Origin of the sequence: Streptomyces sp. NPDC021225 (assembly GCF_044332865.1) — a bacterium.
Classification (GTDB): Bacteria; Actinomycetota; Actinomycetes; order Streptomycetales; family Streptomycetaceae; genus Streptomyces.
Window position 1 is genome coordinate 576,717 of the sequence record NZ_JBIRPV010000006.1, and the last position, 57,671, is coordinate 634,387.

Consider the following 57,671-nt stretch of genomic DNA (forward strand, 5'->3'; position numbering starts at 1 on the left):
ATGCCGGGCGCGTCGGCGGGCTGGAGCCGCGCCCCCGGGAAGACCCGGGCCACCGTCTTCGCCTGCTCCTGCTCGCCCGGGCCGTAGGTGACGAGGGTGGTGGTGTGGTCCTGTGCGGCGGCGGTCGCGGTACCGGTGACGGTGAAGCCGTCGGCGCGCAGCGTCTCGGCGGCGCGGGCGGCCAGCCCCGTGACGCCGGTGCCGTTGTAGACGGCGACGCTGATGCCCGCACCCGACACGCTCCCGGAGGATTCGGCCGGGGACGGCGTGGGGGACTTACGGGACTTCGAACCCCCGCTCGCGTCCTTGCCGTCGATGGTGCGGTCGGCCTTGAGGTCCGCCCACAGCGCGTCCGCCTGGGGCCGCACGATGGCGACCCTGGCGCCCTGGTAGCGCCAGGGGACGGTGATGAACTTGGTGTTGTGCAGATCGACGTCCTTCATCGACATCGCGAAGGACACCAGCTTGTCGACCGAGCCCAGCCCCGGGTCGACGGTCATGGACTTGGTCGCCGCCTTCGCGAGCGGCAGCAGCGTGGTGGGGTCCATGCCCTGGGACTTCACCTTCTTGATCAGGCTCGCCACGAACGCCTGCTGGCGCTTGATGCGGCCGATGTCCGAGCCGTCGCCGATGCCGTGCCGTATCCGCACATAGTCCAGGGCCTTCTGGCCGGAGACGGTCTGCTCGCCCTTGCCGAACAGGAGCTTGCCGCGCGAGCCGCGGTTCGGGCTGAGGTCGCGCTGGTAGATGTCCTTGGGGAGGCAGACGGTGACGCCGCCGACCGCGGAGGTCATCTTGGAGAAGCCCTCGAAGTCGACGACGACGGTGTGATCCACGCGCAGCCCGGTCAGCTTCTCGACGGTGTTCTGGGTGCAGGCCGGGTTGCCCTCGGCCGTCTCGCCCACCGAGAAGGCCGCGTTGAACATGGTGTCCTTCTGTTCCTCGGTCCACTTCCCGTCGGGCAGCCGGCACGGCGGGATGTCGACCAGCGTGTCGCGCGGTATGGACACCGCCACCGCGTGTTTGCGGTCGGCGTACACATGCAGCAGGAAGGCGGTGTCCGAGCGCCCGACGTCGCCCTCGCCACCTCCGTAGCTGCTGTTGTCGCCGGAGCGCGAGTCCGAGCCGATGACCAGGACGTTCTGCCCGCCGGCGCCCGCGGCCGGCCGGTCCCGGCTGATTCCGTCCCCGCTGAAGGTCTTGATGTCCGCGTTGAGCCAGAGGTAGATCCCGCCCACCGCGGCGACGATCAGCACGAGCAACGACACCAGCACGACGGCCACCACCCGTCCACGGCTGCGCTTGCGCCGCCGCCTCCCGCCCGTGGCCTGGCCGCTTCCGTGGCGCTCGGCCACCGCCTTGTGGCTGCCCGACATCCTGTGCACCCTCACCCGCGCCGCTCCCGAGGGGACGGCGGACGCCACCCCCTAAAGTTGTATAGTTGCGCAATGTAGCAAGTGATCTCGGGTGAACGGGAAGGGGAATGCGGTCATGTTCCTGCGCAACGGTCTGGAGCCGTGGCATCTGCTGATCGTGGCGATCGTGGTCATGGTGATGTTCGGCTCCAAGAAGCTGCCGGACACCGCTCGATCGCTGGGCAAGTCGCTCCGGATTCTGAAGAGCGAGGCCAGGGCCATGAAGAACGAGGACGCGCAAGCCGCCGCCCCGGACGGTGCCCCCGCGCGCCCCGCCTCCGAGGGTGGCGCCACCGCGCCACGCTGAGTGGTCCGTTCGTCTCCCCGGTCCGCGGGTCCTGTGTGATCCGGTGTTATTGGATCACATAGGACCCACTCATCTGGAATATGCGCATCCCGCCGCTATGTCCGTCCTTGCGTTTTATCATCGCCAACGGTTCGGTAATTCGCTTGAGACTGACGGGGGAAGCGTGACACTGACCGACAATGTGGCATGGGCACCCACCTCCCCCTTCCGCTCGGAAGAGCGGGGGGACGTGTCCGATGAAGAGGAATGGACCGAGGCGCCGTCCGCGTCCTACCTGGACAGCCCGTTCCGGGGCGCGGCCCGCGACACCGGGCGCGGGTCCGTGGACGCGCACAGTGAGGCGGTGCGCGAACTGCTCGCCGAGCTCTACTCGGACGAGATGGAAGAGGCCCTCTCCGAACTGCTCGAGGAGACGGCCGCGTTACACGCCGAGCACTCGGCCGCCCTGGTGGGCGCCACCGCCTCGGAGGCGGCGGAGCAGCCGGTGCGCGAGCATCTGGAGGCGCTCGCCGAGCAGGCGGAGCGGTATCTGGAGGCGCTCGCCGAGGCCGCGGGCGAGGCGGACACGCGCTCCCTCACCGAGGCCGAGCTGGAGAGCGTCTTCGAGTCGGTGGCGCCACCGGCCGGCGTGGGGGAGTCACCCGCATTCGAGCAGTTCCTGGGAGCGCTGAAGAACTTCGCCAAGAAGGCGGTCAGCGGCGCGGTGAACCTGGCCAAGAAGGGCGTCCAGGCCGTCAAGACGGGCGTCAAGGCGGTGGCCAAGGTGATGCCCATCGGCGTCATCCTGCGCCAGCTGCGCCCGATCGTGCAGCCGTTGCTGATGCGGGTGCTGAAGATCGCCATCGGCCGGCTGCCCGCCCCGGTCCGCCCGATCGCCACCCAGCTCGCCCGGAAGCTGCTGCGCGAGGCGCCGATGACGGAGGCGGAAGAGACGGAGGAGGCCGCGAGCGCCGACCGGGCGCCGGCCGCCGAGGCGCTCGGCGCGGAGCCGGCCCCGGCCGCCCTGCTCAGCCTCGAACTCGCCGGAGCCACCGCGGGCCTGCTGCTGACGGGCGACGAGAGCGAGCGCGAGGCGTGGGCCGCCGAGGCTGCCCAGTCCCTGTCCGGTGGGGCCGCCGAGGCATACGGACAGCAGAGCCCGGCCGCCGAGGCCGAGGCGCTGGCCGAGGCCCGGGAGCGGTTCACCGAGGCGCTCGGCCGACTGCCGGACGGCGGTGATCCGCGGCCCGCGCTGGAGGAGTTCCTGCCGGTCGTGATGGCCGCGCTGCCCATCGTGCGCAAGATCGTCCAGATCGCCGGGCGGCAGAACGTCGTCGGGGCGCTGTCCAACCTGCTCGCCGCGCTCATCGGCAAGTTCACCGGCCCGCGCAACGCCCGCATCCTGGCCGACGCCGTCGCCGACACCGGCCTGAAGCTCCTCAGCATGGAGACCGCCGCGGAGGCGCCGGAGCGGCTCGCGGCGAGCGCGCTCGCCGCCACCGCCGAGGACACCGTCCGGCAGCTCGCCCAGCTCCCCGCCGAGGAGCTGGAGGACCCGGTGCGGCTCGAGGTCGCCGCGGGAAAGGCGTTCAATGTCGCCGCCGCCGCGAACATCCCCTCCACCCTGCTGCGCGAGGACCTGGCGGAGACCGAGGCCCCCGGGGTCAAGGGCATGTGGGTGCCGCTGCCGCGCGGCGCCAAGGGAGCGCTGCGCTACAAGAAGTACTCGCGCGTCTTCGAGGTGGAGGTCGGCGCCGAGCAGGCCGCCGCGCTGCGCACCGGCGGCGGGACACCGCTGGCCACGGTGTTGCGGGACCAGTTCCGGGTGCGCGCCTTCCCGGTGCGGCTGAAGATCCACCTGTACGAGGCCGGAGCCCACAGCTGGGCCCGCCAGATCCAGGCCGCCGAGCAGCGCGGCGCCGGGCGCGCGGGCGCCCGGCTGCTGACCCTGCTGCCGCTCACCCGGCAGGCCGCCGACTCCCTCCTCGGCCACCCTGGGCTCGGCATGGCGAAGGTCCCGAAGGTCGTCAAGGGGCGCCAACTGCCCAGGGGGGTGCGGCTGTACGGCATCGAACTGGCCGACCGGCGCCAGGGCGCGGGCGGCGGGGCCGCGGCGCCCGGACACCAGCGCAGGCCCACCGAGGTCCAGCTCACCGTCGACGCCCGCGCGGGCCGGGAGAGCCTGGCCATCGCGCTCCACCTGGCCGAGGAGCGCGCCCAGGACATCCTTCGGTCGGCGGGCACGCCGCCCGCCGTGGGCCCCTTCCTCGGCAGCCTCGGCTCCGCGCTGGCCGAGGCCACGGTGACGGCGCTGTTCGGCGGCGAGAGCCGCAATGTGCGGGTGTTCCGCGAGGCGTACGAGCAGTCCTCTCACCTGTCCCCGGCCGACGAGGGCGAGGAGTTCGTCTCGTCGCTTCCGCCACGGCTGCGCGACGCCGTCGCGGAGGGGCTGAAGCGGGCGGCGGGCCAGGCGTTCGCGCAGTACTTCAAGGGCCGGGTCGACGAGTTCGCCCGCGCGCTCCAGGACCCGAGGGACGGGGTCACGCTGGTCGTCACCCTGCCCGGCGCCCCGCTGGTCGGGATCGTCACCGGCATCCTGGCGCGCCGGCTGCCCTCCCTGCCGGAGGTGTCCCGGGCCGTCGCCGCGCTCGCCGCCGAGCCCGCCGCCAAGGTGGAGGTCAAGGCGGGCCGTCACCGTGGTTGAGACGCTCCGGCCGAGACCCCGGGCGGTCCCGGTCGACGTGCCTCCGCCCGCCCCCGCGCACCCGGGCGCGACGGATCCGCGGCCGCGGCCTGCCGGCACCACACCGGAAGAGGGTCCGGACGCGGCGGCGTTACGTGTCCAGACCGCCCGGCAGCTCGCCCACTGGACCGCCGCCACCGAGGGCCTGGCCCAGCCGGAGAACTTCGCCTCGGCGGCCGCCTGGGCCTCGCTGGAACACCGGCTCGGGATCGCCCTCCGCACCGAACTACAGCGCGCCGTGGACCGGTTGCGCCCGAGGACACGCGCGCTCGCGGGCGCGCTGGCCCGGGCCCGCACGGTCGAGGAGGTACAGGCCGTGCGCCGGGGCGTGGTGGCGGTGCGCCGCGACATCCAGCGCGTGGAGACGGTCGCCGACTTCTACGGCGACGCCGTCAACACCCGCACCGGGCAGCGGCTGACCTCGCTGCTGCGCGCCTGCGACCTGCTCGCCGTCCGCAGCATGACGGCGGTCCTGCCGCAGCTCGGGCAGCCCGTGCCCGAGGTGCTCACCTACATCGACAAGGGGATGGGGGCCTCGATCCTCCGCGCCGGGGTGCGGCTGTGGGATCCGGCGGCCATCAGCCCGGTGGCGGCCATCAAGATCACCCGGCACAATCTGCTCCGCCCGACCGCGCTCATCCACGAGACGGGCCACCAGGTCGCCTTCCAGCTCGGCTGGAACGAGGAGCTGGCCCGGGCGCTGCACACCGCCGCCCGCCCGGGAGGCGAGGCTGTCGCCGACGCGTGGGCGCAGTGGGCGCAGGAGATCGCCGCCGACGCGTACGCCTTCGCGCACACCGGCTACGCGGCCCTGGCCGCCCTGCACGATGTCATCGCGGGACCGCCGCAGGCCGTGACCACCGTCCTGGCGGGCGACCCGCACCCGCCCGCGTATCTGCGCGTCCTGCTCGGCGCCGCGATGTGCCGCGACTGGTACGGCAGCGGGCCCTGGGATGACATGGAGCGCGCCTGGCTGCGCTCGTACCCGCTCGACGACCTGCCGAAGGAGCGCGCGGACGCGCTGCGGCGGGCCGTACCGGTGATCCCCCGGCTGGCCCGGGCCTGCCTGCGCCAGTCCGCGTCCGCCTTCCGCGGACGGCCGCTCGCGGCGCTGCTGGACCCCGGCCGGGTGTCGCCCGGCGAGCTCGCGGCCCTGTCCCGGCGCGGCGGGCCCGCGCTCTACACATCCGATTACTGGGCCGATGCGGAACCGCTCCGGATTCTCGCTCTTGGCTGCCTGCGGCTGTCACTCGACGGCCCCGACGCGGACCAGGCACGCACCGAGTTCGAGAACTGGCTGCTGGCGCTCGGCAGGAAAGGCTGACCATGACCACCACAGGCACCACACCCAAACAGATCGAGCCCTCCACCGCGGTCGCCACCGCGGCGGACCCGGCCCCGAACCCGCTTCAGGGCGTCGTCGACCAGCTGCGCCTGCTGCCGCGGCGGCTGGCCCGGCAGGAGCTCACCGACGAGGAGAAGCTCGGAGCGGCCTCCTTCAACAGCCTCTACGCGGAGTTCCTCACCGCGCACGACGCCATCGCCGGGCGCAAGCCGACACCGGCCTACCCGCCGTTCACCACCCGCTGGAGCGACCCGGCCGAGGAGCACGCCCAGGTCGTCACCCGCGCGGTGAACTCCCCCTCGAAACCCGAGGCGTTCAAGGTCTCGATCAGGATCGACGGGGTGGAGAGGTACACCTACCCGGGCGGGCCGAAGCCCACCGTGGCCCGGGGCGGCTATCTCGTGGCCCCCGTGCGCATACCGAACGGCCCCGGCCCCTTCGCCGTCACCGGCAGCGTCGTCTACAAGGACACGGCGGGTGAGACCCGGACGTACAGCCCGGACACCACTGTCTCCCGCCGCAGGCTGTCCCTGCCCGCCGATGTCCTGACTCCCGAGAGGTGACCGACCCGTGTTCATGCAACTCGCCGGCGCCCTGCTGGCGGCTTCCCAGCCCAAGAAGACATTCGCGCAGGTGGCGGAGTTCATCTCGCGGCAGACGGCGGGCGACCTCGCCTCGCTGGTCGAGGCGACCTGGCAGCAGAAGAGCGAGTCCTACCCCGTGCGGGACCCGGCGTACGCGCGCGACGCCCAGGAGAATGCTCGGAGGGTGCTGACCGGCTTCCAGAACACCGAGATCCCGCTGCCGGAGAAGACCGACCATCTCATCTACGCCTACATGCTGGAGAACACCCGGATCCTGGAGATCTTCCGGCGCATCCTGGTGTCCTTCTTCAACACGGAGAACTTCAACACGCCGTCCGCCGAGACCCTCCAGTGGCTGGACCAGACCGAGCGGCTGTTCTTCCGCGACCCCGGGCCCCTGTCGGTGCTCGCCGTCACCGGCGAGCTGCGGCCCGACGCGGACGCCGTCCGCCGCAACGCCTACCACCGGCTGCTCGGACTCGATCTGAACCACGGCCGGGGCGGCAAGCCCGGGGCGTATCCGTACCACCGCACCGACGTCACCAACCAGCGCTTCCCGGTGCTCTTCGGGCAGTTGCTGGAGGAGGTGTCCATCGGCATCCAGCACGCCGGCAACACCTCGGGCGCGAATCCGACGGACGACTTCCGCATCCAGGACCTGGTCCAGGAGATCGGCGACGTCATGCTGGACCGGCGCGGCCCGTCGCAGGCGGGGCTGGCGCACGAGGAGTTCGTCGCGGTGACCTTCCTGTCCTGGCTGCATCTGGCGATCAGCTGGGAGAGCCCGGTGGTGCGCGACCTGCGGGCCACCGCCAGCACCCCGCACGAGCGGCTGCGGCGGCTCGGCGCGCGGGTCAAGCTGGACGCACACCAGGACTCCCGGTCGTTCCTCCAGCTCGGGCCGGACGTCTCACTGCTGCTGTACTCGATCGAGCGGCGGCTGGAGCCGACCCAGCAGCCCGAGTACTTCTACACTCGCGGCTCGCAACTGCGCCCGGTCATGGACCGGATCATCCACCACTGGTCCCATGTCACCGGCACCAATGTCCGCTCCCGCGCGACGCGTCTGGACCCGGGCACCGTACGGGCGCTCGGCAACGCGAGCGTGATCGCCTCGTCGCCCGCGTCGGTGGGCACCGGCTCGGCGGCGAGCGGGCAGGGCACGGCGGTGCACGCGGCGCGGGTCGGCGCCAAGGACCCGATGCCCCTCCGCTGACAGCGCCCCGGCGGGCTCGTCCCCCTTCCCCGCCCCTCCCGGGAAGGGGCGGGGGAAGGGTGCGCTAGACCGGTTGTGCGAGGTACGGGGTGGTGGGCTGCCGCTCGGCCGGGCGGTGGCCCGCCAACAGGGCGACGACGGCGGTGGCGATCCGGTTCGCCTGGACGCGGATCTCGGGGATCGCCGTCGTCTCCCACAGGTTGCCGCGGCGCAGCGATCCGAGCGTCCACAGGGGCGCGGGATCTCCCGGGCCGGGCGGCGGGAAGGCGGGCAGGAGGCGGCCGTCGGGGGCTGTGTCGAAGCCCAGGGCGTGCGGGCCGGGGCGGGCGAGGCCCGCGGCCAGGAGGCTGCGGACGAGCGGGTCGGCGGCCTCGGTCACCCGGCCCTCCGTACCGGTGCAGTTGACGACGGCGCCGAGCGGCCCGGTCCAGCCCGCGTACGGCGCCGGAAGCCGGACGCGGACTTCGCCGGACGCGGTGACGCGGAAGTCCTCGGCACTCAGCGCCCCGCGCAGGACCCGCAGGCCGCCCGTCCCCAGCGCGCCCCGGACGGCCGCGTGGGTGTCGGGCGGCATGCGGTGTCGGTGAACCTCCCACCACCGCAGCCGCGTCCGCAGAAACTCCCGCTGCTCCGCGGCCGAAAGGCGCTGCCACACCGCGGTGGTGTGCGGGCGCAGTGCGTCCAGAGCGGGCCGCCAGTCACCGCAGACGCGGCGCGCCCGCGCCGCCCGCAGCATGACCAGGCGCTCCAGGGCGGCGAGGGACCGCACCTCCGGCGGTGGGCAGGGGGCGAGGGGTGCCGCCGGTGCCGGGGCGTGGGCGGCCGGCAGCAGACCGTGCGTGGACACCGCGTACACCGTCCGGCCCGGCCGGACCAGCGACCGGGCCATGTCGCACATCGTCAGGCCCGTGCCCACCAGCAGGACATCGCGATCCCCGGGGATCGACGCCGGCACCCCCGGCCACCATGGGTCGGCGACGAAGCGGCCCGAGGCCCGCAGGGCCGGCGGGGCCCAGCCGGTCCTCGGCGCCAGATGGCCGAGCGCGAGCACGGCCGCGTCCGACTCCAGGACCGCGCCGCCGCGCAGGCTCAGCCGCACCGCCCCGTCGCGGGGGCGGACCCCCTCGGCCCGGTCGTGCACCCGGCGCAGGGACCCGTACGGAGCGGCGTCCGACGCGGCAGACCTCAACCGGTCGGCCAGATAGCCGCCGTAGCGGGCCCGGGGAACGTACTCCCCGGGCCCGACCGCACGGCCTTCGCGCGCCGACAGCCAGCGGCGGAAGTCGTCGGCGTCGTCGGTCGCGCTCATCCGCCCGGCGGGCACGTTCAGCAGGTGGCGGGGGTCCGGTGTCCGGTAGGCGACGCCCCGTCCCGTGTCGGGGGAGGGATCGACCAGGTCCACCCGTACGCGCAGCCCGCCGGCGGAGGCCGCGTTCAGGAGCGCGGCGCACACGAGTGTGCCCGCCGCGCCCGCCCCGACGACGGCGACCCGGAAGGCCGTCTCCCCGTGGCGGTCGCTCATGATGGGGGCCGCCCGTCCACCATGCCGGCGGTCAGGGTGGTGCCGTCGGCCGGGTCGATCAGGATGAACGCGCCCGTGCGCCGGCACTCGGCGTAGGCGTCGCACGCGATCGGCTCGGCGGTCCGGAGGACGACGGTGCCGATGTCGTTGGCGACCAGCCGTCCCGGATCGGGATGCCGGGACAGGTCGTCGAGCGTCAGCCGGGACGGGATGTCCTTGACGACCGCCTGCACGGTGCGGGTGGTGTGTTTGAGCAGCACCCGCCGGCCGGGCACCAGCGGCTCGTCCGCGACATGGCAGACCGTGGCGACGACGTCCCGCACGGGCGCGGGGGGCGCCCCGGCCGGCGCGATCAGGTCGCCGCGGCCCACATCGAGGTCTGCCGAGAGAAGCACCGTGACCGACTGGGGCGCCCGCGCCACCTCGACCGGTTCGCCGAGCAGGTCGATGCCGGAGATCGTCGTCGTACGGCCGGAGGGCAGCACGGCGATCCGCTCGCCGACGCGGAGCGTGCCGGAGGCGATCTGGCCCGCGTAGCCGCGGTAGTCGGGGTGTTCGGCGGTCCGTGGCCGGGTGACGTACTGGACGGGGAACCGCATCGGCTCCCGCGAGAGGGATCCCGTGGTGCGCACGGCCTCGAGGTGTTCGAGGACGGTCGGGCCGCCGTACCAGTCCATGGTGGCGGACGGCTCCACCACGTTGTCACCGGCGAGCGCCGAGATCGGGATGGCGGTACACCATTTTTCCTGGGGGTTCCCCCCAGGCCCCCAGCCGGGGATGCCGAGTTCGGTGGCGTAGGCCGTGAACTCCTCGGCGATGGTGGCGAAGACCGGCTCCCGGTAGCCGACGAGGTCCATCTTGTTGACGGCGAGGACCACGTGGGGGACGCGCAGCAGGGCCGCGATGGCGGCGTGGCGGCGGGTCTGCTCGACGACGCCGTTGCGGGCGTCGACCAGGATCACCGTGAGTTCGGCGGTGGAGGCGCCGGTGACCATGTTGCGGGTGTACTGCACATGGCCGGGGGTGTCGGCGAGGATGAACCGGCGCCGGGGCGTGGCGAAGTAGCGGTAGGCGACATCGATGGTGATGCCCTGCTCGCGCTCGGCGCGCAGGCCGTCGGTGAGCAGCGCCAGGTCCGGGCCTTCCTGGCCGCGGTTGGCCGATGCGCGCTCCACGGCCTCCAGCTGGTCGGCGAGGACCGACTTGGAGTCGTGCAGAAGACGGCCGACGAGGGTGGACTTGCCGTCGTCGACGGAGCCCGCGGTGGCGAAGCGCAGGGTGTCGACGGTGCCGGACGGGGTGGTGGTCATGGTCAGAAGTACCCTTCCCGTTTGCGGTCTTCCATCGCGGCCTCGGAGAGTTTGTCGTCGGCGCGGGTGGCGCCGCGCTCGGTGAGCCGGGAGGCGGCGATCTCGGCGATGACGGCGTCCAGCGTGGTGGCGTCCGAGTCGACGGCACCGGTGCAGGACATGTCTCCCACGGTCCGGTACCGCACGAGGCGCTTCTCCACGGTTTCGCCGTCCCTCGGGCCGCCCCAGTCGCCTGCGGTCAGCCACATGCCGTTGCGCCGGAAGACCTCGCGGCGGTGGGCGAAGTAGATGGCCGGCAGCGTGATGCCCTCCCGCGCGATGTACTGCCACACGTCCAGCTCGGTCCAGTTGGACAGCGGGAACACGCGGACGTGCTCGCCCGGCGCGTGGCGGCCGTTGTACAGGTTCCACAGCTCGGGGCGCTGGCGGCGCGGGTCCCACTGCGAGAACTCGTCCCGCAGCGAGAACACCCGCTCCTTGGCGCGGGCCTTCTCCTCGTCGCGGCGCCCGCCGCCGAACACCGCGTCGAACCGCTCGGCCTGGATCTTCTCCGTCAGCGGCAGCGTCTGGAGCGGGTTGCGGGTGCCGTCGGGACGCTCCTTGAGGACCCCTCGGTCGATGTAGTCCTGGACGGAGGCCACGTGCAGCCGCAGGCGGTGCCGGGCCACCGTGCGGTCCCGGTAGTCGATGACCTCGGGGAAGTTGTGTCCGGTGTCCACGTGCAGCAGGGCGAAGGGCACCGGCGCCGGGGCGAACGCCTTCACGGCGAGGTGCAGCATGACGATGGAGTCCTTGCCGCCGGAGAACAGGATCACCGGCCGCTCGAACTCGCCCGCCACCTCGCGGAAGATGTGCACCGCCTCCGACTCCAGCGTGTTCAGATGGGACAGCGTGTACGGGCCGTCCAGGTCGGCCTCGACGCGGGTGATGCTCCTGGTCACGCCAGCCCCCTCTCCGTGAGCAGCGCATACAGCGCCTGTGCCGATTCCGTTGCCGACTCGGTGTGCGAGGCGATCCGCAGATCGGGCGACTCGGGCTCCTCGTACGGGTCGTCGACCCCGGTCAGCCCGGTCAGCTCGCCCGCGGCCGCTCTGGCGTACAGGCCCTTCACATCGCGTACGGAGCACACCTCGACCGGTGCGGCCACATGCACCTCGAGGTAGGGCGTGCCGGAGGCCGCGTGGCGGGCGCGCACCGCCGCACGGCTCTCCGCATACGGCGCGATGACGGGCACGAGGGCCAGCACCCCGTTGCGCGCGAGGATTTCGGCGACGAGTCCGATGCGCTGGACGTTGGTGTGCCGGTCCGCGCGGCCGAACCCCAGGCCCGCCGAGAGGAAGCGGCGCAGCTCGTCGCCGTCCAGTACTTCGACCCGGCGGCCCTCGGCGCGTATCCGGTCCGCCAGTTCGTACGCGATGGTGGTCTTGCCCGCGCTGGGCAGCCCGGTCAGCCACACCGTCGCCCCGGGGCAGCAGGTGCAGAAGGGGGTGCGGTCGATCGCGGGGGTGGTGGTGCCGGTCGGGGACAGGGTGTGGAGGCTAGGCATGGGCGAGGTCCTTGTCGACTCGGGACGGAGGGGGCTGCTTGCCCACCGCGCTCTCGGGGGAGCCTTCGCGGGGCAGCCGCGTGGCCAGGAAGCCCAGCACGACCGTGGTCGCGGCGATCACGACGTAGTACCACCTGAAGTCGCCCGTGGCCGATTTGAGGAAGCCGGCGGTGTAGTTGCCGACGATTCCGCCGAGGCCCTGGGTGACGTTGGTGACTCCGAAGATGACGGTGGCCGCCGCGCCGGACGCGGACTTGGAGACATACGCCGGGACCAGGCCGTAGATGGGGTAGAAGGCGAGTGCGAACAGCACGCCCGACACCATCGGGAGGAAGTGGACCGGCGCGAGGACGAGCAGCATCGCCGACACGAAGAACATCGCGTAGCACAGCAGCAGCGAGGTGCGCACGCCGATCCGGTCGGAGAGCCAGCCGACCGCGAACCCCGCGAACATCCCGATGAAGCCGATGACTCCCCAGACCTGCGCCGCGGAGTGGATATCGAAGCCCTGCTCCTCGCGCAGGTAGGGGGAGAGATAGTTCTGGAAGGGCATACAGGCGAAACCGTTCAGGAACTTGATGATCCAGACGATGACCACCCAGCGGACGAGCACCATCCGCCAGCCCGCCCTGGCGCTGTCGGCGGCGGGCTCGTCGCGCTCTCCCGACTGCTCCGGCGCGTGGCCGGGCTCGCCGTCGTCGCCGCGGAAGAGCCCGAGCCGCAGAAAGGTGAAGGTCGCGACGGCGGTGGTCATCAGGGTGCCGAGGCCCACGCAGTACCACAGGCCGCGCCAGTTGCCGCCGCCCACGAAGGCGGGCACCAGGAGACTGTTGACCACGACGCCGTAGCTGGTGCCGCTGGAGATCAGGCCGAGGACCTTGCCCCGGTGGCGGTAGTCGATGACCTTGCCGACGATCTCCACCAGGGGCACATACACCGAGGCGGCGGTGCCGCCCATGATGGTGAGCAGGATTCCGATGACCACGATGCTGTCGGTGACCGGGACGAGGACCAGACACAGCCCGCACAGGGCGGCCGAGCCGATGGTCACATATCCGGCGCCGACCCGGGTGGACAGCCAGGTGCCGAGCAGGGCGAACAGCAGGAAGCCCAACTGCCCGGCCGCCGTCACGGTGCCCACGACGGTGTAGCCGAAGCCGAGGTCCTCGCGCATGTCCGTGACGATCTGCGCGAACAGGTAGAACCCGAATCCGTAGGTGGCCGCCACGAAGCTGGTCAGCAGCACCGTGATGGCGAAGCCGGCGAGGGTCCGCGCGCGGTCGGTGTCCTTGGGGTTCACCGGGGTGTCGGTTGCCACAGTGTGCCGTCCTTCCCTACGACTTGCGGGCGACGTGGATGATGAAGTCCGCGTCATACGCGTCGAAGTCCTCGCGGAAGTCCCCGAAGTCCCGCACCGAGTCGAAGCCCGAGTCCACCAGCAGGCCGGACAGCTCGGCGGACAGGATCGGATAGACCTCCAGGTGGTGGACGTCCCCGTCGCCGAACTCGTAGCGGAACCGGCACAGCCGGTCGTCGACGCGCGCGACGGAGACCGAGGCGCCCGTGCCGCAGTAGTAGTAGTTGCCGCTGCTGCGATAGCGGTGGCGGCGGATGGAGTCGAAGTTGCGGTGGTCGACGATGAGGATGCCGCCCGGGTTCAGTGCCTCGCGGAACTCGGCCAGCACCGCCCTGCGGTCCGCCTCGTGGAAGAGGTGCGGGAAGGAGCTGCCGAGGCAGACGACCGCGTCGTAGCGGCCGTCGAGATGGCGGCGCAGGGTGCGCCAGTCGGCCTCGACCACGGGGAACGTGAGGCCGTGGCGGGCCGCGTTGCGCCGGGTCCGCGCGACCATCTCGGGGCTGCCGTCGACGGCGGTCACATCGAAGCCGTGCCGGGCGAGGGACACCGAGTGATAGCCCGTGCCGGCCGCGACGTCGAGGACCCGATGTGCCTTCGCGGTCGTCAGCAGCTTCGCGAAGAATCCCTGTTCGCTCCGTTCGCGGCGGTCCCAGTCGATGAGGTCGTCCCAGCGGTCCACGAGCGCGGTGCCGTACTGCGCCGCGAAGTCGTCGGCGGTGCGGTGGTCGTCGAGCACCGTCCGCGTGGTTCGGGTGGTGGTCATGAGATGTCTCTCCAGGGTGGGACGGAGGGGATCGGGAGCCGCGCCGCACCGGCGGGGTGCGGCGCGGCGCGGTCAGGTGTCGAAGCGCGCCGCGAACTCCCCGTATTTGCAGGCGAGTTCATCGGCCCAATGGGGACAGTCGCCGAGCTTGACGCTGGTGCAGTCGTAGCCCAGGAGCTGGTTCATGACGGCCGACTCGCGTTCGGTGAAGTGCACGGTCGCGTCGTCGTCGATCCGCTCGATGCCGTCCGCCCGCTGACAGTCCTCGTTGATGCGCACCGCGCGCTCCACGGTGAGGCCCTCGGGCAGGTCGAGTTCGGCCCCGCCCCGGCGTATCCGCACCGGGTAGCCGCCGGGCAGCCCGCCCGGCGCGGGCGTGTGCGCCCGTACGCCGCTGTCGGCGGCCATGCCGTGCAGCACCCGGACCGCCGACGAGGCGGTCAGCAGCTGTCCGTCGATGCCGCCCAGCCGCTTGAGGCGGTTGTCGAGCTGGGCGAAGAGCCGGTGGTGGTCCACGGCGGCCGGGGCGCCGGCGACCCGCACATCGAGGTGGTAGGCGCCTTCGCCGGCATCGCCGAAGCGCGGCACGTAGTGGCTGAAGTAGTGCTGGGCCACCAGCCGCAGCTCCACCTCCTCGACGGGCGCGCCCAGCAGGTGCGCCGCGCCGTGGGTCAGGGCGGGCACGATGTTGGCCACGTTGCCGATGCCCACGGTGGGGGCGAGGCCGACCTTGTCGAGCACCGGGCCGACGGCATCCGGAAACGCGGCGTTGACGACGCGGGCCCCGGTGCCGGAGTCCCGGACCGCCCGCATCAGCAGATGGTTCAGGGTCAGGTGCATGGGCAGCCAGGGGCCGAGCTGGGCCTCGTCCAGCTCGTCGAAGACGGGCTTCGGAAGCTGGGTGATGACGCGCCACGACTGGAGCGAGGCGCCCATGAAGATGATGTCGGGGCGGACCCGGGCCAGGGTCTCGGCGGTGGCGGCCACGTTCCGCAGGTCCAGCCCGACGGAGCGGATGTCGGCGTGTCGGCCGAGGTTGGCCGCGGTGAAGAGGGCCAGGTTGCCGCGGCGGCGGGCGGTTTCGGCGTCCCGGCCGGCCAGCACCACCCGGCTGGTGGCGTCGTGGCCGAGCAGCAGGGTGAGCACCCTGGCCGACAGGTCGCCCATGCCGACCAGCATGATCAGAGGTTTGTCGGGTGTGGTCATGATGTCGCGCTCTCCGGTGGGGTGGGCGGGCGGGGGCGTCAGCGGGGGTAGCAGCCGTTGTCGGCCCGCAGCAGCGCGCCGGTGAGGGTGCGGGAGCCGTCGCCGAGCAGGAACACGCACACGTCGGCCACGTACTCGGGCCGGATGTCCCCGTCCAGCTGCTCCTGTCGCTTGTACTCGGCGTAGCGGTAGTCCGGGATGCGGTCCGCGATGGCGGTGTTCACGATCAGGCCGGGGGAGACCACGTTGACGCGGATGTACGGGGCGAAGTTCATCGCGTTGGACTTGGTGAGGCCGATGACGCCGGCCTTCACCGTCCCGTAGAGCGCGTCCGAGCTGCCGACCTCACCGGCGACCGAGGCCAGGTTGACGATCGCGCCGCGCCGCCGCGCGGGCAGCAGATGGTCGGCGAAGCGCCGCGACAGCCACACGGGGCCTTTCACGTTGACCGCGATGACGCGCTCGATGGTGGCGTCGTCGTACTCCCACACGGGCCGGCCCAGGTACAGGCCCGCGTTGTTCACCAGGGCGTCGGTGTCGGGGTGCGAGGCGAGGACCGCGTCCATGAACGTGTCGCACTCCTCGTGCGAGGCCACGTCGCGGACCTGGGTCTCCAGCGGCCGGCCCTGGTGTTCCTCGGCGAGCTCCTTCAGCCCCGCCTCGTCGATGTCGCAGGTCACGACCGTGCGTCCGGCGTCGAGCAGCCGGCCCACCAGGGCCCGGCCGACGCCGCTCGCGCCGCCGGTGACGATCACCGTGCCTGTGGTCATGTCAGTGCCTCCTTGTGGTCCGGCCGGAGCCGGAAGCTGTCGAGGTGTTCGTAGAACGGGCGGCAGTAACGGGCGAAGTCGCGCAGATGCGGCATGTCCTCGTAGCCGAACCGGTAGTTGCGGCGCGGGGCCCGGATGCCGTCGCTGGCGGAGACATCGGTGTGCCAGCCGCTCCAGGTGGCCCACTCGGGCCGCTCGCCCTGCGACCACCGCAGCGCCTCGGGCCGGAACGGGATGCCGACCGCGTCGCAGTAGGCGGCGATGGTCTGCTCCGGGCGGGTCGCCAGGTCCTCGGCGTTGATGACCAGCGGGGTGCGTCCGGTCAGCTTCCGTACGAAGTCGAAGAGCCGGGCCAGCTGCTCGTATCCGAGCACCTCGCGGGTGACCCCGGGGTGCACCGTGGCATGGGAGAGAACGGCTTCCTCGGGGTCGCGGACCAGGAAGGTGTTGATCTGGCCCAGGAGGTATCGAGGGTCGGCCAGGAGGTGGTCGAGACAGTGGTACGGGAAGTCCTTGTGGAACACGGGGCCCTGGCGCCGGGCGTCCTCCATCATCCGCTTGATCTCCGGATAGGTGAGGGGGTGGCCGGGGCGGGGGTGTTTGTGCGGGATCTCGGCGCGCTTCTCGTGCATGAAGTAGACGTAGGCGAACTCCTCGTGGAACACGGTGAAGTCGCCTCGCTCGATGAAGGACCGCTCCAGGGCCGTGGACATCGAGCGGGGATGGCTCCACAGCGCCACGGACGGCGCGCGCGGGTCGGGTGCGGTCATGGCGGGTGTCACCTCGTGGAGAGGACCAGGGGCCGCGCGGAGGCGGACAGCGTCTGGAACTGATGGGCGATGAAGTCGAGCAGCTTGCGGGTGTTGCCGAGCACTTCGGTGTACGTCGACACGAAGGCGCCGTAGTGGGCGAACTCGTGGGGGGCCATGCCGTGCGGCTCGTAGGCGCGGTGGAACGAGGGCAGCCACATCAGCTTGTCCAGCACCTGCTCCGGGATGTCCGCGGAGATGGCGTCGGGGGTGAAGACCGGTGCCTCCCGGTCGCGGCGCATCACGTCGGCGACGAACCGGGGCTTGCAGGTGTAGGCGATGGCGCCGCCCGCACTGTGTTCGAGATGCATGCTCAGGGTGTCGAAGCCGAGCTTCGGGTCGTCGGCCTCCAGGCTGGACACCAGGGGCTTGACCGGCAGGCCGTGCTCCTCGACCAGGCGGTGGATGCGCTTGAGGATGGCGAGCTCGCCCCAGCGGAGGTCGGTGGGGGTGAGGTCCAGGCCACGGATGGCGGCCTCGTAGCGCAGGTCGGTGTTGGCCCCGAAGCGGCCGATCATATGGGTGAACACGGCGCGCCAGCGACGGGTGTCGACGCCCTCGCGGCGGGCCCGCCGCAGCCCGGCACGGACCGCCTCGGCGTAGGCGAGGAACTGCGGGACCGTGTAGGAGAGTGTGCCGTTGACGGAGATACCGCGGCCCACCACCTCCTGGACGACCTCGTAGCCGGCGGCCGAACCGGGCACCTTCACCATCAGGTTGGGGGCGATCCGGGCGATCCGCAGCGCCTGCTCGGTCATCAGCTCGGCGTTGAACGTCAGCCTTGGGTCCAGCTGTCCCGACACCCAGCCGAACCGGCCGTCGGTCGCCTCCCACATCGGCAGCATGTGCAGCGCCGCCCTTCTGAGGGCCTCCTCGTAGACGTTCCGGAAAACGCCTTCGACGTCCGGGAACGGCTGCCGGGCGATGATCTCCCGGATTTCCCCGCGCCACGGCCCGGGGGTGGCGAGGATGGACTGGGCCACGAGCGAGGGATTGGTGGTGATGCCGCGCACCAGGGAAGTGCCGGGGGCTTCGGGGAGCAGAAAGCGTTCCAGCTCGGCGGACCACCGTGCGTAGGAGTCCCGGTCGGGCGCGTCGGCGAGAAAACGGTCCCGCCAGCGGGGAAAGTCGAGCGGGGAGGAGTCCCACCAGATCTCGGTGCCGGGACTGACCCGTTGCAGTTCTTCGAGAATGAGCGACATACGAGAGGTACCTTCCGATCCGGTCCCCGGAATTCGGGGGAGTCAAGGGCGAGCCGGGCCGAGCGGGCGGACAGCGCACTCACGGGCCGCTGCCGGGGTGCTGACGGGGCTCACGGAACGCGCCGGGCCGGTGCGGGGGCGGGGCGGGCGGGGTGTCACGGAATCCAGGAGGGCGGGCAGCGCGCTCATGGCCGGGAAGGTGACGGCGCCGGCCGCCGCCAGGACATCGGCGGTCCCGCTCTCGGGTGGGGCGTAGCCGAACACCGGCATCCCGGCGGCCACCGCGGCCCGTACCCCGACCAGGCTGTCCTCGACCACCGCGCAGCGGTGGGGAGCCACGCCCAGGTCGGCGGCGGCGTGCAGGAACAGCCCCGGATCGGGCTTCCAGCAGCCGACTTCGTACGCGCTGTAGATCCGGGACGCGAAGAGCGGCAGCAGGCCGGTGAGCCCGAGCGTGTGCCGGATCTTGTCGCGGGGAGCGCTGGACGCGGCGCAGTAGGGGACGGTCAGCCCCTCGACGACGTCGCGCACGCCCGGCACGGGTGTGAGCTCCGCGGTGAAGAGCCGTGCCGCGCGGTCCCGGAAGTCCCGGACGAAGTCCTCCGGAAGGTTCCGGCCGCGGCGCGCCCCCAGCTCGGCCACCCATTCCGCGACCTTGCGGCCGCGAATGAAGGCCAGTGCCTCGGCGGGCGACAGGTCGAATCCGTATTCCGTGCCCATCTCGTGCAGGGCGCGGGCGCTGAGCCGTTCACTGTCGACCAGCACGCCGTCGCAGTCGAAGATGACGAGATTCCGAGCGGGATTCCGTGCCGTCGTGGCTTCCATGACTTCAGGACAGCAGTGCGTCCTTACGATCCGATTCTCGCTCGATAACGAGCCCATGAGACGGATGAAAGGTCGCCAAAGTCGAACAAATCGGACCGATTTGACAGAGTCGTGCGCGATACGGGTCCGGATGTGGATGGCCCGCGCGAGCCGCGGCTACGTTCCAGTCATCCGGGGTTCGTCCGCATGAGAGGAAATCCCATGAAGTTCGGAGTTCTCGGCCCGCTGTCCGTCACGGATTCCGTGACGCCCGCACGCCGTTCGGTGTATTCCGGGAATTCCGGTGACACCGCGAATTCCGCACGGACCGGTGCGCACGACGACCTCCTGCCCTCCCCTCCGAAGACTCGCCAACTGCTCGCCCTGCTGCTCGTGCACGTCGGCACACAGGTCTCGCTCGACACCTGCGTACAGGAGCTGTGGGGGGACGACTCGCCGCGCAGCGCCGTACAGAGCCTGCACACCCGGGTGTTCCACATCCGGCAGGCCCTGGCGAACCTGCCCTCCGTCGGGACGGCGCACGCGGCGAAGCGGATGCTGGAGACCCGGCACCAGGGCTATCTCCTCCACCTCCCTGACGGCGCCCTGGACCTGTATGCGCTGGACGGACACCTGGCCGAGGCCCGGCGCGCCCAGGCCGCCGACGACGATCTGCGGCTCTCCGCCGCGCTGCGCTCGGCGCTCGGCCTGTGGCGGGGCAGGACCCTCGTCGACATCGAGCCCGGCGCTCATATCGCCGCCCAGGCCACCCGGCTCGAAGGGATCCGCATGACGGCTCTGGAGCAGTGCCTGGACGCCGAGCTCCGGCTCGGTCTGCACCACCAACTCCTCTCCGAACTCGGCCACCTGGTCTCCCACCACCCGGTGCACGAGAACCTTCACGCCCAGTACATGCTCGCGCTGTACCGCTCCGGCCGCACGGCCCACGCGCTGGAGGTGTACCGGGGCCTGAGCCGCCACCTCGCCGAGGAACTCGGCATCGAGCCGTCGCACAAGCTGCGCAGCCTCCAGACCGCCGTGCTCACCGACAGCACCACGCTGGACGTGACGCCCCCGGAGAACCTGCGGCTCTCCCTCGATCTGGCGGCCGCCCGATGAGCCGGACCGAGCCCGGGGCGGCCGGACCCGTCACCGCGCCACCACGCCCGCACCCGCGCCCGGTCGCGGCGTCCGAGGCCGTGTCCGAGGCCGAGGCGCGCCGGACACGCCGCGCGCAGAACCGGATCGTGGTCTGCGCCGGCGGTGGCGAAGTGTGCGACGGCTGGGTGCTGGGCGTGGTGGGCGCGGCCATGCCGCTGGCCCGCACCGATCTGTCGCTCGGCACCCTGTCCGCCGGGCTGATCGGCGCGGCGTCCCTGATCGGCATCTTCCTCGGCGGCCTGTGCTTCGGCCCGCTCGCGGACCGGATCGGCCGCCGCCGCATGTACCTCGTCGATCTCGGGATCTTCCTCGTCGGGTCACTGCTCCAACTCGTCGTCGACAGCGGCGCCGAACTCTTCGCCGTACGGCTGCTCATGGGCATCGCCGTGGGCGCCGACTACGCCATCGCCGGGGCCCTGGTAGCGGAGTTCGCGCCCACGCACCGGCGCGGGCGGCTGCTCGCCTCGCTGATCGCTTACTGGTACGCGGGATATGTGCTGGCCACGGTCCTCGGGGCGGCCCTCACCGCGTGGAGCGACGATCCGGGGCTCTGGCGCTGGATCCTGGCCAGCAGCGCGCTGCCCTCCCTCGCGGTCCTGATCGCCCGCACGGGCACCCCCGAGTCGCCGCGCTGGCTGGCCGGGCGGGGCAGGAGGGCCGAGGCCGACGCGGTCTGCCGGCGCTGGCTCGGCACCCGGCTCGACGACCTCGACGAGACCATGGGCCCACCGGCCGGTGGTGCGCGCACCGGGTTCGCCACGCTCTTCTCCCCTGCCTACCGCCGCAGAACGCTGTTCACCAGCGTCTTCTGGCTCTGCCAGGTCACCCCGTTCTTCGCGATCTCCACCTTCGCCCCGCAGGTGTTCGCCTCGCTGGGCGCCGCCGACGACGGTGTCGGTGAGACCGCGCTGAACTGCTTCCTGCTGGTGGGCTGCCTGTGCGGCACGTACCTGATGGACCGCACGGGCCGGCGGCCCCTGCTGATCGTCCCCTTCCTCGTCACCGCGCTCGCCCTGCTCGTGCTCGGACTGTGGCCGCACGGCCCTCAGTGGATGGTCGTGGGCTGCTTCGCGCTGTTCGGGCTGTTCCACGCGGGCTCCAGCACCCTCCAGGCGGTCTACCCCAGCGAGGTGTTCCCCACCGCCGTCCGCGCCACCGGCATCGGCCTCGCCGCCGCCACGAGCAGGATCGGCGCCGCGGCCGGCACCTTCCTCGTGCCGATGGGGCTCCAGGCGTGGGGAGCCGGCGCGGTCATGCTCTGCGGCGCCGCGCTCTCCCTCGCCGGCGCCGCGGTCTCCGCGGCCTGGGCCCCCGAGACCAGCGGGCTGGAACTGGCCGCGGCGAGCACCCCGGACGAGGGCCGGGCGCACGCAGCCATGTGAGACCGGGCCCATGACCCATGACCCATGACCCATGCCCCATGACCCAGTTCCCATGACCAAGGACCGAAAGGAGCAAGACACGCCATGTCCCGTCGTCTGTTCACCTCGGAGTCCGTGACCGAAGGTCATCCCGACAAGATCGCGGACCAGATCAGCGACACGATTCTCGACGCGCTCCTGCGCGAGGACCCGGCGTCCCGGGTCGCCGTCGAGACACTGATCACGACCGGCCTGGTCCTGGTGGCCGGCGAGGTCACCACGAACGCCTACGCGCCGATCCCGCAACTCGTCCGCGAGAAGATCCTGGAGATCGGCTACGACTCCTCGAAGAAGGGCTTCGACGGGGCCTCCTGCGGCGTGTCGGTGTCGATCGGCGCGCAGTCCCCGGACATCGCCCTCGGCGTCGACACCGGCGGCGCGGGCGACCAGGGCCTGATGTTCGGCTACGCGACCGACGAGACCCCGGAACTGATGCCGCTGCCCGTCCATCTCGCGCACCGGCTGGCCAGGCGCCTGTCCGAGGTCCGCCGGAACAGGACGGTCCCCTACCTCCGCCCCGACGGCAAGACCCAGGTCACCATCGAGTACGACGGCGACCGGCCGGCGCGCCTGGACACCGTCGTGGTGTCGTCCCAGCACGCCTCCGACATCGACCTCGACGCGCTGCTCACCCCGGACATCCGTGAACACGTCGTGGACCATGTGCTGGCGGGGCTGGCCGAGGACGGCATCAAGCTGGACACCGAGGACTACCGGCTGCTGGTGAACCCGACCGGCCGGTTCGAGATCGGCGGTCCGATGGGCGACGCAGGCCTGACCGGCCGCAAGATCATCATCGACACCTACGGCGGCATGGCCCGCCACGGCGGCGGCGCCTTCTCCGGCAAGGACCCCTCCAAGGTCGACCGCTCGGCGGCGTACGCGATGCGCTGGGTGGCGAAGAACGTGGTCGCGGCCGGCCTGGCCACGCGCTGCGAGGTGCAGGTGGCCTACGCGATCGGCAAGGCCGAGCCGGTCGGCCTGTTCGTGGAGACCTTCGGCACCCACACGGTGCCCACCGCCAGGATCGAGAACGCCATCAGGGCGGTGTTCGACCTGCGCCCGGCCGCGATCATCCGCGACCTCGACCTGCTCCGCCCCATCTACGCCCAGACCGCCGCCTACGGCCACTTCGGCCGCGAGCTGCCCGAGTTCACATGGGAGCGCACCGACCGGGTGGACGCCCTGCGCGGCCATGCGCACGGCACCTGGTGATCCGCCATGACGCAGAGAAGGTCCGGGAGCTCCGCGCGGCCCGCGAGCCCCGTCCTGAGCGGCCTCGCCGCGGAGGGGGTGTCCGTCTGGCTCGACGGGCTCACCAGATCCGCGCTCGCCGACGGGTCGTTCGCGACCTGGGTACGCGGCGGGGCGGTGACCGGGGCGGTGCTGTCCGCGGCGCCGGTGCTGCGGGAGGTCCGGGCGCGTACGGGGCACCCGTACCGCGAACAGATCGACACGCTCGCCCGCCGCCGCACGGCACCGGAGGCGATCGTGCGGGCCCTGTTCTCGCACGACGCCCGCTGGGCGTGCGACCTGCTCGCCCCCGTGCACGCGGCGGCCGACGGGCTCGACGGCTGGGTGTGCGTGGACCTGCCCCAGGACACCGGCCGTGACACGCCCTCGGCCCTCGCCGCGGCGAAGTCGCTCGCCCGCGTGGTCAACCGCCCCAACCTGCTGATTCGGGTGCCCGCCACCGACGCCGGGACCGACCTGGTGAGTGTCTGCGCGGCCGAGGGCATCGGCGTCAACGCGGCCCTCGTCCACTCGGTGGACCGCTACACCGACGTCCTGGACGCCTACTGGCAGGGGCTGGAGCACGCGCTGCGCACGGGACGGGACCTCTCCCGCCACGTCTGCGTCGTGACCGTCGAAGTGGCCGACGTGGAGCGGGCCGTCGACCGGGCTCTGGCGAGGAGCCCCGGGGGGAACGCCGCCGGCCCGCTGCGCGGCCGCACCGCGCTCGCCCTCGCGCGTGGCGTGTACGACATCCACGAGCGCGCCCTGGACAGCGGCCGCTGGGGCGCGCTGCGCCGGGCGGGGGCGCGCCCGTACCGCATCGGGTGGTCCGGCGCCGACGCGGAGCGGCCCGCGGCCGACCTCGACACGGCCGGGCGGATCCGGCACGTCGAGGAGATCGTGGCCTGGCGGACCGCCCATCTGCTGGCCCCCGGCATCCTGACCGAGGTCGCCGCGCGCGCCGCGCCGGACGGTGACTCGCTCACCGGAGAGGGCCCCACGGCGCGGGAGTTCCGGGCGCTCCTGCGGCAGCGCGGCGTGGCCGTGGACCGGCTGGCCGGCGAGCTCACCGAGCACCGCGTACGGCGGCTGCGGCGGCACGGCGACGGCCTGCTCGCCGCCGTCCGCGAGACGCCTTCGGTCAGGGCGTACGGCTGACCAGCGGACCCGGGCGGTCCGCGGTCTCCGTCCGCCGGCCCGGGAACGCGCCGCCCACCAGGGCGAGCAGCGGCGCCGCCTTGACCGCGGTCTCCTCGTACTCGGCCGCCGGGTCGGACAGCGCGGTGATCGCGCCGCCGACGCCGTAGCGCACCCGGTCCGGTGCGACCACCGCCGTACGGATCACGATGCTCAGGTCGGCGGCGCCCAGCAGGGAGAAGTAGCCAATGGCCCCGGAGTACAACCCGCGGGCCCCGCCCTCCAGTTCGTCGAGGATCCGCATGGTGCGCTCCTTCGGCGCGCCGGTCATCGAGCCGCCGGGAAACGCGGCGCGGACGCAGCCCACCGGGCCGCACTCCGGCCGCAGTGTGGCGCGGACCGTGCTCACCAGCTGGTGCGCCGTCGCGTAGGTCTCGACCGAGAACACCTCGCGGGCCTCGACCGAGCCGATCTCCGCGCATCGCCCGAGGTCGTTGCGCACCAGATCCACGATCATCAGGTTCTCCGCCCGCTCCTTCTCGTCCCTCCGCAGTTCCTCGGCGAGGGCCCGGTCCCGCTCGGGCGAATCGCCGCGCGGCCGGGTGCCCTTGATCGGCCTCGACTCCGCCGTGCCGTCCGGGCCCACCCGCAGAAAGCGCTCGGGCGAGCTGCTGAGCACGGACAGGTCGCCGAACCGCAGAAAGGCCGCGTGGGCTCCGGGGCTCGCCGCGCGCAGCCGGCGGTACCCCTCCCACGGGTCGAGCCGCACCCGCACCTCGGCCATGTTGGTCAGACAGATCTCGTACGACTCGCCGGCGCGGATCAGCTCCTGGCAGCGCTCGATGAGGGCGAGGTAGGCGTCGCGGTCGTGGCGCAGGGTGATCTCCGCGAAACCGCCGGCGGGCGCCGGCCGCGGCGGCGGCATGGGCGGCGCGGCGGCGAGGCCGGCCAGCCGCTCCCCGGTGTCGCGCAGCCACGCCGCGGCCTCGGCCGCGTCGCCCTCGGGCGCCAGCGCCAGCAGATAGGTGGTGCCCTCACGGTGGTCGAACACCACGGCCCGGTCGGCGAAGACCATCGCGGCGTCGGGCTCCGGCGACTGGTGCGCCGCCTCGCCCCCGCACTCCGCCTTGAGTCCGTAACCGAGGCAGCCCACCCAGCCCAGGGCGAACCCGAACGGCAGGCGGGGCGGCGCCGTGACCGCCATGGACCGCAGATCCTGATCGAGCCAGTCCAGGAAGCCGCCCGTGACGACGGTGTCCCCGCCGTCGGCCGAGCGCACGCGCACCGTGCGGCTGCCGACGTCCGCGGTGACGACCCGGGCGAGCGGCCCGGAGGCGTCCCCCATGAACGAGAAGCGGCCGCCGAGCGCGTCGTCGGTGCGGCTGCTGTCGAGCCAGAACGACTCCGGGCTGTCCGCGTACAGCGCCGCGAACACGGCCTCGTCGCTCCATCGGGTCGGCAACCGGCGCAGGTGCACCTCGAGCCGTCGGCGTATCACGGCTGCGCGCGGGCGCGGCGCCGCCCGGCGGGCCGGGGCCGCGCGCCGCGCCCGGCCGGCCTCCGGTCCGAGGAAGTTCTCCAGCAGCCGCAGGCCGTGCTCGGTTCCCACCGACTCGGGGTGGAACTGCACTCCCCACAGCGGCCGTTCCCGGTGCCGCAGCCCCATCAGCACACCGTCCGCCGTCCAGGCCGTCGCCTCGAAGCCGTCCGGCAGGTCGGTCACGGCCAGCGAGTGGTACCGCACCGCGTCGAACGGGCTCGGCACCCCGGCGAACACGCCCTCCCCGGTGTGGTGCACCGACGACACCCGCCCGTGCCACGGCTCCGGTGCCCGGCCCACCACGGCGCCGCCCGCCAGGGCCACCCCCTGGTGTCCCAGGCACACGCCGAGCAGCGGGACGTCCACATCGCCGTGCAGGACGGCCCCGACCACCTCCCGGCAGATGCCGAAGTCGGCGGGGCGGCCCGGGTGTCCGGGGCCGGGGGAGATGACGACCCGGTCGAACGACGCGAGATCGGCCGTCCGCCAGAGCGGGTCGTCATGGGTGACGACCACCGGCTCCCGGCCGGAGACCCGGGCCAGATCGTGGAAGAGGTTGTACGTGAACGAGTCGTGGTTGTCGATCAGCAGCGTACGCATGCGTGCCCAGCCTCCCGAGTGCCGTGTCGTGTGCGGTTCTTCGCTCTCACACCCGGACGAGCCGGCGGTTCCGGCCGCGCGCCGGGCGAGTGGTCGCCGGGCGGATCTCCAGCAGCACATGCCGTATCGGATCGGTGCCCTCCAGCACGGTGCGGCTGCGCACCGTGCGCAGCTCGCGGCCGCACTCCGCCGCGATGCTCCGCAGGGCGTCCGGCTCGCCGCGATCGCAGAAGTGCAGCAGCGCCCTGCCGCCCTCGGTGAGATGGTCCGTCACCTCCGACAGATAGCGACGGTGGGCCTGGTAGCCCGGGTCCACATACGCGCGCTCGTGCATCGACCCGTAGGCGTAGTCCTCGGGCGCCCGCACATAGTTGGAGCTCCAGAAGATCCGGTCGAACCGCCGGCCCCCCAGCGCCGAGAACAGATCGCTGCACACCGCCGTCACCCGGTCCTCGACGCCGTGCCGCGCCGCGTTGACGCGGGCGTTCTCCACGGCGAGCGGGTTGATGTCCGCTGCCACCACAGTGGCGTGGCCGCCGAGCGCGGCCTGCACCGAGATCACACCGCTGCCGCACCCGATCTCCAGCAGCGACCCGCCGGCCGACGCCTTCCGTTGCGGCAGCGGGGTACCCAGGCCGAGGAAGTCCGCGGCGACGCCGGTCGAGGGCGAGTACGGCGGGGCGAACACATCGTCCAGCAGCTCCCACTCGCGGCCCAGCATGGTGAACTCACGGGGGCGGTCAGGCCGGGTCCGCGAGGCGCGGCTGCGCTCCAGCGACCGGATGTGACTGCGGATCCCGCGGGTGTCCTGTCCGTACTGCATCGAAAACCCCTCCTGACTCGGCCGCGGTTCGCGGACCGCTCGATGAGCCGTTCCCCTTTCACCTTTCTCGGCACCCGCGTGGCCGAGGAAGGTGATCCGGGGACAGAGCTGAGGATTTCGGTGGTGAGATCACCACACTGCGCGCAAGTGACCTGCGTTACATTGAGGAGAAGCTGCGAGACACGGGGAAAGCGTTCTTCTACGCCGCGCGATCCGCGGGGCGACATCATCAACGGGGTGAGTGGGGAGGCGCGACGTGCGGCCAGCCGACCGGGGGCTGCCGGGGCCCGAGTCCGAGACCGATGCCGTGCTCGCCCTGCTCGAACTCCTCGCCGGTGAGGCGCCACCCGACCGCATCCAGCAGGTGTCCCGCGGCCACGCGAGGACGGAGCGGCTGGAGCGCGCCGAGCGCCTCGCACACGAGGTCCACGCCCACTTCGCGCGCAGACAGCAGCGCGAGGCCGAGCTGTCCGCCCTCGTGGACATCGCGCGGGACCTGACGCTCCCGTACGACCTCGACGCCCTGCTGCGGACCATCACCCGCCGCACCCGCACCCTGCTCAAGATGGACATGTCCTATGTGAGCTTCCGGGACCGCGAGCGGGGCGACAGCTATGTGCGGACGGCCGACGGCCACGCCTCCGCCCTCACCGTCGGCTACCGCGTGCCGAGCGACGCCGGGGTGGGCGAGGAGGCCACCGAGAAGAGCGTGCCGATCTGGACCCCCGACTACCTGGCGGACGACGGGATCCGGCACACCGCCGTCCTCGACGAGGTGGTGCGGGCGGAGGGCCTGCGCGCGATCATCGCCGCACCGCTGACCTACGGGGCGGAGACCTTCGGCGTGCTGTACGCGGCCGACCGCAACATACGGCACTTCAGTGTCGGCGAGGTGGCGCTGATGAGCTCGCTGGGCGACCTGGCCGCCCTGGCCATAGAGAAGACCCGGACGCTTGAGCGCCGTCACTCGGACGTCGAGGACCTCACGGAGTTCCGCAGCTTCGGCGAGGTGCACAGCAGGCTCATCGACCTGGCCCTCGCGGGCGTCGACCTGGACACCCTGCTCACCGAAGTGGCGACGGCCTTCGACGGGGCCGCGGAGGTCAGGGACACCGAGCACCGGCGGCTGGCCACGGTCGGCGAACTGCCCCCGGTGGACGAGGCAGAGGTGCCGCACGCGGCCGGCACGGCGTACGGGAACCCGTCGCCGGTGCCCACCCCCGTCCGGGTCGCCGCCGCCTCGTCCACCTGGCTCGCCCCGGTCACCGCGGGCGACGAGGAGCTCGCCGAGCTGCGGCTGCGCCCGGGCGAGCCGCTGAACGAGGCGGGCGTACGACGGCTGCGGCTCGCGGCGCAGGCCGTGGCCGTCCTGCTCCAGGTGCAGCGCGGCGAGGAGGCGGCCGCGGGGCCGTTCCGCGACGAGCTGTTCGAGGACCTCCTCGCGGTGACCCGGCGCCCGCTCAAGCAACTCGCCCTGCGCGCCGCCCGGTTGGGACTCGACCCCGAGCAGCCCGCGGTCGTGGTCGTGGTGCGCCCCGAGGGCGGCACCACCGGGCGCGCGGTGGGCTGGGCCGCCTCGTACGCGCGGCGCAAGGGCGGGCTGCGCAGCGTGCAGAACGGCTGCATCTCCCTGCTGCTGCCGGTGCCCGCCGACGACCCCGCGGAAGCCGCGGGCCACTGCGCCCGCGCCGTGTCCGAGGAGCTCTCCCGGCACCTCGGCGACCCCGTCACCGTCGGCGCGGGCGGACCGGTCCGCGGACTCGAGCTGATCCGGGAGGCGCACGCCGAGGCGACCCGCTGCCTGGACGCGCTGCTCGCGCTCGGCAACATCGGGTCCGCGGCCTGCGTGCGCGACCTCGGTTTCCTCGGGATGCTGCTCTCCGACGACAGCGACGCCAACACCTTCGTCATGGCGACCATCGGCCCCGTCCTCGAGTACGACGCACAGCGGCTGACGGAGCTGACCCGGACCCTCGACACCTACTTCGCCGCCGGGGGCAGCCCGACCAACGCCGCGGAGCAACTGCATGTGCACCCCAACACGGTCTCGCGCCGCCTGGAGCGGGTGGCGGCGCTGCTCGGCCCCGACTGGTCGCGTCCGGACCGGGCGCTGGAGATGCAGCTCGCGCTGCGGCTCCACCACACCCGTCATGTGCTGCGCCGCAGACACCGCACGGACCGGACGGCCTCGACGGCGACCGAGGACAGCGCCACGACGGCCTCATCTGCCTCGCCGCCCGAGCGTCAGGCCGCGGACCTGACGCGGGACACCGGGGCGACGGGCGGGGCGAGGGACGGGGAGGACGGTGCCGCGGCCCGCAGCGACAGGATCGTGTAGGCGCAGGACGCCAGCGTCATATGGCGGTGCCAGCCCGCCAGGGACCGGCCCTCGAAGTCGCGCAGCCCCACCGCCGCGCCCCGGGTCCGCCAGCCCTCCGCCACCCGGTGCGGCAGCCGGGTCAGCGACCACAGCGCGCCCGGAGACACGGTGCCCATGTTGGTGAGCCACACTTCCGACGGCCCGGGCGGTGACCCGGCCACCGCCGTCCCGTCCCACACGCCGAACAGCACCAGCGGCTCCTGCGCGAGGCCGACGCCCGGGAGCCGCACCCGGGCCGTCACCACGCTGCCCGGTCCCCGCCCACCGGTGACGGGCGTCGCCCGAAGCCGCCGGGCCGTCGCCAGAATCCGCCGCGCGGGGACGGCCCGCCGTCCCGCCCCGGCCACCGTCGGCCGCACCGGCGTCAGCGGCAGACCACCGCCGATCCGGACCGCCAGCGGACATCCCTCGCGCAGATGGCGCGACACCAGGGCGGGCGCCTCCGGCACATCCCCGACGTCCAGCAGCACCGGGCGCCGCGGATCCCCCCAGCGGCGGACGTCGGCCAGCAGCCCCGAGACCCCCTCGTCGCCGGAGCTCCGCTCCCGGCCCCAGCGACCCGTCAGCCGCATCCGCCAGCTGACCGGCACAGCCGCCTCCCGCGACGCGAACCAGATCCCGTAGGCCTGCTGACCGTTGACCACGTGCTCGGCGTCCGCGGAGAAGTGCCGGCCCACCCCGACGCTGTGCTCGCCGGCCTTGGGGATCGAGACCGGCCTGACCACCCACACCGCGCTCCGGGCGCGCTGCTCAAGCGTGCGGGTGAGGGCGCTGCGCAGGGGGTCCCAGTTCCACCGCGAGTCGCTGACGAAGTGGTGCAGCCGCTGCTCGTCGCCCGGGCCGCCGACGGCCGCCGCGATGTTCGCGATGGACTTGCGCCCCGGAGCGCTGAGCAGTCCGTCGACGTACTGCCGGGCGCGGATACGCTGGTCGTAACGGCGGAACCCGGTGAACAGGGCCGCGCAGAGGTCGGGCGTGATGTCCTTCATACCTCACCAGGCTTCGCGCCCGGCGTGCCGCGCACGAGGTGCGAGCGGTACACGGCGGCACGGCAGGGGTGGTGGCCCCGCCACCGTCACCGCCCCCGCGACGGCCGGAGAACCCGCCCGAACCGCCCACGCCCCGGTGACCGGGCCACCACCCCTGCCTCACGGCCCCTCCGGGAGACCCCGTTCACGACTCCTTGAGGAAGGCGAGCAGCGCGCCCAGCAACCCCGCGGGCGCGTCCAGCGGCACCAGGTGGCCGGCTTCGGGGATCGGCCGCAGCCGTGCGCCGGGGATCAGCGAGGCCAGTTCCTCGCCCTTGGCGAAGGGGATCCAGGTGTCCTCGGTGCCCCAGCACACCGTCACCGGCAGCCGCATCGTGGGATACGCGCCCTGGATCTCATCGGTGTAGCGCTGGTCCGCCTGCGCGATCTGCCGGTAGAAGGCGGCCTGCCCCTCCTCGCCCGCCCAGGGCGCGACGAGCGCCTCCAACGTGTCCGGGCGCAGCCCCCGGTGGCTCGCCGAGCCGATGTACTCCCGCACCAGGGCCCGGTGCAGCGCTCCCGGCAGCTGTTCGAAGACCTCCGTGTTCTCGCCGACCAGCCGGAAGAAGGGCGATCCCCACGGGGCCAGCGCCACCGGATCGACCAGTGCGAGCCGCCGATAGCCGGACTTGTGCAGCAGATGGGCGCGCAGCGCCACGCAGCCGCCGAAGTCATGCGCGACCACGGACGGTTCGTCCAGCCCCCAGTGCGCGAGGAGTTCGGCGAACACCTCGCCCTGGGCCCGCAGCGAGACGTCCTGCCCGGCGTACTGGTCGGAGCTTCCATAGCCCGCCATGTCCCAGATCAGGACCCGGTATCCCTCGGCGGCGAGCGCGGGGGCGATCTCGTGCCACACGTACGACGAGAAGGGCGTCCCGTGCAGCAGCACGACCGGCTCCCCGCCCGCCTCTCCGTACTCATCCCACCGGACGGTCCCCGACGCGGTCCGCAGACCCTCCCGCAACTGCCAGGCGCACAAGATCCCGGCTCCTTTCTCACGTTCCGAGCGTAGGTACTCGCGCCGGCCCGGTGCCGCGGGCGGGCGCCGTGCCAGTCTGCCCGCGATCCGGCCGGCCACGCACACCGGCGCGGCGCGCGGGCCGCGGCCGGTGTGCCGATCCGCGGCGCCGTCAGGCCGTGGTCTCCGGGCGGTCGGGCCGGGACCAGTGGGTGTGGAAGGCGCCGGGGCGGTCGGTGCGCCGGTAGGTGTGGGCGCCGAAGTAGTCGCGCTGGCCCTGGAGGAGGGCGGCGGGCAGCCGGTCGGCGCGCAGGGTGTCGTAGTGGGCGAGGGCGGCGGAGAAGGCGGGCACCGGGATGCCGCGCCGGGCGGCGGAGGCGACCGTCTCCCGCCAGGGCACCTGGGCGTCGCCGATCTCCGCGGCGAACTCCTTCTCCGACACCAGGCTGACCAGGTCCGGGTCCGCGGTGCAGGCGGCGCGGATGCGGTCGAGGAAGGAGGCGCGGATGATGCAGCCGCCGCGCCAGATCCGGGCCACCGCCGCGAGGTCGATCTTCCAGTCGTATTCGGCGGCGGCGCTCCGGATCATCTTCCAGCCCTGGTCGTAGGCGATGACCTTCGACGCGTACAGGGCGTGTTCCACCTGTGCGGTGAACCGCGTGGCCTCGGAGCGGCTGAGCGGGGGTGTGGTGCCGCCGGGCAGCCCGGCGTACGCGGCGCGCAGGTCGGCCTGGCCGGAGGCGGCGCGGGCGAAGGTGGCCTGGGCGATGGCGGTGACCGGGGAGCCCAGGTCGAGGGCGGTCTGTACGGTCCAGCGGCCGGTGCCCTTCTGTCCCGCGGCGTCGGCGACGATGTCGACGAAGGGTCCGCCGGTGGCGGGGTCGGTGTGGGCGAGGACCTCGGCGGTGATCTCGATCAGATACGAGCCCAGCCGGCCCTCGTTCCAGGTGCGGAAGATGTCGGCGATCTCGGCGGGGGCGTAGCCGGCGACCTGGCGGAGCAGGTCGTAGGCCTCGGCGATGAGCTGCATATCGGCGTACTCGATGCCGTTGTGGACCATCTTGACGAAGTGTCCGGCGCCGTCGCCGCCGATGTGGGTGGCACATGGCTCGCCGTCGACCTTGGCGCTGATGTTCTCGAACATCGGGCCGAGCGCGGCGTACGACTCGACCGAGCCGCCGACCATGATCGACGGGCCGTGGAGGGCGCCCTCCTCGCCGCCGGAGATGCCGGTGCCGACGAAGTGCAGGCCGCGCTCGCGCAGCGCGGCCTCGCGGCGGCGGGTGTCGGCGAAGTGCGCGTTGCCGCCGTCGATGATCATGTCACCGGGCTCCAGCAGCGGGGCGAACTCCTCGATGACGGCGTCGGTGGCGCCCCCCGCCTGCACCATGATCACCAGACGGCGGGGGCGCTGGAGCGCGGCCACGAAGTCGTCGGCCGACTCGGCGGCCACAAAGGCGCCCTCGTCGCCGAACTCCTCGACCAGGGCGCGGGTCCGGCCGGCGGTGCGGTTGTGGACGGCGACGGTGTAGCCGTGGCGGGCGAAGTTGCGGGCCAGGTTGCGGCCCATGACGCCCAGGCCGGTGACGCCGATGGAAGCGGATGCGTTCATGAGGAGGTCCTTGACTGTCTCGCGTGGTCGGGGGTCGGGCGATCCCGTGTCACCAGATACGGAGCGGAGGCCCGGTCGTCTCGACGCGGGGGCACCGGAGGCGCGAGCCGCGTCAATTCGGCGAATTTACTTGCCTTGTTGCGACATACTGAGGCCGAGACACCCGGCCCGTTCGGCGGCATTGATGTGCGGCTCCGCCGTGCGGCCGGGGTTTGTTCAGACCTCAACAACTTGTCACGGCGAAGAAACGGAGTGGGGTTGTCCCGCATGGGCTGGTCCGCCGATGAGATAGACACGGAGAGTGCGCATTCGGCGCGCATGTACGACTACTTCCTGGGCGGAAAGGACAATTACCCTCCGGACCAGAAGGCGGCCGAGAAGGTCTTACTCGTCCTGCCGAACGCGCGCACCATCGCGAAGAACAACCGCTATTTCATGCGCCGGTCGGCGCGCATGCTCGCCGAAGAGGCCGGGATCCGCCAGTTCCTGGACATAGGGACCGGGATTCCCACGTCGCCCAACCTCCACGAGGTCATCCAGCAGATCGCCCCCGAGTCGCGCATCGTCTACACGGACAACGACCCGATCGTGCTGACCCACGCCCGCGCCCTCCTGACCAGCGATCCTCAGGGGAAGACGGCCTACGCGGAGGCCGATCTGCGGGATCCCGGCAGTATCCTCAACGCTCCCGAGCTGCTCGAGACGCTGGATATGAGCAAACCGGTGGCGTTGATGATGATTTCGATTCTGCACTTCGTCCCCCCGGAATACGACCACTACGCCATCCTCGACGAGTTGGTGAGCGCCCTTCCCTCGGGGAGCTATCTGGCCCTGACCAACGGCACCGCGGACTTCGCCCCCGAGGAGATGAAGCGCGCGGCAGCCGTCTACGCGGCATCGCGGGTTCCGGTGCGGCAGCGCCCGAAGAAGGAGATCGAACGGTTCTTTCACGGGCTGGAGCTGGTCGAGCCCGGCGTGGTGCCGATTCACCGCTGGCGTCCCGACGACCCTTCGCTCGGTGAGCTCACGGACGCGGAGGTCTCCATGTACGGCGGTGTGGCCAGAAAGCCGTAGCCGGCCTTTTCCCGGGTTTCACAGGGCGCGCCCCAATCCCTCCCACCGCACCCGCCACCGCCCGTCGGACGGGAATCCGGGCGCGTCCTTCCCGGCGCCGTCCCAGCCGGCGGCCATCAGGGCCACCGCGTAGAGCAGCCCGCCCGCGCCCGGGAAGTACGGAGTGGCGACCCGGGAGCCGCCGAGCGGCATCCCGGCGTCGTCGAACTCGAACTTCTCGTGCAGCAGGAAGTCGACGGCCCGGTCGGACTCGCCCATCCGCGCCGCGTTCATCGCGAGCATCGGGAAGTCCCAGCCCCAGGCCGCGTCCCAGGCCCATACCTGCCACACCTTGTGGGCGGTGGCGCGCATGATGTCCAGGTCCACGTCGTGCCCGGGGAGCCAGCCGTAGAGCCCGACCAGCGAGGGGTGGTCGAAGATGTACTCCGTCCACATCCCGCGCACCCCCTCGTACACGACATAGACGCCGTCCTGGACGGGCAGCGGTGACAGCCCGTCGAGCACCCTCTCCCAGCCGGGGTCCGCGGGCCGCCCCAGCCGCTCGCGCCACCGCTGCGCCAGCCGCAGTCCGAAGCGCCAGTAGGACAGTTCGAAGGCGCCGTTCACGGTGACCTTGGGGTCGCTGTTCTCGGACACGAGATGCATGGGCGGGCCCAGCACCTGGCGGCCGGCGTCCTCGAAGGCGTACGAGGCCATGAAGTCGGCCGTGGCGAAGACGACATCGCGCCACTTGTCCAGGGTGGCGCGGGTCGGGTGCGCCCGGTAGTCCAGCTCGGCGAGGAAGATCGGATGGGGCTGCTGCCAGAGCAGCAGCGCGTTGATCTCGCCGGGCGACTGGCGGCCGCCGGGATCGGTCATCTTGGGCCAGCGCGCGCCCTGATAACCCTGGCGCCGGGCCCGCTCCCGGGACGAGTCGAGGAAGCTCCGGTAGACGCCGACCCCGCGGTCCAGCTGCGGCCAGCGGTTCCACAGCGCGTAGTGCGCGGCGTGCCACCAGTACATCTCCATATGGAACTTGCCGTACCAGCCGTTGTTGACCAGCCCGGACTCCTGCGGCGGGGTGCTGCCGGCCTCGTTGACCGCCAGCAGATACTGGCTCAGCACCACCCGGCGCTCCAGCTCCCGCCACCGGGGATCGGTGGATCCGGAGAGATCCAGGGCGCCGCCGGAGCGCCAGAACGCGGGCCAGGCCCGGGCGCCGGCCGCCTCGACCGCCGCGGCATGGGGCACCTGGGGGGTTTGGCGGGGCGCGAAGAGGAAGGTGGCCTCCAGCCGGGTGCCCGTACTGCCGCCCAGCAGATACCGGTGCGGGTGGCCGGCGACCCGCACCGGCTCTCTCCCGCCGCCCCGCCAGACGAGGCCCACGTCGTAGCGGGTGTCGTCGAGCTCATGGGTGATGTCCGCGCGGCGGGGGCCGCGGGTCCGCAGCCGTGTGGTGTGGGCGTCGGGGCGGTCCCAGACGCCCACGAAGGGGGCGGAGAACTTCTCCGCGCCGCTGGCGTAGGGGAAGTCGATGAACACCGCGAGCCGGCCGTCGGCCACCATCGGGGAGTCGATCCGCACGGCTATGGCGTCCAGATCCGGGCAGCAGCTCGTCCGCACCGTGACCGGGCTGCCGTCGAGCGTGAACCGGCTGTGCAGCGTTCCGGTCCACAGATCGAGCCGCTGGTGGCAGTCGCTCAGATCGGCCTCGACCGCCTCGGTGCCATCGGCGCGCAGCAGCCGCAGACCGATGCGGGCCAGATTGATCCGGTGCGGGTTCGCCCTCAGCCATTCGGAGAGGGCCGGGCGCTCCGGGTCGGGGATGTCGTAACGGACCGGCCGGCCATGGGTGTCCCACACCTGTCCGGCGAAGTCCGACGGGGTCTGACCGTCAGGAAGCGCGTCGCTGTGCCAGCCCCAGTCGGACAGGGTGCCGAACGGCAGAAAGGTCTGGAGCCCCGTCACATCGGCGCCGAACGCGAGCTGTCCGTTGCCCACCTGAAGCGGCGTCTTCGGGTCGCTCGCCGTACGGACCACATCATGACGCGATACGAGGGCGCGCCGGTCGATCCCGCCGGGCCGCCGCGGCGACGGCTGGGCGGCGGCGTCGCCGACCCGCAGGCCGGCGGTGACCGCGGCGGCGACACCGGTCATGCCGGTGCGTACGAAGGTCCGACGGCTGACTGCCATGGTTCGACTCCCGCCGTGTCGCTGATTGAATCGTTTTTACGGCGGGCGCAAGCTAACAACGTCTTCGCCACGGGGGCAATGGTTCTGACAGCACCGGCCGAGCGCGGTGGAGCCACGGCCGCGATGCGGCGGCCCGGCGCCGCCGTGGCTCCCTACCGCCGATCGCCACGGCGCGCCGGGCAACTCCTACCGGCGGAGCGCCGAGGACAGTTGAGCGGTGGGCGGGTCGCCGTCGAGGAAGCGGAGGAGCTCGTCGGGGGTCGGTCCGGTGGCGGGGCCGTGCCGGGTGACCGCGAAGGCGGCCGCCGCGTTGGCGCCCTGCGCCGCCGCGACCACGTCCAGCCGATGGCCGAGGAGGGCCAGGAAGGCCCCCGTGTGGGCGTCGCCCGCGCCGTTGCTGTCGACCGCGGTCACCCGGCGGCCGGGCAGGTGCAGTGGCTCGCCGCCGGGCGGGACCAGCCAGCAGCCGTCCGCGTCGGCCCGCAGCAGCACCCCGGTGCGGGGGCCGAGCCGGGCGGCGAGCGCGGCCGCGGCCCCGTGGGCGTCGTCCAGGCCGGTCAGCAGCCTTCCCTCGCGCTGGTTGCAGCTGACCCAGTCGCAGCGCGCCAGGACGGGGGCCAGTACCTCCCGCGGGATCTGGTCGACCAGGGGACCCGGGTCGAGGAAGACCCGGGTGTGTTCCGGCAGCCGCGCGACGAGCGAGGCCAGGACCGGTCCGTTGACCGGGTAGGCGAGCCCGTATCCGGAGATCTGCACCATGTCGCCGGGGCGCAGCGCGGCGAGCACCGCTTCGGCGTGCGCCTCGGTCAGCCGGGCCTCCGCGCCGAGGCTGGTGGCGAAGGTGCGCTCGCCCCCGTCGTCGACGAAGGCGACGCAGAATCCGGTGTCCTCCTCCGCGATCTGATCCAACACCACCTCGATGCCCTCCCGGGCGAGATCCGCCCGCACCCGGTCGGCGAACGGCCCCGTGCCATGGGCGCCCGCGTACAGGGCGGGCAGGCCCAGGCGGCGGGCGGCGGTGAGGACGTTGAAGCCGCCGCCCGTGGTGAGGGCGGTGTCCTGGGACAGGGTGTCGCCGCCTCGTTCGGGCAGCGCGGGCACGCGCATCACCAGGTCGACGATGGCGTTGCCGAGCAGGACCAGCCGGCCTCGCGTGGGCTCGCCGGGGGCGCCGTCCCCGGCGCCGGGGTTCACGAGCCCGCTCATGAGCTCTCCCGCGCGGCCGGAGCGGACAGGACCCGCTGCTGGGGGTGCTGTTCCGCGGCCTCCTGGCGGACGGTGCCGTCCAGCTTGCGCAGCACCGCGTAGACGGCGGCCGCGAGGGCCAGTGTCACGACCCAGCCCAGCCCGTTGGAGCCGACCCAGCTGTGCGCGAGCGGCCCGGAGAACCACACATCGGTCGGGCTGGTGCTGGCCTCCGTGAACAGCAGCCCCACCACGATGGCCACGGCCCAGGCGATCATCGCGGCCCAGGCGACCCCGCCCCGGAACCAGTAGCGGCTGGACCGCCCGACGTCCATCAGGGCCGCGCTGTCGTACGACCGGCGGATGATGAGGTCGACGGCGAAGACGCCCACCCAGGCGTTGATCGGCACGGCGAGCAGGGTGAGGAAGGTGATGAACGGGCCGTAGAAGTCCTTGGCGATCAGGATGAAGTAGATTCCGCCCGCGAAGGTGACGATGACGTCCAGGCCGACGGCGAGGGTGCGCCGGACCCGTATGCCCAGGGTGATCATGGTGAGTCCGGCCGAGTAGACGGACAGGTGGTTGGAGAGCAGCAGCCCGCCGAACGCGGCGATCAGATACGGGATGGACATCCAGGTGGGCAGCATCGCGTTGATGGCCGAGACCGGATCGGAGGCGGAGGCGAGGTCCGGCTCACCCGCCGCGAGCAGCGAGCCCAGCGAGATCAGCACGACCAGCGGAATACCGGCGCCGAACGCGGACGCGGCCACGAGCCGCCCGCCGGGGATCCGCCGCGGCAGATAACGGGCGTAGTCGGCGCCCGTGTTGGCCCAGCCGATCCCGGTCCCGGCGGCGATCATGCCGACGCCCACGACCATCGCGCTCACCGGACCGGCCGGCGCATGGCCCACCTTGCCCCAGTCCACGGTGGCCGCGAGAAAACCGATCACCACCAGGTTGAGCAGACCGAAGACATAGCTGGCCCATCTGTTGATCCACATGATGGTGGCGTGTCCGAGGCCGCTGATCAGCAGGGTGCAGCCGATGAAGACCAGCAGACAGACCACCGTGAGCACGGTGTTCCGCCGGATGCCGAAGGCGACGTCGAGCAGCGCCAGCAGGGCGAAGGCGGCCGTGGTGGTGTTGATGGTCTCCCAGCCGAGCCGGCTCATCCAGGTGACCAGCGTGGGGCCCGCGTTGCCACGGACCCCGAACACCGCCCGGGACAGCGTGAGGGCGGGCGCCCCGCCCCGCTTGCCGGCGATGCTCAACGCGCCCACCAGGGCGAAGGAGCCGAAGGAGCCGAGCACGGCGACGACGGCCGCCTGCCAGATGTTCAGGCCGCGGAAGCTGACCAGCGCCGCGCCGAGCGGCAGGCCGAGGATGCTGATGTTCGCGGCGAACCAGGTCCAGAACATCTGTCCTGCGTGGCCGTGGCGCTCGGTGTCCGGAACGGGCTCGATGCCACGGGTCTCCACGGAGCCGACGCGGTCGTTCTCTGAAGCGGCCATGGTGGTACCTGTCTTTCTGTACGGGGGGCGCTCCGGTGCGGGTGGAAGGGCGGGCGCGTGTTCACTCGGCCGAGCCGGCGCGCAGCGCGAGCAGGGCGGTGGCCAGCGGCTCCAGATCGAGGCCGTTGACCGAGCGCAGGGTGGCGAGGGCCTCGGGGGGCAGTCCCGAGGCGCCGCTGAGGGCACCGGCGATGGCGCCGGCGATGGCGCCGATGGTGTCGCAGTCGCCGCCGAGGTTGGCCGCCAGCAGACAGGCCCGCCACGGGGCGCCCTCGGCGAGGGCCAGGACGGCGAAGGCCGCGGGGACCGACTCCTGGCTGGCCACGCTGGTGCCGACCAGGTCGCAGACGCGGTCCAAGGCCTGGTCCTCGGGCAGCCCGCGGACCAGGTCCACGGCCCAGCGGATGCGGGCGGCGATATCGGCGCCGGCGACCCAGTGGCCACGCTCGGCGCCGGCCGCCGCCGCCGTGATCGCCGCGGCGAAGGCGTCCTCCAGGTCTCCGCCGTCGACGGCCCGGCTCACGGCGGCCGCCACGGCGGCCGCGGAGGCGATGCCGATGCCGGTGTCATGGGTGACCTGGCAAGCCGCCGCCACCCGGTCGACGAAGGGCTCCAGCGGGGTGGCGGAGAAGGCGACGCCGACCGGGGTGATCCGCATGGCCGCGCCGTTGGTGGACCCGGACCTGCCGGCCTCCTCCGGCGGCACACCGCGGGAGACGGCCTCCAGGGCGGCCTTGGTGGAGGGGCCGAGCAGATCGAAGGAGCCCTTGGCCTTCATGGCGCGCTCCCACTCCAGGAGCTCGTGCGCGAGCCGCAGCGGTTCGATGCGCCCGCCGTTCTCGGTCAGCAGCCGGCCGACGATGAGGGCCTGATCGGTGTCGTCCGTGACCGAACCGGCGGGCATTCCGGCGCTCACCGGGTTGTCCGCCGGGCCGGGTTCAAAGCCGGTGACGGTGCCGAAGCGGGCGGTGATCGACCGCCGGGACATGATCTGGGTGGGCATCCCCAGGGCGTCACCCATGGCCAGGCCGTACAGGGCGCCGAGCGCGCGGTCGTGCTGGTGGTTCATTCGGGCTTCCTGTCGATGTGCGGGGGTACGTTCGGCGCGGTCGGGCACGTGCCGGTTCATTCGGGCTGCTCGCCGAAGCCGAGGTGCAGCTGGAAGCGGGCGGGGTCCAGCAGGCTGGTCACCTGCTCGACGACCCGGCCGTCCGCCCCGCGGCCGACCCGGCGGGTGCTGAGCCAGACCTCACCCTCGGGGCGGCGGAGCAGTGCCGCCTCCTCGGCGGCCAGCGGCCTCACGGACGCCCACTCGTCGCCGTGCGTGGCCCGCAGTCCGGCCGCGGCCAGGGTCTTGGTCAGCGAGTCCTCGAGGAGCCCGCCGACCGGGACGTCCGCCAGCGCCGGGACCAGCGGAACCCTGCTGCGCTCCAGCGAGACGGGGGTGCCCTCCGGCAGCACGCGCACCCGGTCGAGCGCCATGAACTCCACGTTCTCCAGCCCGAGCTCCTCGGCCAGCCGGGCATCGCGCACCGCCTCGAGCCGGAGCACCTCCGTGGTGATCCGGGCGCCCTGGTCGGCCAGGGCCCTGGTCCATCCGAGGCTGTTGTCCAGCAGGCTGCCGTCGAAGGCGACGAACGAGCCTACGCCCGCGTGCGTGGAGATCAGCCCTTGCCTGCTGAGCTCGTCCAGCGCCTGGCGGACCGTGGTCCGGCTGACCGAGAAGCGCCGGGTGAGCGCGTGTTCGCCGGGCAGCCTGCTGCCCGGCTCCAGAACACCGCTGTGGATCTCACGGGCCAGAACGCGGGCAATGCGCTGATGCTTGAGGACCTGTTTAGGCATGTCTGGAAGCTAGCCACACATGTCCAGTCCTGTCTAGACCCTGTTTTCTTTCCGGTCTCCTTCCCGGTCCCTTTCCCGGTCGGCTTTCCTCCCGCCGACGGGGCCGGCTCAGACGGGCCGTACCAGCCCCACGTCGTAGGCGAAGATCACGGCCTGGACGCGGTCCCGGGCGCCGATCTTGGCGAGGACGCGGCTGACATGGGACTTGACGGTGGACTCGGCCAGACAGAGGTTTTCGGCGATCTCGGCGTTGGTCCAGCCGGTGGCGACGGCGGTGAGGACCTCGCGCTCGCGCTCGGTGAGGTCCGCGAGCCGGCGTTCCTGGCCGGGGGCGCGGCCGGGGAGGTGGCTGGTGAAGGCGTCGATGAGTTTGCGGGTGAGGCCGGGGGAGATCACGGAGTCCCCGGCGGCCACGGCGCGGATGCCGGCGACCAGTTCGTCCGGAAGGGCGTCCTTGAGGAGAAAGCCGCTGGCTCCGGCGCGCAGCGCGTCGTAGGCGTACTCGTCGAGGTCGAAGGTGGTCAGGACCAGGACCCGGGAGCGGCCGCCGGACTCCACGATGTGGCGGGTGGCCTCGATGCCGTCCATGCCGGGCATCCGGACGTCCATCAGGACGACGTCGGGGCGCAGTTCGGCGGTCTTGCGGACCGCTTCGCCACCGTGGGTGGCCTCCCCGGTGACGGTCATGTCGGGCTGGGCCTCCAACAGCATGCGGAAGCCGAGGCGTTGCAGGGCCTGGTCGTCGACGATGAGGACGGTGGTCATGCGGGGAGCTTCTCCGGCGGGGTGGTGGGTGTGGTGGTCGGGAGGACGGCGTGGACACTCCAGCCGCCATGCGTGTTGGGGCCGACGGTGACGTCTCCCCGGTAGAGGGCGGCGCGTTCGCGCATACCGACCAGGCCCCGGCCGCCATCGTCGCGGGGGCCCGCCTTCGGGGCGCGCGGCGGGCCGGTGTCCTCGACGGCGATGCGGACCGGGCCGGAGCCCGCGGTGGCGGAGACGGAGACGGTGACCGTGGTGTCGAGGGCGGCGTGTTTGAGGGTGTTGGTGAGGGCTTCCTGGACGATGCGGTAGGTGGCGAGCTGGAGGCCCTGGCCGAGGCCGGTCAGGTCGCCCTCGGTGTGCAGGGTGGCGGTGGGACCGGCGGCGCGGACCCGCTCCAGCAGGGTGCCGAGGTCGGCCAGGCCGGGTTGCGGGGCGAGCGGGGCGTCGCCCCGCGTGTCGCGCTCGTCGCCGATGACGGCGAGCAGGCGCCGCAGTTCGCCCAGGGCGCCGCGGCCGCTGTCGGCGATGATGCGGAGGGTGTCGGCACCGCTCTGGGGCTTGGTCTCGGTGAGGGCGGCGGCGCCGTCGGCGAGGCCGACGATGACGGCGAGGGTGTGGCCGAGGATGTCGTGCATCTCCCGGGAGACCCGGGCGCGTTCCTGGGCGGCCGCCAGGCGGGCCTGCTGGTCACGCTCCTTCTGGAGGGCGGCTATATAGGCGTTCGCCAGCCGGCCGGCCAGGCCGAGACCGGCGAACGCCGCCATGGCGACCATCGCCATCGCCGTCACCACCTCCGGGCGCGTGGCGTGCTCCAGCTGGCCGCCGCTCCAGAAGACGGCGGCCCACGCGACGAGTTGCGCCGTGGTGACGGCGATGGCGACAAGGAGCTGTCGGGGGGTGCCGAAACGGCCCACGTTGTACAGGGCCACGACCCGTGCGGCGTCGGCGCCGGTCAGGGCGCCCAGGGGAAGGGCCACCACGGACACGGCGGTGGTGACGGCGAACACCGCCACGGGCCGGCGCTCCCGCCACAGCAGCGGCACGGTGAAGGCGAGGGCCAGCGCCAGCTCCACCGAGGGTCTGGCGCTGTTGGCGGGGTTCAGCAGGGACGGGATGCTGAGCGCGGCACAGAAGGCGGGCACCCCCCACCGCCGGACCCGCGGGTGGGCCCGGTCGGCCATCCGCCACGCAGCCAGCCGGGCGATGATCGAGACGATCACGCGCTGCTCGGGGTCGCTGGTCAGGGCCTCGGGGAGGCGGGGCGGGCGCCCCGAGGGGCGGGCCGCCGACGCGGGTGGGTGCGATGGTGCGGTCACGGTGTACGCCCTTCGTGGTGCGGGCGGGGCTCGGGCACACGGCCGGCCCGGGCCCGCCGCTCAGGTGGCGATCGTACGGCCGGGCGGTGAGCCCTCGCCCCTCGGCGCTTCCGCGTCGGTTCAGCCCCGCCCGATCGGTGTGGACGGCACGGGCGGGTGTTCCGGGTCGCCGGGGCCGCCGGTGTCGCCCTGCCGGGCCTCGAGGACATGGCGCAGTTTCTCGCCCTCGACATCGACGTTCGGCAGGATCCGGTCCAGCCACCCGGGGAGGGCCCAGGCCCGTCGGCCGACCAGGGCCATCACGGCGGGGACGATGGTCATCCGGACGACGAAGGCGTCGAAGAGGACGGCGGAGGCCAGGCCCAGGCCGATCGACTTGACCAGCGCGACGTCGTCGAGGAGGAAGCCGGCGAAGACGGAGATCATGATGATGGCGGCGGCGGTGACCACGCGCGCGCCGTGGCGGAAGCCCGCGACCACGGCCTCGGTGGGATCGGCGCCGTGGACGTACTCCTCCCGCATCCGGGTGACGAGGAAGACCTCGTAGTCCATGGCGAGCCCGAACACCACGCCGATCAGCAGAATGGGCAGCACGCTCACGATCGGTGCGGTCTGGTCGACGCCGAAGACGTCCTTCAGCCAGCCCCACTGGAAGACCGCGACGAGGACACCGAGGGTGGCCAGCACGCTGAGCAGGAAGCCGAGCGCGGCCTTGAGGGGCACCAGGATCGAGCGGAAGACCAGGAGCAGCAGGACCAGCGCGAGGCCGACCACGATGCCCAGATAGGGCACCATGGCGTCGCCGAGCTTGGCGGAGACGTCGATGTTGACGGCGGTGGTGCCGGTGACCATCAGATCGGCGCCGGTGTCCGCGCGCAGGGCGGCGCCGTGGTCACGGATGGCGGAGACCAGGTCGATGGTGTCCTGGCTGGTGGGGGAGGACTTCGGGACGGCGCCGATCAGGGCCACATCGCCTGACCGGTTGAAGGCGGCGGGGCGCACCGTGGCGATGTCGGGGAGCTCGCCCAGCATGGCCACCGCGCGCCGCGCGGCCGTCTTGGGGTCGTGGCTGTCGCGGGCGTCGACGACCACGGTCAGCGGGCCGTTGAAGCCGGGCCCGAACCCCTTGCTCAGGGTGTCGTACGCGATGCGCTGGGTGGAGCCGGGGGAGGCCATGCTGTCGTCGGGCAGGGTGAGGCGCAGCGACATCGCGGGAATGGCCAGCAGCCCGAGACCGGCAACGGAGACGAGGAGCATTCTGACCGGGTGGCGGGTGACGAACCGGCCCCAGCGCACCCCCATGGTCTCGCCCTTGCCGCGTTCCAGGGCCCGCATGCGGCGGGTCCGGAGGCGGCCGTTCATGATGCGTGTCCCGGCGAAGCTCAGCACCGCGGGGAGCAGTGTCAGGGCGATCACGACGGCGACGACGACCGCGAACGCGGCGGCCAGGCCCATGGTGGTCAGCATCTTGATGCCGATGACGCTCAGGCCCGCCAGCGCGATGACCACGGTCAGGCCCGCGAACACCACCGCGGAGCCGGCGGTGCCCAGGGCGCGTCCGCAGGCTTCCTCCGGCTCGTGGCCGTCGCGGAGCTCGCCGCGGTAGCGGGAGACGATGAACAGGGCGTAGTCGATGGCCACCGCCAGGCCCAGCATCAGCGCGAGGGTCGAGGCGGCGGAGGCCATGTCGACGAACTCGGTGGCGATGGTGATGGTGCAGATCGCCGCCGCGACGCCGAACACGGCGGTCAGCAGCGGGAGTCCGGCCGCGATCAGCGAGCCGAAGGTGATCACCAGGGCGAGGGCGGCGACCACGAGGCCGATCAGCTCGGCCGCCTTGTTGCCGGCCTTGTCCTGGACCGCGTTGCCCCCCAGGCTCACCTTGAGCCCGGCCTGTTCGCCCTGGTCGGCGATGTGGTGCAGGGCGTCCGAGGCGGCGGTGGTGATGTCGGCCTTGGGAACCCGGTAGGTGACCTGGGCGTAGGCGATGGTGCCCGACCTGCTGACCAGGCCGCTGCTGAACGGGTCGGAGACGCTCGCCACTTGCGGTGCCTTCTTCAGATCGGCGACCAGGGCGACGATCTCGGTCCGGTGGGTGCCGGAGGTCAACTTCCCGCCGTCGGGCGCCTCGAAGACGACCCGTGCCGTGGCGCCGGAGGCGGACGCCTGCGGAAACTCCTTCTCCAGCAGGTCGATCGCCTTCTGGGACTGGGTGCCGGGCAGCGTGAAGTCGTCCGTCGTGGTGCCGGACACGCCGGCGGCGCCCAGGCCGACGGCGGCCAGGACGACGATCCACAGCGTCAGGAAGAGCCGTCGTCGTCGGAAGGCGAGCCGGCCCAGCCGGTAGAGGAAGGTGGCCACGGAAGTACTCCCACCAGGAGAAGAATCGCTACGAGAGCGGGGCCCGATCGACCCCGGCCTCAACCTAGGAGCGGTTTTCCGTGGATCCCCGGCACCCCGGGACCCAATCCGGCGGCCAAGTAGTACCGCGGTACTACTCGCCCGGCCTCCGCGGGTTCCCCTCGGCGGTGCTCTAGGATTTTGTGGACCGGTCCTGAACAGGCAAGGAGTTCGTCGTGGGTGAGCCGCGATACGTGGTGATCGCCGGCGATCTCATGGGCAGGATCGCCGCCGGGAAGTGGACCGTGGGGGAGTTGCTGCCCACCGAGCCCGAGCTGGCGGCCGAGTACGGCGTCTCACGGGAGACGCTGCGGCGGGCGTTGCTCCGTCTGGAGCAGGGCGGCCTGATCTCCCGCCACCCCGGGACGGGGACCCGCGTGGAGCGCTCGACGCCGGTGGCCGCGTTCACCACCCAGCTGGGAAGCGTCGAGGATCTGACCCAGTACGGCGAGGCCGCCGTGCGGTCCATTCTGTCGGTGGAGCCCGTGACGGTGGACGCCGCCCTGTCCGCGGCCACCGGCCTGGCCGAGGGGTCCGGGCAGGTGCGCATCACCTCCACCCGGCGGGATCCCGGGAGTTCCGGCGGGGTCCTCTCCTGGGCGCGGGTGTATCTGGGTCCGAGTGACGCCAAGGCGATCGCCGGGGATCTGGAGGAGGGCCGCCAGCTCATCGCCGACCTGATCGAGGCCCGTACGGGGCGCGCGGTGGCGCGGGTGGTGCAGCAGGTGCGGGCGGTGGGGGTGCCCGCGGAGGCCGCGGCGCATCTCGGGGTGGCACCGGGAAGCCCGGGGCTGGAGTTCGTACGCCGCTACTACGACGCCTCGGGCGCACTCTTCGAGGTCACCGTGAGCACCCATGCCGGTGACCGCTTCGCCTACGAGACGGTTCTCCAGCGCAAGTAACCCCCGGTTACGAGTGGACGACCCTTGACACGCGGATTTCTGTGGGCATCCTTGTCTAGACACAGCTCATGTCTAGACAAGGATGTGCTCGCATGAGATCTCAGGAACAACTCCTGGACGCCGCCTCGCCCCCCGCGGCGCGCAAGCGCTGGTACCGGGGGCTGGGGGCGCAGGTCGTCATCGCGATGGCCCTGGGGGTCGCGGTCGGCTTCGCCTTCCCCGGATTCGCGGTCAACCTGAAGATCATCGGGGATCTGTTCCTGGCGCTGATCAAAGCGGGCGTCGCCCCGCTGGTCTTCTTCACCGTCGTCATGGGCATCGCCTCGGCCGGCGATCTGAAAAAGGCCAGCCGCCTCGGGTTCCTGGCGCTGATCTACTTCGAGGTCGTCTCCACCGTGGCCCTGCTCCTCGGGCTCGTGGCCGCGAACCTGTTCGGGGTGGGCAAGGACGCGGGATCCCTTACCTCGGGCGCCGACGCGGCCCAGGCGCCCTCGGCCGAGCAGGGCGAACACGGGGTCATCGCCTTCCTCAAGGGCATCGTCCCCGACAATTTCGTCGGCGCCTTCTCCTCCGGGCAACTGCTCCAGGTCGTCGTCGTGGCCGTGCTGTTCGGGATCGGCCTGCTGGCCCTCAAGCCGCATCTCCAGGACAAGATCAATGCTGGTCTCGAGGTCGTCTCCGAGGCGTTCTTCGCCTTCGTCAACGTCGTCATGAAGCTCGCCCCGATCGGGGCCTTCGGCGCCATCGCCTACTCGGTGGGCACCAGCGGCAGCAAGATGCTCCTCGCCCTCACCGAACTCGTCCTCCAGTACTGGCTGGTCGTCGCCGTGTTCGTGTTCGGCGTCCTGGGGCTGGTCTGCCTGATCGCCGGCTTCAACATCTGGCGCATCCTGCGGTACGTGCGCGTCGAGATGACGCTCGTCCTCGGCACCGCCTCCTCCGAGGCCGCCCTGCCCGGGCTCCTGAAGAAGCTGACCCGGATCGGGTGTTCGAAGCAGAGCGTCGGCCTGGTGATACCGACCGGCTACGCCTTCAACCTCGACGGCACATCCCTGTACATGTCCATCTGCACGCTGTTCGTCGCCAACGCCTACGGGATCCCGATGGGCATCCCCGAACAGCTCGGCCTGCTGCTGATCATGCTGCTGACGTCCAAGGGCGCGGCCACCGTGTCCGGGGGCACCTTCGTCGTCTTCGCCTCCACCGTCGCGGCGACCGGCAACCTCCCGGTCGAGGGCACGGCCGTCCTTTTCGGCGTCTACCGCTTCATGTCCATGGCCACCGCGTTCTGCAACACCTTCGGCAATGTGGTCGCCACCTTCGTCCTGGCCAAGTGGTGCAAGGAGATGGACGTCGAGAAGGTCCAGCGCGCCCTGGCCGATCCCACCGCGTTTCTCGCGCTCACCGAATCCGAAGACCTGCCCCGGCAGCCGGAGACGGACCCGGCCGGCCACCGGCCGGACGGCGCCGCCCTCCCCGAACCCGCCCGTACCAGCCCCTCCACCGCGAAGTGAGACACCGCATGAGCAGCACCGTCTTCGACTCCCTCCTGTTCCGCGACATGTTCGGCACCCCGGCCATGCGCGAGATCTTCAGCGACACCGCCTACCTCCAGCGCATCATCGACACCGAAACCGCCCTCGCCCGCTCCCAGGCCAAGGTCGGCGTCATCCCCGCCGAAGCCGCCGACGAGATCACCGCCCGGGCCGGCCTCGACGGCCTCGACCTGGAGCGGCTGCGCACCGAGACGGAGATCGTCGGCTATCCGGTCCTTCCCCTCGTCAAGCAGGTGGCCGAACAGTGCGGCGACGCGGGCCGCTACCTCCACTGGGGCGCCACCACCCAGGACATCATGGACACCGCGGTGATGCTCCAGTGCAAGCAGGGCGTCGCCCTGCTCCAGGACCAGCTCGACCGCGTACGCCGCGCCCTCCAGCAGCTCGCGGACGAACACGCCGACACCGTCACCGCCGGACGCACCCACCTTCAGCACGCCCTCCCCGTCACCTTCGGCTACCGCTGCGCGGTGTGGCTCTCCGCCCTGGACCGGCACGCCGAGCGCCTGGAACAGGCCCGCCACCGCGCCTTGATGGTGCAGTTCGGCGGCGCCGCCGGAACCCTGGCCTCGCTCGGCCCGGGCCCGGAGGGCCTGGAGACCCGCGCCGTCCTGGCGGCCGAGCTGGAGCTCCGCGATCCCGCGATCACCTGGCATGTCGCGCGGGACGGGCTGGTGGAGCTCGTCACGCTGTTCGCCGCGATCGGCGGCTCGCTGGGCAAGATCGCCTGGGATGTGATGATGATGTGCTCCTCAGAGTTCGGCGAACTCGCCGAGCCGTTCGTCCCCGGGCGCGGAGCCAGCTCGACCATGCCGCAGAAGCGCAACCCCATCTCCAGCGAGCTGATGTTCGCCGCGGCCAAGCTGCTGCGCGACAAGGCCTCGACCGTTCTCGACGCGATGATGCAGGACTTCGAGCGCGCCACCGGCCCCTGGCACCTGGAGTGGGCCGCGGTGCCCGAGGCCTTCCTGCTGCTGGCCGGCTCCCTCCACCAGGCCGAGTTCATGCTCTCCGGCCTCGAGGTGAACGCGGACCGGATGCGCCGGAACACCCACCTCACCGGAGGGCTCATCGTCGCCGAGGCCGTCATGATGGACCTCGCGCCCGTCCTCGGCCGCCAGCAGGCCCACGACGTCGTCTACGAAGCCTGTCGCACCGCCATCGAGACCGGCACCACCCTGGAAGCCGAACTCCGCGGCCACCCCGAGCTGGTGGACCGGATCGGCGCCGAGCGCATCGCCGAGCTGTGCGACCCCGCCCGCTACCTGGGCAGCGCGACCGCGATGACCCGCGCCGTCGTCCGCACACCGGACCGCGGAGCGCGCACTCCCCGCTGACCCGGACGACCCGTGTCCCCGCCTGCGCCTGCGCTTGCCGAGCCGTGCACTGCCGGACGGGAGGCCGTGCGCGGAGAGTCAACCCGGCGGCTCCGCACCCACCTAGCGTGGCCCCGTCCCCGTGGCGGGCCGCCCAAGGGGCCGTCCCCGCCGCCGAACCCGAGGAGCTCCGTGGCCAAGCAGACAGTCGCCGAACAGTACGTCGACCTGATAGCCCGCGCCGGTGTGCGGCGGATGTACGGCGTGGTCGGGGACAGCCTGAACCCCGTCGTGGACGCGGTCAGGCGGCACCGCGCGATGGAGTGGGTGCAGGTCAGGCACGAGGAGGTCGCGGCGTTCGCCGCCGGGGCGGAAGCCCAGCTCACCGGTCGGCTGGCCGCCTGCGCGGGCTCCTGTGGGCCGGGCAATCTGCATCTGATCAACGGCCTCTTCGACGCACACCGCTCGATGGCGCCCGTGCTCGCGCTGGCCGCCCAGATCCCCAGCGGCGAGATCGGGACCGGATACTTCCAGGAGACCCACCCGGACCGGTTGTTCGAGGAGTGCAGCCACTACTCGGAGCTCATCTCCTCGCCCCGCCAGATGCCCCGGGTGGTCCAGACGGCGATCCAGCACGCGGTCGGCCGGCGCGGGGTGTCCGTGGTGGCCCTGCCCGGCGACATCGCCGGGCAGGACTCTCCCGACGGCGGCGCCGAACTCGCGATCCCGCTGGACCTGCCCGCCATCCGCCCCGGTGACCAGGAACTCGCCCGGCTGAGGCAGCTGGTCGACGCCGCGGAGCGGGTGACCGTGTTCTGTGGCCGGGGCGTCGCCGGGGCCCACGCCGAGGTGATGGCCTTCGCGGAGAAGATCAAGGCCCCGGTCGGCCACGCGCTGCGGGGCAAGGAACACATCCAGTACGACAACCCGTACGACGTCGGGATGTCCGGACTGCTCGGCTACGGCGCCGCGTACGAGGCGATGCACGAGTGCGACCTGCTGCTGCTTCTGGGCACGGACTTCCCGTACACCGAATTCCTGCCCCGTGGCGTCCGGACGGTGCAGGTCGATGTGCAGCCCGAGCGGCTGGGGCGGCGCACCCGGCTGGACCTCGCCGTCTGGGGGGACGTCGGCGAGACACTGCGCTGTCTCACCCCCATGGTGCGGGAGAAGTCCTCGCGCCGGTTCCTCGACCGGATGCTGCACCACCACACCCGCGCGCTCGAGGGCGCCGTCAGCGCCTACACCCGGAATGTGGAGAAGCACACCCCGATCCACCCGGAGTACGTGGCCTCGGTGCTCGACGAGGAGGCCGCCGACGACGCGGTCTTCACCGTGGACACCGGGATGTGCTGCGTGTGGGCCGCCCGCTATCTGACGCCGAACGGCCGCCGCCGGATCCTGGGATCCTTTGTGCACGGATCGATGGCCAACGCGCTGCCGCAGGCCATCGGCGCGCAGTTCCTCGACCGGGGGCGGCAGGTGGTGTCCCTGTCAGGCGACGGCGGTTTCTCCATGCTCATGGGCGACTTCCTGACCCTGGTGCAGTACGGGCTTCCGGTGAAGGTCGTGGTGTTCAACAACTCCTCGCTCGGCATGGTCGACCTGGAGATGATGGTCGACGGCCTGCCCTCGCACGGCACCGGGTACCCGCACACGGACTACGCCGCCATCGCCCGGGCGGCCGGAGCGCACGGGATCCGCGTGGAGAAGCCCGCCGAGGTGCGCGACGCGCTGCGGGAGGCCTTCGCCCACGACGGTCCGGCGCTCGTCGACGTCGTCACCGACCCCGACGCGCTGTCCATCCCGCCGAAGATCACGGCCGAGCAGGTCACCGGCTTCGCGCTGTCGGCGAGCCGCACCGTGCTCGCCGGCGGTGTGGGACGCATGGTCCATCTGGCCCGCAGCAATCTGCGCAACCTTCCGCGCCCCTGAACGCGGCCGATGGATACACCCAGGTTTTTCGTAGCGAAGCAGGATGGTCGCCCATACGATGGGGATCATCGGCGCACAGTTGCACACGGACCGTCGGCGCCGCCCGGCGTCGGCCAGTCCGGGGCGGGAGAGGCATGACACAGTCCGCAGAAGCCGCGCGGACCATCATTCTGACCGTGGACGACGACCCCGGAGTGTCCCGGTCCGTAGCCCGTGACCTGCGGAGGCGCTACGGGCAGGCATACCGCGTGGTGCGCGCGGAGTGCGGGGAGTCCGCTCTCGACGCGCTGCGGGAGCTCAAGTTGCGCGGCGATGTGGTGGCGGTGATCCTCGCCGACTACCGCATGCCGCGGATGAACGGCATCGAGTTTCTGGAGCAGGCGCTCGACATCTACCCCGGTGCCCGCCGTGTGCTGCTGACGGCGTACGCGGACACCGACGCGGCCATCGACGCGATCAACGTCGTCGACCTCGACCACTATCTGCTCAAGCCGTGGGACCCGCCCGAGGAGAAGCTCTACCCGGTCCTGGACGATCTGCTGGAGACCTGGCGGGCCAGCGAACACCGGCCGGTGCTGATCACCAAGGTCGTCGGACACCGCTGGTCGGCGCGGTCCTCGGCGGTACGGGAATTCCTGGCCCGCAACCAGGTGCCGTACCGCTGGTACTCCTCCGACGAGCCGGAAGGCCGGCGGCTGCTCTCCGCGGCGGGCCAGGACGGACTGCGGCTCCCGCTCGTGGTCACCCCGGACGGCACGGCGCTCGTCGAGCCGGAGGACCGGGACATCGCCGCCAAGGTGGGTCTGGCCACGACACCGGCGGCCGACTTCTACGACCTCGTCATCATCGGCGGCGGACCCGCCGGGCTCGGGGCGGCCGTGTACGGGGCCTCCGAAGGCCTCCGGACGGTCCTGGTGGAGCGCTCGGCGACCGGTGGCCAGGCCGGGCAGAGTTCCCGGATCGAGAACTACCTCGGCTTCCCGAACGGCGTGTCCGGGGCGCAGCTCACGGACCGGGCCCGCCGCCAGGCGACCAAGTTCGGCGCCGAGATACTGACCGCGCGCGAGGTCACCGGGCTGGAGATCAACGGCGCCGCCCGCGTCGTCCGGTTCTCGGACGGATCCGCGATCGCCGCCCACGCCGTCATCCTCGCCACCGGCGTGTCGTACCGGCAGCTCCAGGCGCCCGGCGTGGAGGACCTGACCGGATGCGGGGTGTTCTACGGCTCCGCGCTGACCGAGGCGGCCGCCTGCCAGGACCACGACGTCTATATCGTCGGCGGCGCGAACTCCGCGGGCCAGGCCGCGATGTATCTGTCCCGGGGCGCCAAGTCGGTCACCCTCCTCGTGCGCGGAGCGTCCCTGTCCGACTCCATGTCGCACTATCTCGTCCAGCAGATCACGGACGCGCCCACGATCTCGGTGCGCACGAACACGGTGGTCGAGGCCGCCCACGGCGAGCACCAGCTGGAGCGGCTCACCCTGACCGACACCACGACCGGCCACGGCGAGATGGTCGACGCCCAGTGGATGTTCGTGTTCATCGGCGCGGCCCCGCTGGCGGACTGGCTGGGCGACACCGTGCTCAGGGACTCCCGCGGTTTCATCCTGACCGGCCCCGATCTCACCGCCGACGGGGCACCCCCGCCCGGCTGGGAGCTGGACCGGCCGCCGTACCACCTGGAGACCAATGTCCCCGGGGTGTTCGTGGCGGGAGACGCGCGCGCCGAGTCCGCCAAGCGCGTCGCCTCCGCCGTGGGAGAGGGAGCCATGGCGGTCATGCTGGTGCACCGGTATCTGGAGCAGTCGTGAACGCATTGCAGTGCAGCGAGGCCGAGATCGGCTCCCTGTTCCTCTTCGAGAAGCTGGCCCCCGACCAGCTCGCGCGGCTGTGCCGCGAGGGCCGGGTGGAGCGGTTCGAACCCGGGCCCGTGTACGCCGAGGGCGAACCGGCCACCTGCTTCTATGTCCTGCTCGAGGGGACGCTGGTGCTCTCCAGCCGGATCGGGGGCCAGGACGTGGAGGTGAACCGGAGCTCCAGCCGTGGTGTCTACGCGGGAGCCTTCCACGCCTACCTGGGCGACCGCGTCCGGCAGGTGTACGTCAGCTCCCTGCGCGTCATCGAGCCCTCGCGGTTCTTCGTGCTGCCCGCCGAGACGTTCGCCCGCGTCATGCACGAGTGGTTTCCCATGGGAGTCCACCTGCTGGAAGGGCTCTTCTTCGGCACCAAGAACACCCAGCAGGCCATCGGACAGCGGGAGCGGCTCCAGGCCCTCGGCTCGCTGTCCGCGGGCCTCACTCACGAGCTGAACAACCCGGCCGCCGCCGCGGTACGGGCCACCTCGGCGCTCCGGGAGCGGGTCGCCGGGATGCGCCACAAGCTCGGCGCCATCGCGGCGGGCCCGTACCGGCGCGACAGCCTCCAGATCCTCGTCGAGGTCCAGGAGCGCACGGCCGAGCGCGTCGCCAAGGCCACCACCCTGAGCCCGCTGGAGGCCTCGGACCTCGAGGACGCCATCTCCGACTGGCTGGACGACCACGGCATCGAGGGCGGATGGCAGCTCGCGCCGACGTTCGTCCAGGCCGGCCTCGACACCGACTGGCTGGACCAGGTCGCGCTGGCGGTGGGCGAGGACATCCTCGAAGGGGCCGTGCGGTGGCTGAACTACACCGTCGAGACCGAGCTCCTCATGAACGAGATCGAGGACTCGACCACCCGGGTCTCGACCCTCGTCAACGCCGCCAGGCAGTACTCACAGCTCGACCGCGCGCCGTACCAGGTGGCCGATGTCCATGAACTGCTCGACAGCACACTGCTGATGCTCGCCGCGAAGATCGGCCCGCACATCACCGTCGTCAAGGACTACGACCGCACCCTGCCGAAGATCCCCGCCTACCCCGGCGAGCTCAACCAGGTCTGGACGAACCTGATCGACAACGCGGTCTCCGCGATGAACACCGGGGACGACGCCCCGGGCACCCTGACCGTGCGCACCGCGCGCGACGAGGACCACCTTCTCGTCGAGTTCGGCGACACGGGGCCCGGCATTCCCGAGGACATCCGCGACCGTGTCTTCGACCCGTTCTTCACCACGAAACCGGTGGGCCAGGGCACCGGTCTCGGCCTGGACATCTCATGGCGCATCGTCGTCAACAAGCACCACGGTGACCTCCGCGTCCAGTCCACCCCGGGCGACACCCGCTTCCAGGTGCGCCTCCCGCTGACCGCCACCGGTCCCGACACCCCACAGGAGCCCTCATGACCCCGCAGAACGGAATCGACCCGTCGGTGCCGCCGAGCGGCACCGGATGCGCCGAGTGCGAGGCCGGCGGCGGATGGTGGTTCCATCTGCGGCGCTGCGCGCAGTGCGGACACATCGGCTGTTGCGACGACTCGCTCGCGAAGCACGCGACCGCGCACGCCGAGGCCACCGGCCATCCGCTGATCCGCAGCTTCGAACCGGGTGAGGGCTGGTTCTGGAACTACGAGACCTCCGAGATGTACGAGTCGGGCCCGCAGCTGGCCGGGCCCGAGAGCCACCCCGCCGACCAGCCGACGCCCGGCCCCGCGGGACGAGTGCCCGCGGACTGGGTGCGGCAGCTGGGCTAGGCGAACAGCGCACCGCGCGCGGCCGCGCGCGCGGTGCGGAGGGCCACCGTGACCCAGGCGGTGAGGAGGAGGGCGAACAGGGCGACGGCGAGGGCGGCGAGCGGGGTGGAGTGCAGCCGCAGGGCCAGCGCGCTGGTGCCGGTGACACACGTACCGACGGGAAACGTGAAGCTCCACCAGGTCAGCGAGAACGGCAGCCCCCTCCGGGCGGTGCGGCGGGTCAGCGCCGCGGCCAGGGTCAGCCACATCATGGCGAAGCCCCAGACGGGGACGCCGTACAGAAAGCCGAAGACCTCGGCGCCGGTGGCATAGGGGCGGGGCAGTGCGCTGTGGGCCGCGGCGCCGAGGAGGTCCGCGGCGGTCACCGACTGCCCGAGCGGGCCCAGGACGATCCACAAGGTGGGCGTCATGGCGGCCGGCCCGACCTTGTGGTGCATCAGCCGCGCCCAGATCTGGGTGATGATGACGAGGCTCGCCAGCAGGCTGATGCCGAACATGGCGTAGCAGGCGAGCAGCAGCGTGAGCCGGGGCTGCCCGGCGGCGGTGTGAGGGACGAGGGCGGCGCCGGTGGCGGCGGACACCATGGGCGGGACGACGGGCATCAGCCAGCCGCCGAACGCGGCGTCCGGGGCGGTGGCGTGCCCCGTCATGGCGCGGTAGGGGATCCAGACGGCGGTGACCAGCCCCAGAAGGGTGCCTGCCGACCACAGCGACACGTCGATGGCCACGGCCGTCGGCCGGCCGAGCCAGTCCTGCCCCAGGGTCAGGGCGCCGGCGCCCACGGTGAGCAGCGCCATGGCGGGGGCGCCCCAGAAGTGGGCCATCACCGGGTGTCCGGCGTGTGCCCTGGCCCGGTCGCGGTGGCGGGTCCAGTGCACGGCCCACGCCGCGGTGAGCGCCACCAGCCAGGCCGCGGCCAGGGCCCAGACGAAGGTGGCGGCCGTGTGCAGCCCGGGGACCCGGACGGGCAGGCCGGCCGCGGCGGTGGCGACGATGCCCGTGCCCATGACGGAGGCGTACCAGTTCGGGCCGAGGTTCTCGAACAGCTGGGCAGGGTGGTCCAGGTCGCGCAGCAGACCGGCGGGGAGCCGCCGCCCGGCGTCGTGCGCCGGAGGCCGCGGGGCGGTGAGGAGAGGGGGCATGCGGCAACCGTCGCCCGTCCCCGACGTGGCCGGTAGGCACTGATTCCGGATGAGCTCATAAAGTGGCCTTATGCCTCTCTCGCCGCGCGTCAGCGACCTGACCTCCTTCGACCTGCTGCTGTCGGTGGCGCGGCTGGGAAGTGTCGGCGCGGCCGCCCGGGCGCATGACATCACCCAGCCGGCCGCGAGCTCACGCCTGAGCCACCTGGAGCGCAAGCTGGGTCTGCGGTTGCTCGACCGCTCGCCGCGCGGCTCGCGGCTGACCGAGCACGGCGCGCTGGTGGCGGACTGGGCCCGGGAGGCCGTGGAGGCGGCCGCGGCCATGGACGCGGGCGTGCTCTCGCTGCGGGACGGCGCGCACAGCCGGCTGCGGGTGGCGGCCAGCCTGACGGTGGCCGAGTATCTGCTGCCGCACTGGCTGGTGGCGTTGCAGACCACGGCCTCGGACGCCGCCGTGGCGCTGACCGCGGGGAACTCCGACGACGTGGCCCAGGCGGTGCTCGACGACCGGGCCGACCTGGGATTCGTCGAGGGCCCGCAGATCCCCCGGGGCCTGAGCGGTCAGCGGATCGCGCGGGACGAGCTGACCGTGATCGTGGCCCGCGGCCACCCGTGGGCCCGGCGCCGCTCGGGCATCACCCCCGAGGAGCTGGCCGCCACGCCGCTGGTGAGCCGGGAGCGCGGCTCGGGCACCCGCCGCTATCTCGAACGCGCCGTCGGCGCCAGGACGCGCACCCCGCTGGCGGCCCCGCTGCTGGAGCTGCCCTCCACCACAGCGATCAAGACGGCCGTGGCCGAGGGCGTCGCCCCCGCCGTGCTCAGCTCTCTGGCCGTGGCCGCCGACCTGGCCAGCCGCACCGTGGTCGCCGTGCCCGTCCAGGGCCTGGACCTCCGACGCGAGCTGCGCATGGTCCACATCCGCGGACGCAGGCTCCTCGGACCGGCCCTGGACCTGTGTGCCATCGCCCGCCGCAACGGCGCCGGCGCCCCGGCACACGGCCGTTGACCGGCGCCGCGTATCCGCCGCGGGGCCGGGCGAGACCCGGCCGCGAATCCTTAAGGGGGTGCGGATCGCGGCCGGGCCGATCACCCGCACCGTCCCCGTCCCCACGGGTGGTGCGGACCGGGCGCGCGCCGCTCAACGCGCGACCCGGAGCGTCGGGCCTACGCCCGTGGGGCGGTGGCCGCGTCCGAGGCCGTGGCGGGCTCGGTGGTGTCGTCCGCGGTCGGGTGCGCGGCGGCGAGCGGACGCCGGCCGGGGATGAGCGAGGCGACCGCGAAGGAGATGAGGGCGGCTCCGGCGCCGACGGCCATGACGACCTTGAAGCCGTTTTCCGAGGGCAGCGCGTGGCCGCCGAAGTCGGTGACCATCTGGGCCAGGATGACGCCCGCGACGGCACTGGCGGTGGAGGTGCCGATCGAGCGCATCAGGGTGTTGAGGCTGTTGGCGGCCGCCGTCTCGGACGGGTCCACGGCGCCCATGATGAGGGAGGGCATCGCGCCGTAGGCGAAGCCGACACCGGCGCCGATGATGCAGGAGACCACGACGAGCTGCCAGACCTCGGACATCATCACGATGTTCAGGCCGTATCCGGCCGAGACGATCAGGGCGCCGATCATGAGGGTGATCTTCGGGCCCTTGGCCGCGGACAGGGCCGCGGACACCGGGGCGCAGGCCATCATGACCAGGCCCTGCGGGGCCATGACCAGACCGACGGCCAGCATCGACTTGCCCAGACCGTAGCCGGTCGCCTCAGGCAACTGGAGGAGCTGCGGCAGGACGAGGGACATCGCGAACATCGAGAAGCCGAAGGCCATCGAGGCGATGTTGGTCACCAGGACCTGGCGGCGCGCGGTGGCGCGCAGGTCGACCAGGGGTTCGGCGATCCGGAGCTCGTAGCGGCCCCAGCCCGCCAGGACGGCGACGGCGGCGATGAGCAGGCCGAGCGTGGTGCCGCTGCCCCAGCCCCAGTCGGCGCCCTTGGAGATCGCCAGCAGCAGACACACCAGGCCCACGGCCATGCCGACGGCGCCCACCACGTCGAACCGGCCGCCCGTGCGGACCTTGGACTCCGGGACGAGCAGGAACACGAGGGTGGTGCCGAGGGCGCCGATCACGGCCGAGGTCCAGAACAGCGCGTGCCAGTCGAAGTTGTCGGCGATGAGCGCGGC

46 protein-coding genes (2 of these 46 cut by a window edge) are annotated in these 57,671 nt (G+C 72.3%); 19 read left to right on the top strand and 27 right to left on the bottom strand.

The annotated features are described in order from the left end of the window. Positions 1-1,376, bottom strand: the 5' portion of a protein-coding gene (locus ACH4S9_RS28335) for an LCP family protein (RefSeq protein ID WP_398374367.1). It extends 136 nt beyond the left edge of the window; 1,376 of the gene's 1,512 nt are visible here — the first part of the coding sequence; its start codon is at positions 1,374-1,376; its stop codon lies off the left edge, out of view. Between the two features lie 115 nt (positions 1,377-1,491). Between ACH4S9_RS28335 and tatA the strand changes: the two genes are divergently transcribed. The 5 genes from tatA (at position 1,492) to ACH4S9_RS28360 (ending at position 7,589) form a co-directional block, all read left to right on the top strand. Beyond that, positions 1,492-1,722, top strand: a complete 231-nt coding sequence (gene tatA / locus ACH4S9_RS28340; protein ID WP_398374369.1) for a Sec-independent protein translocase subunit TatA — start codon at positions 1,492-1,494, stop codon at positions 1,720-1,722. Between the two features lie 229 nt (positions 1,723-1,951). Then, entirely contained in the window at positions 1,952-4,405 is a 2,454-nt protein-coding gene (locus ACH4S9_RS28345) for a hypothetical protein (RefSeq protein WP_398374370.1), read from the top strand. Then, positions 4,398-5,768 carry a hypothetical protein gene (locus tag ACH4S9_RS28350; protein ID WP_398374371.1) on the top strand — a complete coding sequence of 457 codons (1,371 nt, stop codon included), beginning with the start codon at positions 4,398-4,400 and terminating at the stop codon, positions 5,766-5,768. The genes ACH4S9_RS28345 and ACH4S9_RS28350 overlap by 8 nt, the downstream gene beginning before the upstream one ends. 2 nt (positions 5,769-5,770) lie before the next feature. Beyond that, positions 5,771-6,352: a hypothetical protein gene (locus ACH4S9_RS28355; RefSeq protein WP_311722305.1), complete on the top strand. Its 582-nt coding sequence runs from the start codon at positions 5,771-5,773 to the stop codon at positions 6,350-6,352. A gap of 7 nt (positions 6,353-6,359) precedes the next feature. Then, entirely contained in the window at positions 6,360-7,589 is a 1,230-nt protein-coding gene (locus ACH4S9_RS28360; RefSeq protein ID WP_398374372.1) for a hypothetical protein, read from the top strand. Positions 7,590-7,653: 64 nt separating this feature from the next. On the opposite strand, the gene ACH4S9_RS28365 is transcribed toward ACH4S9_RS28360, so the two are convergent. From ACH4S9_RS28365 to ACH4S9_RS28415, 11 genes are all read right to left on the bottom strand, one after another. Further along, positions 7,654-9,111, bottom strand: coding sequence for an FAD/NAD(P)-binding protein (locus ACH4S9_RS28365; protein ID WP_398374374.1), 1,458 nt, complete (start codon positions 9,109-9,111; stop codon positions 7,654-7,656). Further along, on the bottom strand, positions 9,108-10,421 hold the full coding sequence (locus ACH4S9_RS28370; RefSeq protein ID WP_311722308.1) for a GTP-binding protein: 1,314 nt from the start codon (positions 10,419-10,421) through the stop codon (positions 9,108-9,110). The genes ACH4S9_RS28365 and ACH4S9_RS28370 overlap by 4 nt, the downstream gene beginning before the upstream one ends. A 2-nt stretch (positions 10,422-10,423) precedes the next feature. After that, entirely contained in the window at positions 10,424-11,362 is a 939-nt protein-coding gene (gene cysD, locus ACH4S9_RS28375) for a sulfate adenylyltransferase subunit CysD (protein ID WP_311722310.1), read from the bottom strand. Beyond that, positions 11,359-11,967: an adenylyl-sulfate kinase gene (gene cysC / locus ACH4S9_RS28380; protein ID WP_398374375.1), complete on the bottom strand. Its 609-nt coding sequence runs from the start codon at positions 11,965-11,967 to the stop codon at positions 11,359-11,361. The genes cysD and cysC overlap by 4 nt, the downstream gene beginning before the upstream one ends. Then, positions 11,960-13,285, bottom strand: coding sequence for an MFS transporter (locus tag ACH4S9_RS28385; RefSeq protein ID WP_311722312.1), 1,326 nt, complete (start codon positions 13,283-13,285; stop codon positions 11,960-11,962). The genes cysC and ACH4S9_RS28385 overlap by 8 nt, the downstream gene beginning before the upstream one ends. 16 nt (positions 13,286-13,301) lie before the next feature. Continuing rightward, positions 13,302-14,087: a class I SAM-dependent methyltransferase gene (locus tag ACH4S9_RS28390; protein WP_311722313.1), complete on the bottom strand. Its 786-nt coding sequence runs from the start codon at positions 14,085-14,087 to the stop codon at positions 13,302-13,304. Positions 14,088-14,159: 72 nt separating this feature from the next. Next, positions 14,160-15,293: a hypothetical protein gene (locus ACH4S9_RS28395; RefSeq protein ID WP_398374376.1), complete on the bottom strand. Its 1,134-nt coding sequence runs from the start codon at positions 15,291-15,293 to the stop codon at positions 14,160-14,162. Between the two features lie 38 nt (positions 15,294-15,331). After that, on the bottom strand, positions 15,332-16,063 hold the full coding sequence (locus ACH4S9_RS28400; protein WP_385337511.1) for an SDR family NAD(P)-dependent oxidoreductase: 732 nt from the start codon (positions 16,061-16,063) through the stop codon (positions 15,332-15,334). Continuing rightward, positions 16,060-16,833, bottom strand: coding sequence for a hypothetical protein (locus tag ACH4S9_RS28405; protein WP_311723341.1), 774 nt, complete (start codon positions 16,831-16,833; stop codon positions 16,060-16,062). Before ACH4S9_RS28405 ends, ACH4S9_RS28400 begins: the two co-directional genes overlap by 4 nt. Positions 16,834-16,841: 8 nt before the next feature. Then, on the bottom strand, positions 16,842-18,074 hold the full coding sequence (locus ACH4S9_RS28410) for a transaldolase family protein (protein WP_398374377.1): 1,233 nt from the start codon (positions 18,072-18,074) through the stop codon (positions 16,842-16,844). Positions 18,075-18,116: 42 nt separating this feature from the next. Then, positions 18,117-18,899 (bottom strand): HAD-IA family hydrolase, encoded by a 783-nt coding sequence (locus tag ACH4S9_RS28415; protein WP_311723339.1) that lies wholly within the window; start codon positions 18,897-18,899, stop codon positions 18,117-18,119. A gap of 201 nt (positions 18,900-19,100) precedes the next feature. Between ACH4S9_RS28415 and ACH4S9_RS28420 the strand changes: the two genes are divergently transcribed. The 4 genes from ACH4S9_RS28420 (at position 19,101) to ACH4S9_RS28435 (ending at position 23,854) form a co-directional block, all read left to right on the top strand. Beyond that, on the top strand, positions 19,101-19,997 hold the full coding sequence (locus ACH4S9_RS28420) for a BTAD domain-containing putative transcriptional regulator (RefSeq protein WP_398374378.1): 897 nt from the start codon (positions 19,101-19,103) through the stop codon (positions 19,995-19,997). Continuing rightward, positions 19,994-21,421: an MFS transporter gene (locus ACH4S9_RS28425; protein WP_398374379.1), complete on the top strand. Its 1,428-nt coding sequence runs from the start codon at positions 19,994-19,996 to the stop codon at positions 21,419-21,421. The genes ACH4S9_RS28420 and ACH4S9_RS28425 overlap by 4 nt, the downstream gene beginning before the upstream one ends. An 84-nt stretch (positions 21,422-21,505) precedes the next feature. After that, positions 21,506-22,675, top strand: a complete 1,170-nt coding sequence (metK, locus tag ACH4S9_RS28430; RefSeq protein WP_361186391.1) for a methionine adenosyltransferase — start codon at positions 21,506-21,508, stop codon at positions 22,673-22,675. A gap of 6 nt (positions 22,676-22,681) precedes the next feature. Then, entirely contained in the window at positions 22,682-23,854 is a 1,173-nt protein-coding gene (locus ACH4S9_RS28435) for a transaldolase family protein (RefSeq protein ID WP_311723335.1), read from the top strand. Here the strand turns inward: ACH4S9_RS28435 and pabB are convergent. Both pabB and ACH4S9_RS28445 read right to left on the bottom strand, forming a co-directional pair. Beyond that, positions 23,838-25,973: an aminodeoxychorismate synthase component I gene (pabB, locus tag ACH4S9_RS28440; protein ID WP_398374381.1), complete on the bottom strand. Its 2,136-nt coding sequence runs from the start codon at positions 25,971-25,973 to the stop codon at positions 23,838-23,840. The two genes, ACH4S9_RS28435 and pabB, sit on opposite strands and share 17 nt — an antisense overlap. Positions 25,974-26,019: 46 nt before the next feature. Next, positions 26,020-26,796: a 50S ribosomal protein L11 methyltransferase gene (locus ACH4S9_RS28445; RefSeq protein ID WP_398374382.1), complete on the bottom strand. Its 777-nt coding sequence runs from the start codon at positions 26,794-26,796 to the stop codon at positions 26,020-26,022. Between the two features lie 256 nt (positions 26,797-27,052). Between ACH4S9_RS28445 and ACH4S9_RS28450 the strand changes: the two genes are divergently transcribed. Then, positions 27,053-29,134: a helix-turn-helix domain-containing protein gene (locus ACH4S9_RS28450; RefSeq protein ID WP_398374383.1), complete on the top strand. Its 2,082-nt coding sequence runs from the start codon at positions 27,053-27,055 to the stop codon at positions 29,132-29,134. On the opposite strand, the gene ACH4S9_RS28455 is transcribed toward ACH4S9_RS28450, so the two are convergent. The 3 genes from ACH4S9_RS28455 to gndA form a co-directional block, all read right to left on the bottom strand. Further along, positions 29,041-30,165 carry an IS701 family transposase gene (locus tag ACH4S9_RS28455; protein WP_398374385.1) on the bottom strand — a complete coding sequence of 375 codons (1,125 nt, stop codon included), beginning with the start codon at positions 30,163-30,165 and terminating at the stop codon, positions 29,041-29,043. The two genes, ACH4S9_RS28450 and ACH4S9_RS28455, sit on opposite strands and share 94 nt — an antisense overlap. Positions 30,166-30,349: 184 nt before the next feature. Then, a complete protein-coding gene (locus ACH4S9_RS28460) occupies positions 30,350-31,183 on the bottom strand; it encodes an alpha/beta fold hydrolase (protein ID WP_398374386.1) in 834 nt (277 codons plus the stop codon). Between the two features lie 151 nt (positions 31,184-31,334). Continuing rightward, positions 31,335-32,774, bottom strand: coding sequence for an NADP-dependent phosphogluconate dehydrogenase (gene gndA, locus ACH4S9_RS28465; RefSeq protein WP_311723329.1), 1,440 nt, complete (start codon positions 32,772-32,774; stop codon positions 31,335-31,337). Between the two features lie 267 nt (positions 32,775-33,041). Between gndA and ACH4S9_RS28470 the strand changes: the two genes are divergently transcribed. Next, positions 33,042-33,848, top strand: coding sequence for an SAM-dependent methyltransferase (locus tag ACH4S9_RS28470; RefSeq protein ID WP_398374388.1), 807 nt, complete (start codon positions 33,042-33,044; stop codon positions 33,846-33,848). Positions 33,849-33,866: 18 nt separating this feature from the next. On the opposite strand, the gene ACH4S9_RS28475 is transcribed toward ACH4S9_RS28470, so the two are convergent. From ACH4S9_RS28475 to ACH4S9_RS28510, 8 genes are all read right to left on the bottom strand, one after another. Then, entirely contained in the window at positions 33,867-36,020 is a 2,154-nt protein-coding gene (locus ACH4S9_RS28475) for a hypothetical protein (RefSeq protein ID WP_398374389.1), read from the bottom strand. A gap of 186 nt (positions 36,021-36,206) precedes the next feature. Continuing rightward, positions 36,207-37,226: a PfkB family carbohydrate kinase gene (locus ACH4S9_RS28480; protein WP_398374390.1), complete on the bottom strand. Its 1,020-nt coding sequence runs from the start codon at positions 37,224-37,226 to the stop codon at positions 36,207-36,209. Further along, entirely contained in the window at positions 37,223-38,716 is a 1,494-nt protein-coding gene (locus ACH4S9_RS28485) for a purine-cytosine permease family protein (RefSeq protein WP_398374391.1), read from the bottom strand. The genes ACH4S9_RS28480 and ACH4S9_RS28485 overlap by 4 nt, the downstream gene beginning before the upstream one ends. A gap of 61 nt (positions 38,717-38,777) precedes the next feature. Beyond that, positions 38,778-39,785 (bottom strand): ADP-ribosylglycohydrolase family protein, encoded by a 1,008-nt coding sequence (locus ACH4S9_RS28490; protein WP_385337468.1) that lies wholly within the window; start codon positions 39,783-39,785, stop codon positions 38,778-38,780. A gap of 56 nt (positions 39,786-39,841) precedes the next feature. Continuing rightward, a complete protein-coding gene (locus ACH4S9_RS28495; protein WP_311723323.1) occupies positions 39,842-40,558 on the bottom strand; it encodes a GntR family transcriptional regulator in 717 nt (238 codons plus the stop codon). A gap of 108 nt (positions 40,559-40,666) precedes the next feature. Next, complete coding sequence (locus tag ACH4S9_RS28500) at positions 40,667-41,323, bottom strand: response regulator transcription factor (RefSeq protein WP_358844843.1); 657 nt, start codon at positions 41,321-41,323, stop codon at positions 40,667-40,669. After that, positions 41,320-42,639 carry a sensor histidine kinase gene (locus tag ACH4S9_RS28505; protein ID WP_398374392.1) on the bottom strand — a complete coding sequence of 440 codons (1,320 nt, stop codon included), beginning with the start codon at positions 42,637-42,639 and terminating at the stop codon, positions 41,320-41,322. The genes ACH4S9_RS28500 and ACH4S9_RS28505 overlap by 4 nt, the downstream gene beginning before the upstream one ends. 120 nt (positions 42,640-42,759) lie before the next feature. Continuing rightward, a complete protein-coding gene (locus ACH4S9_RS28510) occupies positions 42,760-45,000 on the bottom strand; it encodes an MMPL family transporter (RefSeq protein WP_398374393.1) in 2,241 nt (746 codons plus the stop codon). A gap of 215 nt (positions 45,001-45,215) precedes the next feature. On the opposite strand from ACH4S9_RS28510, the gene ACH4S9_RS28515 reads away from it, so the two are divergent. The 7 genes from ACH4S9_RS28515 to ACH4S9_RS28545 all read left to right on the top strand — a co-directional run bounded on the left by ACH4S9_RS28515 (position 45,216) and on the right by ACH4S9_RS28545 (position 54,357). Then, positions 45,216-45,941, top strand: coding sequence for a GntR family transcriptional regulator (locus tag ACH4S9_RS28515; RefSeq protein ID WP_385337463.1), 726 nt, complete (start codon positions 45,216-45,218; stop codon positions 45,939-45,941). A gap of 92 nt (positions 45,942-46,033) precedes the next feature. Further along, the gene (locus tag ACH4S9_RS28520) at positions 46,034-47,455 is read left to right on the top strand and encodes a cation:dicarboxylate symporter family transporter (protein WP_311723318.1); all 1,422 of its coding nucleotides are present in this window, start codon (positions 46,034-46,036) and stop codon (positions 47,453-47,455) included. Positions 47,456-47,463: 8 nt separating this feature from the next. Next, complete coding sequence (locus tag ACH4S9_RS28525) at positions 47,464-48,834, top strand: adenylosuccinate lyase family protein (protein ID WP_398374394.1); 1,371 nt, start codon at positions 47,464-47,466, stop codon at positions 48,832-48,834. Positions 48,835-49,005: 171 nt separating this feature from the next. Further along, entirely contained in the window at positions 49,006-50,748 is a 1,743-nt protein-coding gene (locus ACH4S9_RS28530) for a pyruvate dehydrogenase (RefSeq protein ID WP_398374395.1), read from the top strand. Positions 50,749-50,882: 134 nt separating this feature from the next. Further along, positions 50,883-52,559: an FAD-dependent oxidoreductase gene (locus tag ACH4S9_RS28535; RefSeq protein WP_385337452.1), complete on the top strand. Its 1,677-nt coding sequence runs from the start codon at positions 50,883-50,885 to the stop codon at positions 52,557-52,559. Positions 52,560-52,564: 5 nt separating this feature from the next. Continuing rightward, positions 52,565-54,010, top strand: a complete 1,446-nt coding sequence (locus ACH4S9_RS28540) for an ATP-binding protein (RefSeq protein WP_361186489.1) — start codon at positions 52,565-52,567, stop codon at positions 54,008-54,010. Beyond that, entirely contained in the window at positions 54,007-54,357 is a 351-nt protein-coding gene (locus ACH4S9_RS28545; protein ID WP_311723313.1) for a UBP-type zinc finger domain-containing protein, read from the top strand. The genes ACH4S9_RS28540 and ACH4S9_RS28545 overlap by 4 nt, the downstream gene beginning before the upstream one ends. On the opposite strand, the gene ACH4S9_RS28550 is transcribed toward ACH4S9_RS28545, so the two are convergent. Continuing rightward, positions 54,354-55,499 (bottom strand): TDT family transporter, encoded by a 1,146-nt coding sequence (locus ACH4S9_RS28550; RefSeq protein WP_398374397.1) that lies wholly within the window; start codon positions 55,497-55,499, stop codon positions 54,354-54,356. The two genes, ACH4S9_RS28545 and ACH4S9_RS28550, sit on opposite strands and share 4 nt — an antisense overlap. Positions 55,500-55,569: 70 nt before the next feature. Between ACH4S9_RS28550 and ACH4S9_RS28555 the strand changes: the two genes are divergently transcribed. Beyond that, on the top strand, positions 55,570-56,505 hold the full coding sequence (locus ACH4S9_RS28555) for a LysR family transcriptional regulator (protein WP_398374398.1): 936 nt from the start codon (positions 55,570-55,572) through the stop codon (positions 56,503-56,505). A 158-nt stretch (positions 56,506-56,663) separates the two neighbouring features. Here ACH4S9_RS28555 and ACH4S9_RS28560 read toward each other — a convergent pair whose 3' ends face one another. Then, positions 56,664-57,671: the 3' portion of an MFS transporter gene (locus ACH4S9_RS28560; RefSeq protein ID WP_311723310.1), read on the bottom strand. 507 nt of this gene lie beyond the right edge of the window; 1,008 of the gene's 1,515 nt are visible here — the last part of the coding sequence; the start codon falls outside the window, past its right edge; it ends in the stop codon at positions 56,664-56,666.

Excerpts from the sequence above, each read along its gene's own strand:
- ACH4S9_RS28475 (WP_398374389.1), bottom strand. The coding sequence starts at position 36,020 with ATGGCAGTCAGCCGTCGGACCTTCGTACGCACCGGCATGACCGGTGTC.
- ACH4S9_RS28555 (WP_398374398.1), top strand. The coding sequence starts at position 55,570 with ATGCCTCTCTCGCCGCGCGTCAGCGACCTGACCTCCTTCGACCTGCTG.
- ACH4S9_RS28480 (WP_398374390.1), bottom strand. The coding sequence starts at position 37,226 with ATGAGCGGGCTCGTGAACCCCGGCGCCGGGGACGGCGCCCCCGGCGAG.
- ACH4S9_RS28455 (WP_398374385.1), bottom strand. The coding sequence starts at position 30,165 with ATGAAGGACATCACGCCCGACCTCTGCGCGGCCCTGTTCACCGGGTTC.
- ACH4S9_RS28525 (WP_398374394.1), top strand. The coding sequence starts at position 47,464 with ATGAGCAGCACCGTCTTCGACTCCCTCCTGTTCCGCGACATGTTCGGC.
- ACH4S9_RS28545 (WP_311723313.1), top strand. The coding sequence starts at position 54,007 with ATGACCCCGCAGAACGGAATCGACCCGTCGGTGCCGCCGAGCGGCACC.
- ACH4S9_RS28390 (WP_311722313.1), bottom strand. The coding sequence starts at position 14,087 with ATGACCACCACCCGAACCACGCGGACGGTGCTCGACGACCACCGCACC.
- ACH4S9_RS28435 (WP_311723335.1), top strand. The coding sequence starts at position 22,682 with ATGACGCAGAGAAGGTCCGGGAGCTCCGCGCGGCCCGCGAGCCCCGTC.
- ACH4S9_RS28490 (WP_385337468.1), bottom strand. The coding sequence starts at position 39,785 with ATGAACCACCAGCACGACCGCGCGCTCGGCGCCCTGTACGGCCTGGCC.
- ACH4S9_RS28420 (WP_398374378.1), top strand. The coding sequence starts at position 19,101 with ATGAAGTTCGGAGTTCTCGGCCCGCTGTCCGTCACGGATTCCGTGACG.
- metK (WP_361186391.1), top strand. The coding sequence starts at position 21,506 with ATGTCCCGTCGTCTGTTCACCTCGGAGTCCGTGACCGAAGGTCATCCC.
- ACH4S9_RS28485 (WP_398374391.1), bottom strand. The coding sequence starts at position 38,716 with ATGGCCGCTTCAGAGAACGACCGCGTCGGCTCCGTGGAGACCCGTGGC.
- ACH4S9_RS28395 (WP_398374376.1), bottom strand. The coding sequence starts at position 15,293 with ATGACCACACCCGACAAACCTCTGATCATGCTGGTCGGCATGGGCGAC.
- ACH4S9_RS28415 (WP_311723339.1), bottom strand. The coding sequence starts at position 18,899 with ATGGAAGCCACGACGGCACGGAATCCCGCTCGGAATCTCGTCATCTTC.
- ACH4S9_RS28550 (WP_398374397.1), bottom strand. The coding sequence starts at position 55,499 with ATGCCCCCTCTCCTCACCGCCCCGCGGCCTCCGGCGCACGACGCCGGG.
- ACH4S9_RS28470 (WP_398374388.1), top strand. The coding sequence starts at position 33,042 with ATGGGCTGGTCCGCCGATGAGATAGACACGGAGAGTGCGCATTCGGCG.
- ACH4S9_RS28355 (WP_311722305.1), top strand. The coding sequence starts at position 5,771 with ATGACCACCACAGGCACCACACCCAAACAGATCGAGCCCTCCACCGCG.
- ACH4S9_RS28410 (WP_398374377.1), bottom strand. The coding sequence starts at position 18,074 with ATGTCGCTCATTCTCGAAGAACTGCAACGGGTCAGTCCCGGCACCGAG.
- ACH4S9_RS28365 (WP_398374374.1), bottom strand. The coding sequence starts at position 9,111 with ATGAGCGACCGCCACGGGGAGACGGCCTTCCGGGTCGCCGTCGTCGGG.
- cysC (WP_398374375.1), bottom strand. The coding sequence starts at position 11,967 with ATGCCTAGCCTCCACACCCTGTCCCCGACCGGCACCACCACCCCCGCG.
- gndA (WP_311723329.1), bottom strand. The coding sequence starts at position 32,774 with ATGAACGCATCCGCTTCCATCGGCGTCACCGGCCTGGGCGTCATGGGC.
- ACH4S9_RS28500 (WP_358844843.1), bottom strand. The coding sequence starts at position 41,323 with ATGACCACCGTCCTCATCGTCGACGACCAGGCCCTGCAACGCCTCGGC.
- ACH4S9_RS28425 (WP_398374379.1), top strand. The coding sequence starts at position 19,994 with ATGAGCCGGACCGAGCCCGGGGCGGCCGGACCCGTCACCGCGCCACCA.
- ACH4S9_RS28520 (WP_311723318.1), top strand. The coding sequence starts at position 46,034 with ATGAGATCTCAGGAACAACTCCTGGACGCCGCCTCGCCCCCCGCGGCG.
- pabB (WP_398374381.1), bottom strand. The coding sequence starts at position 25,973 with ATGCGTACGCTGCTGATCGACAACCACGACTCGTTCACGTACAACCTC.
- ACH4S9_RS28445 (WP_398374382.1), bottom strand. The coding sequence starts at position 26,796 with ATGCAGTACGGACAGGACACCCGCGGGATCCGCAGTCACATCCGGTCG.
- tatA (WP_398374369.1), top strand. The coding sequence starts at position 1,492 with ATGTTCCTGCGCAACGGTCTGGAGCCGTGGCATCTGCTGATCGTGGCG.
- ACH4S9_RS28535 (WP_385337452.1), top strand. The coding sequence starts at position 50,883 with ATGACACAGTCCGCAGAAGCCGCGCGGACCATCATTCTGACCGTGGAC.
- ACH4S9_RS28405 (WP_311723341.1), bottom strand. The coding sequence starts at position 16,833 with ATGACCGCACCCGACCCGCGCGCGCCGTCCGTGGCGCTGTGGAGCCAT.
- ACH4S9_RS28495 (WP_311723323.1), bottom strand. The coding sequence starts at position 40,558 with ATGCCTAAACAGGTCCTCAAGCATCAGCGCATTGCCCGCGTTCTGGCC.
- ACH4S9_RS28400 (WP_385337511.1), bottom strand. The coding sequence starts at position 16,063 with ATGACCACAGGCACGGTGATCGTCACCGGCGGCGCGAGCGGCGTCGGC.
- ACH4S9_RS28370 (WP_311722308.1), bottom strand. The coding sequence starts at position 10,421 with ATGACCACCACCCCGTCCGGCACCGTCGACACCCTGCGCTTCGCCACC.